Source organism: Nonomuraea sp. NPDC050328 (assembly GCF_044459405.1).
Classification (GTDB): Bacteria; Actinomycetota; Actinomycetes; order Streptosporangiales; family Streptosporangiaceae; genus Nonomuraea.
Genome location: NZ_JBITIW010000002.1, coordinates 55,230 through 110,238, shown reverse-complemented (window position 1 = coordinate 110,238; position 55,009 = coordinate 55,230). Strand labels below are relative to the sequence as shown.

53 protein-coding genes (2 of these 53 only partly in view) are annotated in these 55,009 nt (G+C 73.4%); 24 read left to right on the top strand and 29 right to left on the bottom strand.

The window, feature by feature from the left end:
• The 3 genes in view from ACIBG7_RS06625 to ACIBG7_RS06615 are tightly spaced (at most 7 nt apart) and all read right to left on the bottom strand, a layout consistent with a single transcriptional unit that may run on beyond the window.
• A protein-coding gene (locus tag ACIBG7_RS06625) for a sugar ABC transporter permease (RefSeq protein ID WP_357932827.1) crosses the window boundary here: on the bottom strand, window positions 1-95 show its 5' end (the start). 802 nt of this gene lie to the left of the window's left edge; the window shows 95 of its 897 coding nt (coding positions 1-95); the start codon lies at window positions 93-95; its stop codon lies off the left edge, out of view.
• On the bottom strand, window positions 92-1,459 hold the full coding sequence (gene ngcE / locus ACIBG7_RS06620) for an N-acetylglucosamine/diacetylchitobiose ABC transporter substrate-binding protein (protein ID WP_357932830.1): 1,368 nt from the start codon (window positions 1,457-1,459) through the stop codon (window positions 92-94). Before ngcE ends, ACIBG7_RS06625 begins: the two co-directional genes overlap by 4 nt.
• Window positions 1,460-1,466: 7 nt before the next feature.
• Complete coding sequence (locus ACIBG7_RS06615) at window positions 1,467-2,333, bottom strand: MurR/RpiR family transcriptional regulator (protein ID WP_357932833.1); 867 nt, start codon at window positions 2,331-2,333, stop codon at window positions 1,467-1,469.
• 80 nt (window positions 2,334-2,413) lie between these two features.
• Here ACIBG7_RS06615 and ACIBG7_RS06610 point away from each other — a divergent pair, with 80 nt between their 5' ends.
• The gene (locus tag ACIBG7_RS06610) at window positions 2,414-3,349 is read left to right on the top strand and encodes an N-acetylglucosamine kinase (RefSeq protein WP_397335429.1); all 936 of its coding nucleotides are present in this window, start codon (window positions 2,414-2,416) and stop codon (window positions 3,347-3,349) included.
• A gap of 93 nt (window positions 3,350-3,442) precedes the next feature.
• Here ACIBG7_RS06610 and ACIBG7_RS06605 read toward each other — a convergent pair whose 3' ends face one another.
• A complete protein-coding gene (locus ACIBG7_RS06605) occupies window positions 3,443-4,348 on the bottom strand; it encodes a hypothetical protein (RefSeq protein ID WP_397335428.1) in 906 nt (301 codons plus the stop codon).
• 102 nt (window positions 4,349-4,450) lie between these two features.
• Between ACIBG7_RS06605 and ACIBG7_RS06600 the strand changes: the two genes are divergently transcribed.
• A complete protein-coding gene (locus tag ACIBG7_RS06600; RefSeq protein ID WP_397335427.1) occupies window positions 4,451-6,274 on the top strand; it encodes a M48 family metallopeptidase in 1,824 nt (607 codons plus the stop codon).
• Between the two features lie 3 nt (window positions 6,275-6,277).
• Here ACIBG7_RS06600 and ACIBG7_RS06595 read toward each other — a convergent pair whose 3' ends face one another.
• The 5 genes from ACIBG7_RS06595 to ACIBG7_RS06575 form a co-directional block, all read right to left on the bottom strand.
• Window positions 6,278-7,096, bottom strand: a complete 819-nt coding sequence (locus ACIBG7_RS06595) for a carbohydrate ABC transporter permease (protein WP_357932844.1) — start codon at window positions 7,094-7,096, stop codon at window positions 6,278-6,280.
• Window positions 7,093-7,971 carry a sugar ABC transporter permease gene (locus ACIBG7_RS06590; protein WP_357932846.1) on the bottom strand — a complete coding sequence of 293 codons (879 nt, stop codon included), beginning with the start codon at window positions 7,969-7,971 and terminating at the stop codon, window positions 7,093-7,095. Before ACIBG7_RS06590 ends, ACIBG7_RS06595 begins: the two co-directional genes overlap by 4 nt.
• Window positions 7,968-9,221: an extracellular solute-binding protein gene (locus ACIBG7_RS06585; protein WP_397335426.1), complete on the bottom strand. Its 1,254-nt coding sequence runs from the start codon at window positions 9,219-9,221 to the stop codon at window positions 7,968-7,970. The genes ACIBG7_RS06590 and ACIBG7_RS06585 overlap by 4 nt, the downstream gene beginning before the upstream one ends.
• Before the next feature lie 75 nt (window positions 9,222-9,296).
• Window positions 9,297-10,064, bottom strand: a complete 768-nt coding sequence (locus ACIBG7_RS06580; RefSeq protein ID WP_397335425.1) for a sugar isomerase domain-containing protein — start codon at window positions 10,062-10,064, stop codon at window positions 9,297-9,299.
• A complete protein-coding gene (locus ACIBG7_RS06575) occupies window positions 10,021-10,914 on the bottom strand; it encodes a MurR/RpiR family transcriptional regulator (protein ID WP_397335423.1) in 894 nt (297 codons plus the stop codon). Before ACIBG7_RS06575 ends, ACIBG7_RS06580 begins: the two co-directional genes overlap by 44 nt.
• 73 nt (window positions 10,915-10,987) lie before the next feature.
• Here ACIBG7_RS06575 and ACIBG7_RS06570 point away from each other — a divergent pair, with 73 nt between their 5' ends.
• On the top strand, window positions 10,988-11,893 hold the full coding sequence (locus ACIBG7_RS06570) for a BadF/BadG/BcrA/BcrD ATPase family protein (RefSeq protein ID WP_357932858.1): 906 nt from the start codon (window positions 10,988-10,990) through the stop codon (window positions 11,891-11,893).
• A gap of 61 nt (window positions 11,894-11,954) precedes the next feature.
• On the opposite strand, the gene ACIBG7_RS06565 is transcribed toward ACIBG7_RS06570, so the two are convergent.
• The 3 genes from ACIBG7_RS06565 to ACIBG7_RS06555 are packed head-to-tail and all read right to left on the bottom strand — an operon-like array spanning window position 11,955 to window position 14,451.
• Window positions 11,955-12,797 carry a hypothetical protein gene (locus ACIBG7_RS06565; protein ID WP_397335421.1) on the bottom strand — a complete coding sequence of 281 codons (843 nt, stop codon included), beginning with the start codon at window positions 12,795-12,797 and terminating at the stop codon, window positions 11,955-11,957.
• Window positions 12,794-13,345, bottom strand: a complete 552-nt coding sequence (locus ACIBG7_RS06560) for a sigma-70 family RNA polymerase sigma factor (RefSeq protein ID WP_357932864.1) — start codon at window positions 13,343-13,345, stop codon at window positions 12,794-12,796. The genes ACIBG7_RS06565 and ACIBG7_RS06560 overlap by 4 nt, the downstream gene beginning before the upstream one ends.
• A 32-nt stretch (window positions 13,346-13,377) precedes the next feature.
• Window positions 13,378-14,451, bottom strand: coding sequence for an acetyl-CoA acetyltransferase (locus ACIBG7_RS06555; RefSeq protein WP_397335420.1), 1,074 nt, complete (start codon window positions 14,449-14,451; stop codon window positions 13,378-13,380).
• 68 nt (window positions 14,452-14,519) lie between these two features.
• Here ACIBG7_RS06555 and ACIBG7_RS06550 point away from each other — a divergent pair, with 68 nt between their 5' ends.
• Window positions 14,520-15,158, top strand: a complete 639-nt coding sequence (locus ACIBG7_RS06550; protein WP_397335419.1) for a MerR family transcriptional regulator — start codon at window positions 14,520-14,522, stop codon at window positions 15,156-15,158.
• Here the strand turns inward: ACIBG7_RS06550 and ACIBG7_RS06545 are convergent.
• Complete coding sequence (locus ACIBG7_RS06545) at window positions 15,143-15,817, bottom strand: ThuA domain-containing protein (protein ID WP_397335417.1); 675 nt, start codon at window positions 15,815-15,817, stop codon at window positions 15,143-15,145. The two genes, ACIBG7_RS06550 and ACIBG7_RS06545, sit on opposite strands and share 16 nt — an antisense overlap.
• Window positions 15,818-15,884: 67 nt before the next feature.
• On the opposite strand from ACIBG7_RS06545, the gene ACIBG7_RS06540 reads away from it, so the two are divergent.
• The 6 genes from ACIBG7_RS06540 to ACIBG7_RS06515 are packed head-to-tail and all read left to right on the top strand — an operon-like array spanning window position 15,885 to window position 23,316.
• Window positions 15,885-16,727, top strand: coding sequence for an RNA polymerase sigma-70 factor (locus ACIBG7_RS06540; RefSeq protein ID WP_357932875.1), 843 nt, complete (start codon window positions 15,885-15,887; stop codon window positions 16,725-16,727).
• An 8-nt stretch (window positions 16,728-16,735) separates the two neighbouring features.
• A complete protein-coding gene (locus ACIBG7_RS06535; protein WP_357932878.1) occupies window positions 16,736-17,497 on the top strand; it encodes an SDR family oxidoreductase in 762 nt (253 codons plus the stop codon).
• A 27-nt stretch (window positions 17,498-17,524) separates the two neighbouring features.
• Window positions 17,525-19,180 carry an FAD-dependent oxidoreductase gene (locus tag ACIBG7_RS06530; RefSeq protein ID WP_357932880.1) on the top strand — a complete coding sequence of 552 codons (1,656 nt, stop codon included), beginning with the start codon at window positions 17,525-17,527 and terminating at the stop codon, window positions 19,178-19,180.
• On the top strand, window positions 19,177-20,586 hold the full coding sequence (locus tag ACIBG7_RS06525; protein ID WP_357932883.1) for an ATP-binding protein: 1,410 nt from the start codon (window positions 19,177-19,179) through the stop codon (window positions 20,584-20,586). The genes ACIBG7_RS06530 and ACIBG7_RS06525 overlap by 4 nt, the downstream gene beginning before the upstream one ends.
• Window positions 20,587-20,643: 57 nt before the next feature.
• Window positions 20,644-22,554, top strand: coding sequence for a protein kinase (locus ACIBG7_RS06520; RefSeq protein ID WP_397335416.1), 1,911 nt, complete (start codon window positions 20,644-20,646; stop codon window positions 22,552-22,554).
• 9 nt (window positions 22,555-22,563) lie between these two features.
• Window positions 22,564-23,316: a GNAT family N-acetyltransferase gene (locus tag ACIBG7_RS06515; protein ID WP_397335414.1), complete on the top strand. Its 753-nt coding sequence runs from the start codon at window positions 22,564-22,566 to the stop codon at window positions 23,314-23,316.
• A gap of 63 nt (window positions 23,317-23,379) precedes the next feature.
• On the opposite strand, the gene ACIBG7_RS06510 is transcribed toward ACIBG7_RS06515, so the two are convergent.
• The 3 genes from ACIBG7_RS06510 to ACIBG7_RS06500 form a co-directional block, all read right to left on the bottom strand.
• Complete coding sequence (locus tag ACIBG7_RS06510) at window positions 23,380-23,760, bottom strand: hypothetical protein (protein ID WP_397335412.1); 381 nt, start codon at window positions 23,758-23,760, stop codon at window positions 23,380-23,382.
• A gap of 102 nt (window positions 23,761-23,862) precedes the next feature.
• Entirely contained in the window at window positions 23,863-25,104 is a 1,242-nt protein-coding gene (locus tag ACIBG7_RS06505) for an alpha/beta fold hydrolase (RefSeq protein WP_397335411.1), read from the bottom strand.
• Window positions 25,105-25,202: 98 nt separating this feature from the next.
• Window positions 25,203-26,123 carry a carbon-nitrogen hydrolase family protein gene (locus ACIBG7_RS06500; protein ID WP_397335410.1) on the bottom strand — a complete coding sequence of 307 codons (921 nt, stop codon included), beginning with the start codon at window positions 26,121-26,123 and terminating at the stop codon, window positions 25,203-25,205.
• Window positions 26,124-26,192: 69 nt separating this feature from the next.
• Between ACIBG7_RS06500 and ACIBG7_RS06495 the strand changes: the two genes are divergently transcribed.
• From ACIBG7_RS06495 to ACIBG7_RS06480, 4 genes are all read left to right on the top strand, one after another.
• Complete coding sequence (locus ACIBG7_RS06495) at window positions 26,193-27,236, top strand: LLM class flavin-dependent oxidoreductase (RefSeq protein ID WP_397335409.1); 1,044 nt, start codon at window positions 26,193-26,195, stop codon at window positions 27,234-27,236.
• Window positions 27,237-27,303: 67 nt separating this feature from the next.
• On the top strand, window positions 27,304-28,782 hold the full coding sequence (locus ACIBG7_RS06490) for an AMP-binding protein (protein WP_397335408.1): 1,479 nt from the start codon (window positions 27,304-27,306) through the stop codon (window positions 28,780-28,782).
• A gap of 25 nt (window positions 28,783-28,807) precedes the next feature.
• A complete protein-coding gene (locus ACIBG7_RS06485; protein WP_397335407.1) occupies window positions 28,808-30,043 on the top strand; it encodes a phosphotransferase in 1,236 nt (411 codons plus the stop codon).
• A 137-nt stretch (window positions 30,044-30,180) separates the two neighbouring features.
• Complete coding sequence (locus tag ACIBG7_RS06480) at window positions 30,181-31,260, top strand: DNA alkylation repair protein (RefSeq protein ID WP_397335406.1); 1,080 nt, start codon at window positions 30,181-30,183, stop codon at window positions 31,258-31,260.
• A 2-nt stretch (window positions 31,261-31,262) separates the two neighbouring features.
• On the opposite strand, the gene ACIBG7_RS06475 is transcribed toward ACIBG7_RS06480, so the two are convergent.
• Together ACIBG7_RS06475 and ACIBG7_RS06470 are read right to left on the bottom strand one after the other, a co-directional pair.
• Window positions 31,263-31,838: a TetR/AcrR family transcriptional regulator gene (locus tag ACIBG7_RS06475; protein ID WP_397335405.1), complete on the bottom strand. Its 576-nt coding sequence runs from the start codon at window positions 31,836-31,838 to the stop codon at window positions 31,263-31,265.
• A gap of 23 nt (window positions 31,839-31,861) precedes the next feature.
• On the bottom strand, window positions 31,862-32,911 hold the full coding sequence (locus ACIBG7_RS06470; RefSeq protein WP_397335404.1) for a cyclase family protein: 1,050 nt from the start codon (window positions 32,909-32,911) through the stop codon (window positions 31,862-31,864).
• Window positions 32,912-32,942: 31 nt separating this feature from the next.
• On the opposite strand from ACIBG7_RS06470, the gene ACIBG7_RS06465 reads away from it, so the two are divergent.
• Window positions 32,943-34,220, top strand: coding sequence for a serine hydrolase domain-containing protein (locus tag ACIBG7_RS06465; protein WP_397335403.1), 1,278 nt, complete (start codon window positions 32,943-32,945; stop codon window positions 34,218-34,220).
• Between the two features lie 53 nt (window positions 34,221-34,273).
• Here the strand turns inward: ACIBG7_RS06465 and ACIBG7_RS06460 are convergent, their stop codons facing one another.
• Complete coding sequence (locus ACIBG7_RS06460; protein ID WP_397335402.1) at window positions 34,274-35,020, bottom strand: SDR family NAD(P)-dependent oxidoreductase; 747 nt, start codon at window positions 35,018-35,020, stop codon at window positions 34,274-34,276.
• A complete protein-coding gene (locus ACIBG7_RS06455; RefSeq protein ID WP_397335401.1) occupies window positions 35,020-35,610 on the bottom strand; it encodes a cysteine hydrolase in 591 nt (196 codons plus the stop codon). Before ACIBG7_RS06455 ends, ACIBG7_RS06460 begins: the two co-directional genes overlap by 1 nt.
• 163 nt (window positions 35,611-35,773) lie before the next feature.
• On the opposite strand from ACIBG7_RS06455, the gene ACIBG7_RS06450 reads away from it, so the two are divergent.
• The 6 genes from ACIBG7_RS06450 to ACIBG7_RS06425 all read left to right on the top strand — a co-directional run bounded on the left by ACIBG7_RS06450 (window position 35,774) and on the right by ACIBG7_RS06425 (window position 42,546).
• Entirely contained in the window at window positions 35,774-37,504 is a 1,731-nt protein-coding gene (locus ACIBG7_RS06450; protein ID WP_357932924.1) for a protein kinase, read from the top strand.
• Between the two features lie 121 nt (window positions 37,505-37,625).
• Complete coding sequence (locus tag ACIBG7_RS06445) at window positions 37,626-37,967, top strand: Zn-ribbon domain-containing OB-fold protein (RefSeq protein ID WP_397335400.1); 342 nt, start codon at window positions 37,626-37,628, stop codon at window positions 37,965-37,967.
• Window positions 37,964-38,287 (top strand): VOC family protein, encoded by a 324-nt coding sequence (locus tag ACIBG7_RS06440; protein WP_357932929.1) that lies wholly within the window; start codon window positions 37,964-37,966, stop codon window positions 38,285-38,287. The genes ACIBG7_RS06445 and ACIBG7_RS06440 overlap by 4 nt, the downstream gene beginning before the upstream one ends.
• 17 nt (window positions 38,288-38,304) lie before the next feature.
• On the top strand, window positions 38,305-39,837 hold the full coding sequence (locus tag ACIBG7_RS06435) for a class I adenylate-forming enzyme family protein (protein ID WP_397335399.1): 1,533 nt from the start codon (window positions 38,305-38,307) through the stop codon (window positions 39,835-39,837).
• On the top strand, window positions 39,821-41,797 hold the full coding sequence (locus ACIBG7_RS06430; RefSeq protein WP_397335398.1) for an acetate--CoA ligase family protein: 1,977 nt from the start codon (window positions 39,821-39,823) through the stop codon (window positions 41,795-41,797). Before ACIBG7_RS06435 ends, ACIBG7_RS06430 begins: the two co-directional genes overlap by 17 nt.
• Window positions 41,797-42,546, top strand: a complete 750-nt coding sequence (locus tag ACIBG7_RS06425; RefSeq protein WP_397335397.1) for a glucose 1-dehydrogenase — start codon at window positions 41,797-41,799, stop codon at window positions 42,544-42,546. The genes ACIBG7_RS06430 and ACIBG7_RS06425 overlap by 1 nt, the downstream gene beginning before the upstream one ends.
• Before the next feature lie 7 nt (window positions 42,547-42,553).
• Here ACIBG7_RS06425 and ACIBG7_RS06420 read toward each other — a convergent pair whose 3' ends face one another.
• Complete coding sequence (locus ACIBG7_RS06420) at window positions 42,554-43,519, bottom strand: helix-turn-helix transcriptional regulator (protein ID WP_357932940.1); 966 nt, start codon at window positions 43,517-43,519, stop codon at window positions 42,554-42,556.
• 150 nt (window positions 43,520-43,669) lie between these two features.
• Here ACIBG7_RS06420 and ACIBG7_RS06415 point away from each other — a divergent pair, with 150 nt between their 5' ends.
• Window positions 43,670-43,918, top strand: a complete 249-nt coding sequence (locus ACIBG7_RS06415; RefSeq protein WP_357932942.1) for a heavy metal-associated domain-containing protein — start codon at window positions 43,670-43,672, stop codon at window positions 43,916-43,918.
• A gap of 16 nt (window positions 43,919-43,934) precedes the next feature.
• Here the strand turns inward: ACIBG7_RS06415 and ACIBG7_RS06410 are convergent, their stop codons facing one another.
• Both ACIBG7_RS06410 and ACIBG7_RS06405 read right to left on the bottom strand, forming a co-directional pair.
• Complete coding sequence (locus ACIBG7_RS06410; protein ID WP_397335396.1) at window positions 43,935-44,597, bottom strand: GntR family transcriptional regulator; 663 nt, start codon at window positions 44,595-44,597, stop codon at window positions 43,935-43,937.
• Window positions 44,598-44,617: 20 nt separating this feature from the next.
• Window positions 44,618-45,220, bottom strand: a complete 603-nt coding sequence (locus ACIBG7_RS06405; protein WP_397335395.1) for a PaaI family thioesterase — start codon at window positions 45,218-45,220, stop codon at window positions 44,618-44,620.
• A 252-nt stretch (window positions 45,221-45,472) separates the two neighbouring features.
• Here ACIBG7_RS06405 and ACIBG7_RS06400 point away from each other — a divergent pair, with 252 nt between their 5' ends.
• Entirely contained in the window at window positions 45,473-47,209 is a 1,737-nt protein-coding gene (locus ACIBG7_RS06400) for a CHAP domain-containing protein (protein ID WP_397335394.1), read from the top strand.
• Here the strand turns inward: ACIBG7_RS06400 and ACIBG7_RS06395 are convergent.
• Genes ACIBG7_RS06395 through ACIBG7_RS06370 form a run of 6 tightly spaced genes read right to left on the bottom strand, consistent with a single transcriptional unit; the run spans window position 47,193 to window position 54,684 of the window.
• On the bottom strand, window positions 47,193-48,038 hold the full coding sequence (locus tag ACIBG7_RS06395; RefSeq protein ID WP_357932954.1) for a TIGR03619 family F420-dependent LLM class oxidoreductase: 846 nt from the start codon (window positions 48,036-48,038) through the stop codon (window positions 47,193-47,195). The genes ACIBG7_RS06400 and ACIBG7_RS06395 overlap by 17 nt on opposite strands.
• A complete protein-coding gene (locus ACIBG7_RS06390; RefSeq protein WP_397335393.1) occupies window positions 48,035-48,964 on the bottom strand; it encodes an acyl-CoA dehydrogenase family protein in 930 nt (309 codons plus the stop codon). The genes ACIBG7_RS06395 and ACIBG7_RS06390 overlap by 4 nt, the downstream gene beginning before the upstream one ends.
• Complete coding sequence (locus tag ACIBG7_RS06385; protein ID WP_357932959.1) at window positions 48,961-50,067, bottom strand: acyl-CoA dehydrogenase family protein; 1,107 nt, start codon at window positions 50,065-50,067, stop codon at window positions 48,961-48,963. Before ACIBG7_RS06385 ends, ACIBG7_RS06390 begins: the two co-directional genes overlap by 4 nt.
• 32 nt (window positions 50,068-50,099) lie before the next feature.
• On the bottom strand, window positions 50,100-50,840 hold the full coding sequence (locus ACIBG7_RS06380) for an ABC transporter ATP-binding protein (RefSeq protein WP_357932961.1): 741 nt from the start codon (window positions 50,838-50,840) through the stop codon (window positions 50,100-50,102).
• Window positions 50,837-53,509 carry an ATP-binding cassette domain-containing protein gene (locus tag ACIBG7_RS06375; protein ID WP_397335392.1) on the bottom strand — a complete coding sequence of 891 codons (2,673 nt, stop codon included), beginning with the start codon at window positions 53,507-53,509 and terminating at the stop codon, window positions 50,837-50,839. Before ACIBG7_RS06375 ends, ACIBG7_RS06380 begins: the two co-directional genes overlap by 4 nt.
• Complete coding sequence (locus ACIBG7_RS06370; protein ID WP_397335391.1) at window positions 53,479-54,684, bottom strand: ABC transporter substrate-binding protein; 1,206 nt, start codon at window positions 54,682-54,684, stop codon at window positions 53,479-53,481. The genes ACIBG7_RS06375 and ACIBG7_RS06370 overlap by 31 nt, the downstream gene beginning before the upstream one ends.
• A gap of 116 nt (window positions 54,685-54,800) precedes the next feature.
• Here ACIBG7_RS06370 and ACIBG7_RS06365 point away from each other — a divergent pair, with 116 nt between their 5' ends.
• Window positions 54,801-55,009 carry the beginning of an alcohol dehydrogenase catalytic domain-containing protein gene (locus tag ACIBG7_RS06365; protein ID WP_397335390.1) on the top strand. It continues 856 nt past the right edge of the window, so only the first 209 of its 1,065 coding nucleotides appear in the window; its start codon is at window positions 54,801-54,803; its stop codon lies off the right edge, out of view.

The following is a 55,009-nucleotide window of genomic DNA, read 5'->3' as shown; positions in this document are numbered from 1 at the left end:
ATGTAGAACGCCTGGGCGTACGGCGCGATGACGTAGACCAGGTAGAGGGTCACCGGGGTGACCAGGAAGGAGAAGATGAACAGCCGACGCCTCATGTGCGGCGGAACTTCTTGATCGCCGAGTCCTTCTTGAGCTCGTCGGCCTTGGCCTGGATGCGCTCCAGGTACTTCTCCGGGGTGATGCCGCCGCTCATGAGCTGGCCGGTGGCGGCGACCGCCTCGTCCTTGAGCTGCAGGTACCACGACTGCCAGCGGTAGTAGACGGTGTTGGTCCCGGCGGCGGCGAAGGCGGCCGAGGCGCTCTTGACGCCGGGCGACAGGTCCAGGCCCTCGCCCGCGCCCTTGACCACCGAGACCGTGGCGACCATCTTGCTGAAGTCGCCGGCCGCCTTCTTGGAGAGCATCGCGCGCAGGTACTCCACGCCGCCCTGGGTGTTGGCCGCCTTGGCGGGGACGATGTAGTTCTCGCCGGGCTGGGTGTGGAGCGTGCCGTACGGCATCTTGTCGGAGCCGGTGACGTCGGGGACGGGGAACATGCCGTAGGCGAAGTCGGGCGGGGTGGTGGACTTCTGCTCGTTCTCCAGCCAGGAGCCGGAGGGCAGCATCGCGACCTGGTACTTGTTCTGGGCGGTCTGGGTCTGCACGTGGTCGAGGCCGGCGGTGCCCTCCATCAGGTACTTGGCGCCGACCTCGGCCCAGCGGGTGGCCGACTCCAGCATGGCCGGGGCCTTCCAGGCGCCGTCCTCCAGGTTGTCGATGTTCACCAGGACCTCGTTGCCGCCGATCTTGGCGGCCATGGTCAGCAAGGTCTCGTAGAGGTACTGGGCGTGCTTGCCGGCGTAGGTGAAGGGCGCCATCTTGCCGGACTTCTTGATCGTCTCGCAGAGCTGGAGGAACTCCTCCCAGGTCTTGGGCACCTGCCAGCCGTTGTCGGTGAAGGCCTTCTGCGAGTACCAGATGCCGAAGATGTAGTTGACGTAGCCGAGGACGGAGAACTTGCCGTCGTAGGTGCCGATGTCGATCACCGCCGGGTCGAGCGTGTCGCGCACCTTCACCGCCTGGTCGTCCCAGCTCGGCATCTCCAGCAGCGGGGTCAGGTCGAGGAGCTGGCCGTCCTGCGCCAGCGCGCCGAAGTCCATGGCGTTGGCTCCGGAGTTGTCGATGACGTCCGGTGGGTTGCCGCCAGCGAAGCGTGGCTGCAGGACCTTGGTGATCTCCTTGGTGAAGTTGTGCTTGACCTGCACGTCGGGGAACTTGCTCTTGAACAGCGGCTGGTGGATGTCGGTGGCGTACTGGTGGCCGAAGCCGCCGTCGAAGATCCACACTTCCAGCGACTTGGCCGCGCCCGGGGCGCTGGCCGCCGGGGTCTGCTGCGCCGCGGGGGTGGCGCAGGCGGCCAGGGCCCCCGCTGCGGGGATGAGGGCTGCGGCGCGGAGCAACTCACGTCGGGTGACGGGCATCTGGGGGCTACCTCTCGATTCGGTGACTCTCCACTGCTCGGATGGTGCGTTCGAAGGCGCGGTTGGTGCGCTCGAAGGTGCGCTGGGCCGCGGCGACGTAGACGGCGTCGAGGACGAAGAGCTGGGAGTGCACCGCCGCCAGCCCGCCCAGCCGGAAGGTCGTCTCGCGGGAGGCGGTGGTCAGCAGCAGGTCGGCGAGCTCGGCCAGCGGGGAGCGGGCGAAGGAGGTCACCGCGACCGTGGTGGCGCCCTGGCTGCCCGCCTCGGCCAGCGCCTCGATCACCTCGCGGGTGCGGCCCCGGTGGCTGATGCCGATCGCCACGTCGCCCTCGCCGAGCAGCGCGGCCTCCGACAGCGCCTGGTGGGCGTCGCCGGTGCTCCAGCAGGGCAGCCCGATGCGGCGCAGCCTGCCCTCCAGCATCCGGGCGACGTCGCTGCTGGTGGAGACGCCGACGAGGAGCACGGCGCGGGCGGCGATGACGGCCTCGGCGACCTTGGCGACGACGGCCGGGTCGAGCTGGGCGGCGGTGTCCTGGATCAGCCGCGCGTCGGCGGCGGCCATCACCTCGATGGCGTCGGCGAGCGGGTCGTCGGGCCCGATCTCGTGGCCCATGCCCGCGCCCCACCCGGCCTGCGCGGCCCGGCCGGTCTCGGTGGCGAGGGCGACCCGCAGGTCGGCGTAGCCGGTGAAGCCGAAGGCGCGGCAGAACCTGGTGACGGTCGCCGGGGAACTGCCCGCCCGCTCGGCGAGCGCGATGATCGTGGAGCGCGCGGCCTCGGCCGGATCCTCCAGGACCGCCTCGCCGACACGGCGCAGCGCCTCCGGAAGTCCGGGGAGTTCGGTCTCGATCCGGCCCAGCGCACCAGGGGTCACGGAAATTTCCTTCCGAACAACCAACCTTGCGGCGAAAATTATTCTTGCAAGTCGGTCACGTCAAGACCCAGAATCGGTCCGTGACAAAACCGTTCGTCGTCGGCGTGGACGCCGGTGCCACCTCCACCCGGGTCGCCGTGCACGCCCTGGACGGCACCAGGCTCGGGTACGGCACCGCCGGCCCCGGCAACCCCTCGGCGCACGGCGTGGACAAGGCGGCCGGCGCGGTCCGCGAGGCGCTCACGATCGCGCTCGGCGACCTCGACCCGGACGCGGTGCGCGGCTCGGTGGCCGGAGTGGCCGGCCAGTCCCCCGCCTTCGCCCAGGCGCTGGCCGACCTGTGGCACGCCACCGGGCTGCCGATCGCGCCCACGATGGTCAAGGACGTGCCCATCGCCTACGCGGCCGGCACCGGCAGCCCCGACGGCTCGCTGCTGCTGTCCGGCACCGGCGCGGTGGCCGCGCGTTTCGCCGGCCACGAGGTCGAGGCCATCGCCGACGGGCTCGGCTGGCTGCTCGGCGACGCCGGGTCCGGCTTCTGGATCGGCCGCGCCGGAGCCAAGGCCGCCGTCGAGGCGCTCGACCGCGACGAGCCCGAGGGCGAGCTGGTCGCCCTGGTCTGCGCGCACTTCCTCGGCGAGGAGTCCTGGCCCACCGCCCGGTTGCGGGCCGACCGGATCGTGCGGCTGGCGCAGGCCGACCACATGCGGCTGGCCGCGGTCTCCCGGCTGGTCGGCAAGGCCGCCGAGAACGGCGACCGGGCGGCCACGGCGATCGTCGAGGAGGCGGCGCGCGAGCTGGTCGCGACGGTCGGCCGGGTGCACCGGGGCGGGCCGATCGTGCTGGCCGGGAGCGTGCTGACCAACGAGGGTCCGGTACGGCGGGCCGTACTGGAGCGGCTCGGGGAGCTGGCCGAGCGGGTGGAGACCGCGCGGGACGGCGCGGGCGCGGCGGCCTGGACGGCGGCCCGGCTCCTGGACCCCACCGCCCCCCACGCCCCCTTCACCCGCGGCTGACCGCCCGAAAAGGGACCCACCCGGACACGAAGGCGGGGATACCGAGGGGGACACCAAGGCGGCGGGTCACCCTGGGCGGCGGCCTCCCGTGGTTCAGCCGAGCCGGTTGGCCCGCTTCCTGAACTGCTCGAACTTCCGCTCCGCGTCCCCCAGATACAGCCAAGGCCACTCGGTCACCCGATCACCGATCATCTCGAAGCGCGCCTTCGCCGCGGTCCACTCGTCGGCCAGCCCGAAAGCCATGGCGAAGGTGTTGTCCACGGTCCCCCACCCCGGATCACGCCTGGCCCCCGCCGCCCGCCCCTCGGCCGCCCGCAGCTCGGCCCGGACCTCCTCGCTCTCCAGCGCCCCGCCGTCGTCCCCGCCCAGCCAGGACTCGATGTGCGCGACCGCGACCAGATGCGCGAGCGAATCGGGACCGCTGCGCGCGAAGGCGAACATCTCCTCCTCACTCCCGAACCATTTGCCGCATTTGTACTGCAACATCTGCTCGTGCGCCTCACGGTGCTCGGGAAAGCGCGAGATCACCCCCTGGAAACGCCGCTGGGCTTCCGCCGCGCCGACCTGGCGCCCCCGCGCCGAGGTGACCAGCGCGGCCCAGGCCGTGGTGTCGTCCGGGTCGCGCTCGACCACCTCGTCCAGGCAGTCCTCGGCGATCTTCAGCCGGCGGTGGAACTCGCGGAACTGCTCCATGGCGGTGTGCTCGGCGGTGGCCGCGCCACGCGCCTCCCACGCGTGGCGCACCCCGTGCACGCCCTTGAGCAGCAAGGGCAGCGTGGAGCCCGGCTCCGCGGCGATCCAGCCGTCGATCCAGTCCTGGACGCCCGGCACCTCGGCGCAGATCCCGGCGTAGTAGGCGCGGTCGTCGGGGTGGTGCACGGAGGCGAACAGCTCGCGTACCGCCGCCACGTCCTGCTTGGACATCGCCTCGGCGAGCAGGACCGCGTTGGGGTCGCCGCCCAGCGGATCGATCTTTAATTTCTTCTTCCAGAATGCCATCGGAATACCCCCAGTCGGCAATTTCGGGTGCACAACCTATCAAGCGCGTTGTAGCTTCAAGCGCTGAAATTTCGCCATTTATGCGGACGAACGGACCCCCTCATGCGTGCCGCCGTTTCTCTCGCCCTTCTCGCCGGCTTCCTCCTCGTGGCCGTGGCCATGCTCGGCGGCGCCGTCGCCCTCGCCATGTGGCTGGCCTCGGCCACGACCGGGATCATCGCCGTCAAGCTCACCTGGCCGATCGGCCTCGCCGTGGTCGGCGGCGTGGGCGGCGCGCTGTGGCAGGCGCTGCGCACCAGGCCCAGCCGTCCCGAGGGCCTGCCGGTCGGCCCGGAGCAGGCGCCCGAGTTGTGGCAGACCGTCCGGGAGCTGGCCGCCGCGGTGGGCACCCGGCCGCCGGACCGGATCCACCTGATCCCCGACGCCAACGCCGCCGTCACCGAGGACACCCGGCTGTTCGGCCTGGTGGGCGGGGAGCGGCACCTGTACGTGGGGCTGCCGCTGCTGCACACCTTCACCGTCGCCCAGCTCCGCGCGGTCCTCGCGCACGAGCTCGGCCACTACTCCAACAGCCACACCCGCCTGGGCGCGGTCGCCTACCGCGGCCGCCTGGCCATCGGCGGCACGCTGGCGCGCATCGGCCCGTACAACGTGGCCGGCTGGGTCTTCAAGGGCTACGCCCGGCTCTACCTGCTCGCCGACAACGCCGTCTCCCGCCGCCAGGAGTTCCAGGCGGACGAGGCATCGGTACGGCTGGCCGGCCCGCAGGCGGCACGCAGCGCGCTGCTGGAGATCCCGGTGCTGGACGCCGCGTGGTCGTTCTTCCAGCACGCCTACCTCACCCTGGGTTGGCAGCACGGCTACGCCCCCGACGACCTGTTCGCCGGTTTCGCCGCCTTCGTCAAGGCCCGGGAGAGCGAGCTCGCCGAACTGCGCGCCGCGCCGCCGGAGGAGGAGGACGGCTCGCTCTGGGACACCCATCCCCCGATGCCGGTCCGGATCGCCGCCCTCGCCGCGCTGCCCGAGCCGCAGGTCGAGGTGGACGAGCGGCCCGCCACCCGGCTGCTGCCGGACCTGGCCGGGGCCGGGCGGGCCCTGCAGGCGCAGGTGCTGGACCTGGACGGCCGCACGGTCCTGCCCTGGCCGCAGTTCACCGCCGCCGCGCTCGCCGCCGACCTGCAGGACGACGCCGACACGATCTTCCGCAGCATCCGCCGGGTCACCGGGGCCGAGCGGCTCTCGCTGGCCGACGTGCTCGACCTGATCGAGGCGGGGCGGCTGGCCGAGATCGCGCAGCCGCTCTTCCCCACCGCCACCCGGCGCGAGGTCGGGGGCCGGTTCGCCGAGCCGCTGGAGACGTTGCTCCTGCTGGCCGCGGTCCGGTCTCGCGTCACCGGGTGGGCGCACTCGTGGTCCGGCCCCGCCGTACTGAAGCCGGACGTGAGCGAGATCCTGGCCAAGGTGGCCGAGGCGGCGGTCGGCGACGGGCTGGCCGACGCGCGGGCCTGGCTGGCCGAGAACGGCATCGACCCGGCGGCGGCGACGATGGTCGCCGGCCGGGCCGGGGCGCTCGGGTCGGCGATCGTGGCCGGGCTGGCCAACTTCAAGATCGACGGGGCGGAGTACGACGTCGTCGCACTCAGCTCCGGGCTCGTCCTCATCCCCGACCCCGGCAAGTCGGACAAGGGCGCGCGGCGGCTGCAGGCCCTGGTCGCCGCGTCCGAGGCCGAGGAACTGGCCGCCGCCCACCGCTTCCTGCCCTACGAGGAGATCGCGCAGGCCACGGTCGAGCGCGAGGTGCCGGTCAAGGCCACGCTGCGGCTGCACGACGGGCAGGTGCTGGCGGTGCAGGAGCGCATGGCCAGCGAGTTCCTGGCCAAGGACAGCCGCGACGTCTTCCTCGGCATCCTGCGCGGCATCGGCTGAGCCTCAGCCCTTGACCGCGCCCGCGGTCATGCCCACCCCCACCCGGCGCTGCAGGAAGAGGAAGAGCACCAGCGCCGGCAGGGCGAACAGGGTCGCCGCGGCCATGGTGGCGCCCCAGTCGGTGCCGAAGACGTCGCGGAAGGAGGACAGCCAGACCGGCAGCGTGCGGTTGGCCTCGTCCTTGATGATCAGCACGTTGACGAAGGCGAACTCGTTCCACGCGGTGATGAAGCCGAACAGCGAGGTCGCCATCAGCCCCGGCGCGAGCAGCGGGAAGACGATCCGGCGGAAGGCCTCCGCCCGGGTGCAGCCGTCGACCAGCGCGGCCTCCTCCAGCTCGGCGGGGATGGCGGCGAGGAAGCCGCGCAGGGTCACCACGGTGAACGGCAACGTGATCATGAAGTAGACGCCGGTGAGCATCAGCAGCGAGTCCAGCAGCCCGGTGTCGCGGGCGATGATGAACATCGGCACCAGCAACGCCTCCCAGGGCGCCATCTGCGCGGCGAACACCGCGACGATGAACGGCCCCCGGCCGCGCCAGCGCATCCGCGAGACCGCGAAGGCGGCCAGCAACGCCACGACCAGCGCGAGCAGGACGGCTCCCGCGGTGACCAGCAGGCTGTTGGCCCAGAAGCGCCAGAAGCCGTCGGCGGCCATGGCGGTCTCGAAGTGCTGGAGCGTCGGGCGCAGCGGCAGCAGCGACGGCGTCTCGGCCTGGATCTCCTTGGTCGGCTTGAAGGCGGTGCTGACCATCCAGTAGACCGGGAAGATCATCACCACGAAGGTGGCCGCCGCGGCGGTGTTGAGCAGGACCCTTCTCACTGGGCCGCCTCCTGCCTGAGCATCCGCCGCAGGTTGGCGACCAGCGCGGCGGCGAGGACGAGGACGGTGAGCATGGCCACCGCCGAGCCGAGGTCGTAGCGGTGCAGCACCCGCGCCACCTTGAAGGCGTAGACGGGCAGAGTGGTGGTGGCGCCGTCCGGGCCGCCCTGGCTGAGCACCCAGATCTGCGGGAAGCACTTGGCCACCCAGATCACCTCCAGCGAGGTGATCAGCGCGAACAGCGGCCGCAGGACGGGGAAAGTGATCTTCCAGAAGATCTGCCGGCTGGTGCCGCCGTCGATCCTGGCCGACTCGTACAGCTCGGCCGGGATCGTGGTGAGCCCGGCGTAGAGCGTCAGCGCGACGAACGGGATCGACTGCCACACGACCAGCACCACCAGCACCGCGAAGGTGGCCACCGGGTCGGCGAACCAGGCGAAGCCGCGGGTGCCGAGCAGCCAGTTGACGATGCCGAGCTCCGACTGGAACAGCCACTGGAAGATCGTCGTCGCGGCGATCACCGGGGTGGCCCAGGCCAGGGCGAGCGCGGACATCAGCAGCAGCCGCGCGCGTCGTCCCAGCCTGGCCAGCATCAGCCCCACGCCCGTGCCCAGGGCCACGATCAGCCCCACGTTGATCACGGTCCACACCGCCGTGCGCAGCAGCACCTCCCAGAACTCCGTCTTGGCCAGCAGCTCGCGGTAGTTCGCGAGTCCGACGAACTCGGCGCCGCCGCGGATCAGCTCGCCCATCCGGAAGTGCTGGACGGACAGGACGGCGGCCTTGAGCAGCGGATAGAGCAGGAGGAAGACGCCCGCGGCGACGGCCGGCGCGATGAGCAGGTAGGGCCAGAGGTTCGCCCGCCTGGTGCTCACGAGCCGCTGTTGAGGGTCTCGGTGATGGTCTTGGAGACCTTCGCCGCCTCGGCGGCCGGGTCGCCGCCGGTGAGGACCGCGGTCATGTACTGCTTGATCACCGCGGTGGCTTCGACGGCGGCCCAGGCCGGGGTGTTGGGGGTGGCCCGGCCGTTGGCCGCGCCGGCCGCCATCGCGGCGGTGCCCTCGTCACCGGCCAGCACGCCGGCCAGGGAGGTGCGGTTGGGCACGAAGCTCATCGCCTTGGCCAGGGCGGTCTGGAACTTCTCCCCGGCCAGCGCCTTGACCACCTCGTAGGCGGCCTCGGGGTGCCGGGAGGCCTCGGGGATGATCAGGTCGGAGCCGCCGGTGAACACCGCGCCCGGCTTGTCGGCCGTCTTCCCCGGGATGGTGAAATATCCGATCTTGTCCTTCATCCCGGGCTCGACCTCCAGCACCCGGGCGGCGATGCCCGGCACCGCGATGATCTGCGCCACCTTGCCCTGGGCGAAGACCTCGTGCTGGGGCGGGTTGGCCTCGTCGGCGTCCTTGGGGCCCTTCCCGAGCGCCTGGAGCTCGCGGTAGAAGGCCATCCCGGCCAGCGCCTCGGGGGTGTCGAGCGCGCCGGCCCAGCTCTCGCCCCGCTTGACGGCCAGGTCGCCGCCCTCGTCCCAGATGAAGCCGGCCAGCGCGTACCAGGTCTGGCCGGTCAGGTAGATGCCCTGGTTGCCGCCCTTGTTGAGCTTGGCGGTGGCGGCCAGCCACTCCGCGCGGGTCTTCGGCACCGGGGTGTCGCCCCAGAGCTCCTTGTTGTAGACGACCACCCGGTTGGCGGCGTACCAGGGGATGCCGTACTGCTTGCCGTCGATGTTGCCCGGCTGGGCGAGGCCAGGCAGCCAGTCGGCGCCCCCGAGGTCGGCGACCTTGCTCGTGAGGTCGCGGACGCCGCCGCTGGCGGAGTACTGGGCGACCTGGGTGTTGCCGACCTCGATCACGTCGGGGGCGTCGGTGCTGGCCAGGGCGGCGGTGACCCGCTCGCCGATGCCGTCCCACGCCTGGATCTGCAGGTCGAGGTCGATGCCGGGGTGCGCGGTCTCGTAGTCCTTCTCGAAGGAGGCGAGCAGGTCCTTGGTGACGCTGCCGTCCATGATCCACACGACCAGCTTGGCCGGCGCGGCGGACGGGGCGGAGGAGGCGGCGGGTTGCTGGGCGGTGCCGCAGGCGGCCAGAAGAGGCAGAGCCAGCGCGATCTTCAACAGGTTTCTGGGCATGGCGAAGCTCCGTGGGGGGCGGTGAGCTGGGTGATGGCCCGGCTGCCTGGCGTACGGCGGGCAGCCGGGCGTGGGTCAGGCGCCTCGGCGCAACCGGCCGGCGTAACGCGCTTCGAGCCGGAGGTTGTGCTCGTCGCCTTCCGGCACGTTGGCCGACAGGTAGATCGGCGGCACCTGCCCGGCGTCGACCTGGTCGCTGATCACCTGAGTGACGACGAGCTGGGCGAGCAGGGCGGAGGTGACGGTCGAGACGGCGCCGGTGGCGCCGCCCCCGGGCAGGGGCAGCAGGGCGTCGCCGTAGGGGGCGAGGTTGTCCAGGACGACGTCGGCCAGGTCGCAGAGCTTGAGGCCCGACGGGTGGCGCGAGACCGAGGCGCCGGCGTGCTGGAGCGAGGTGATCGCGATCAGGTCGTGGCCGCGTTCCTTCACCTGGGTGGCCAGCTCGACGACGACGCCGTTGACGCCGGAGTTGGAGATGACCACGAACAGGTCGGCCGGGTCGATGGGGGCCGCGGCCAGGATCTGGTGGGCGACGGCCGGGTCGCGTTCGAGGTCGTAGCGGTCGAGCTCGGTGCGGGCCGCCTTGCCGTACAGGTGGATGTCACGCAGGGCGAGGCGGTTGGTGGGCACCAGGCCGCCGGCGCGGCCGGCGATCTCCATGGCGATCGCCTCGGAGTGGCCGGAGCCGAAGGCCTGGATGACGCCGCCCCGGTCGAGCGCCCGGCCGACGAGGGTGGCGGCCTGGCGCACCGGCTGCTCGGGCAGCCGGTCGATCAGGACCTTGAGCTGCGCGAAGTAGTCATCCGGACTGGGGCTGGGCTGGGGGCTGCTGGCTGGGTTCATAACGATGACCTGTGACGGCTCTGACCGTCAGGTCGAACGCCTCCTTCGTCCGTTCGTGGGTGCGTTGCGCGACCGCGACGTAGACCACGTCGAGCACGAGCAACTGGGAGTGGATCGCGGCGAAGCCGTCGGCGCGGAAGGTGGTCTCCCGCGCGGCGGTGGACAGGACCAGCTCGGCGACCTCGGCCAGCGGCGAGCGCGGGTGCGAGGTGACCGCGACCGTGATCGCGCCGTGGCTGCCCGCCTCGGCCAGGACCTCGATGACCTCGCGGGTGCGCCCGCTGTGCGAGATGCCGATCGCCACGTCGCCCTGGCCGAGCAGCGCCGCGTCGGTGAGCGCGCTGTGCGCGTCCGACCTGCTCCAGGTCGGGACCCGGATGCGCTGGAGGCGGTACTCCATCTCGCCGGCGACCGCCGCGCTGCTGGCCACGCCGAACAACAGCACCCGCCCGGCGCTCTCGATGGCGCTCGCCACCTTCTCCACCGTGGCCAGGTCGAGTTGCGCCGCGGTCTCCTGGATCAGCCGGATGTCGCTGTTGGAGACCACGCCGAGCACCTTGTCGAGGCCGTCGCCGGGCAGGATCTCCTGGCCGATGTCGGTCTCCCAGTGCTGCCGCGCGGCGCGGCCGGTCTCCGTGGCCACCGCCACCCGCAGCTCGGCGTAGCCGCCGAAGCCCAGCGCCCGGCAGAACCGGGTGATGGTCGCGGTCGAGGTGCCGCTGCGCTCGGCCAGGTCGACGATGGTCATCCTGGCCGACTCGGCCGGGTCGTCCAGGATCACATCGGCGACCCGGCGCAACGCCTCGGGCAGGTCCTGCTGTTCGGACCTGATCCGGGAGAGTAGTTCCACTTGGTCCTCCTTGATGGTGAAAATTATGCTCAGCACCTAGCACCGTCAAGGGGTTTGCTCAATAATAATTGTCATGACCCTGGTTCTCGGCGTGGACGCCGGCGGCACCTCCTCCCGCGCCCTGGTGGCCGATCTGTCCGGCGCCGTGCTGGGCGAGGGGCGGGCCGGGTGCGGCAACCCGGCCGCCGCCGGCCCGCGCGCCGCGCTGGCCGAGCTCTCCGCGGCGGTACGGCAGGCGCTCGCCACGGTGGACCCGGTCCAGGTGAAGGCGGCGACCGTGGGCATGGCCGGGCTCGCCGGGGCGGGCGCGGACCTCGCGCTGGCCTTCCCGGTCGCGCCCGACTGCGTCGGTGACGTGGTCGTGGCCTTCGCCGCGGGCACCCCGGCGGCCTCCGGCACGGTGCTGATCTCGGGCACCGGGGCCATCGCGTCGAGGATCACCGGCCGCGTCCAGGGGCCGACCGCCGACGGGTACGGCTGGCAGCTCGGTGACGAGGGCTCGGCCTTCTGGCTGGGCCGTGAGGCCGCCCGCAGCGTGGTGCGCGGCGTGCCCGGGCGGCTGAGGGAGCTGGTGCTGCGCCATCTCGACGCGCCGGCGCTCGACCCCTACCCGCTGGCCGAGTACGTCGCCGTCGCCGTGCAGTCGGCGCCGCCGCTGGCCCTGGCCGAGCTCGCGCCCCTGGTCAGCCGGGCCGCCGCCGAGGGGGATCCGGTGGCGGCCGAGATCGTCGCCGATGCCGCGCGGCGGCTGGCCCGCACGCTGCGCGAGGTGCACGAGCCGGGCTCCCCCGTGGTTTTGGCCGGCAGCGTGCTCACCACCGAGGGGCCGGTACGGCAGGCCGTCCTCGGCCTGCTGGCCGCCGAAGAGGTGCACACCGCCGGACGCGGCGAGGCGGCGGCCGCCTGGCTCGCCGCCCGCACCCTGCTGTCCGAGACGGAGGCCACCCGCGTCCACCACCGCTTCCTCCCACCCGCGTAGAGCGGAAGCGGCCCGCGGTCACCGCCGCCCTCGCGGAACGGAAGCGAAGGCGGCCCTGCGGTCACCGTCGCTTCTTGCCGCCTTCGTAGAGCGGGTTGCCGGGGAGGCGGTCGCGGGTGACGAGCAGGGTCACCGAGTCGGCCGACCGCACCTGCGCGTCCCACACCCACCACCCGTCCCCCACCTGGGCCGGGTCGAGCGCCCGCAGGGTGTGCCCGTCCCCTTGCGGCACCACCAACTGGAAGCCGGCGGTGACACCACGCCGGGCCAGCTCGGGCCGCAGGTCGCCGACGGTGACCTCGTCCACCTTGACCCCCTCCAGCACCTCACCCTCCGCGTCGGCGGAGGCGGCGTTCTGGTACTGCTCCCCCGCCCGCGCCCGACGTCCGATCATCACCCACCCGTCGCCGGGAAAGCCGACCGGGAACCGCAGCTCCAGCCCACCGTCGGCCAGCGACTCGGAGAAGAACCCGTCGTCGGTCCCCGGCGGCGGCGCCATGCTGATCCGGAACACCTCGCCGACCCCGCTGGGCGAGACGGGCACCAGGTTGAGCGTCATCCGCACGCCCAGCGCGCGGAAGGCCTCGTTGAAGCGGGCGACGTCGGCGTACGGGTCCTTGACCACCCCGACCCACCAGTCGCCGCGCCGCTCCAGCGAGATGGCGGAGTTGGCGTAGGAGGTGGCGCGGGCCGGCTCGCCCGGCAGCACGACGGGGGTGAGCACGGCCGCCGTGGCCAGCGCGACGGCGACCGCCAGCCCGCCCACGAACCTGCGCCGCACGAGGCCGGCGCTCCGGCGCGGCGTCTCCCGCGTGACCGCCTCCAGCAATGCCCGGGCTCCGGGGCCCGTGGCCCGGCCGCGCAGGTCCTCGTCCCGCACCCGGGCCAGCTTCTCGATGCTCACAACGACTCCAATGCCAGGTGATGGACGGGCAGCCCGTCGCGGGCCAGCAGGCGGGCGAAGCGGCGCCGGGCCCGGTGCAGGCGGACGCGCACCGCGTTGCGCGAGATGCCGAGGACGGTGGCCAGCTCGGCGTGGTCGAGTCCCTCCCAGGCCAGTAACGACAGCAGTTCCCGGTCGGCCTCGGGCAGCTCGCGGAACAGCCGGGTGATCGCCGCCAGCTCGACGGAGGACTCCGGCGTGCCGAACGGCGAGTGGCCGCCGAACAGCTCGGCCAGCTCGGCGTCGAGCTCCGCCACGCGCTCGCGGCGGTTGTGGCGCTTGCGGCGCTGGCCGGCCAGGACCTTGCGGGCCACGCCGTACAGCCAGAGGCGGGCCTCGCCGTCGCGGGGCAGCCGGTCGATGCGGCGCCAGGCGATCAGGTAGGTCTCGGCGACCGCGTCGGCGGCGTCCTCCGGCCGGTCGCAGCGGCGGGCGGCGTAGCCGAGGAGTTGTTCGTAGGTGGCGTGGTAGACCGCCTCGAACCGCTCCCGGTCGGTTTCGATGCTCACACCCCTCCCATGCCGCGTTCCGCCCTAGCGTTTCACCCGCTTTCGAGGAGGGCGGCGCTGCCGTAGGAGCCGCCGAAGCCGGTGACGAGGGCCAGCGAGCGGCCTGCGCGCAGCTCGCGCACGGCCTGGGCGACGTTGTTGAGCCCGTGGACGTAGCCCTCGCTGAGCAGGCCGCCGTGCGGGTTGACCCAGGCGTGCCGCCGCTCCAGCAGGTAGGGGCCGGGCTCGCGGGTCAGGCCGAAGTCGGTGAGCTGGCGCGGCACCAGCCAGGAGTAGGCGTCGTAGAGCAGCGCGGCGTCCACGTCGGCCGGCCGGGCGCCGGAGGCGGACCAGAGCATGGGCGCGACGTAGGCGGAGAAGATCGTGGTGACGTCCGGGGCGCGGTCCATCGCCGAGCATCCCGGGCCGCCCGCGCGTACGACGGCGCGGATGCGGGGGCCGTCCAGCACGCCGCTGACCAGCAGGGCGCAGCCGCCGTCGCTCTCCTGGCAGCAGTCGGCGGCCCGCAGCGGCGAGCAGACGTACGGCAGGCGCAGGTAGTCGCCGAGCGGGAGCGGGTCGCGGCGTTGCGCGCGGGGGTTGGCGGCGGCGTTGGCCCTGGACTGGGCGACGACGGCGTGCAAATGCTCCTCGGTGAGGCCGGTGTCGTGCAGGTAGCGGGTGGCCGCCAGGGCGAACATCGGCAGCGGCCCGGCCAGGCCGTAGGGGCGGGTGTAGGCGTCCTGCCGGCCGGTGGGCAGCGTGGTGAGCCGCCGGCCGGAGCGCCCGTTCATCGCCCGATAAATCAGCACATGTCGCGCCAGCCCGCTGGAGATGAGCAGCGCGGCGTCGCCCAGGATCGAGGCGGTCTGGGTGCCGCCGCCCCAGATGTCGTTGTGCCAGCCCAGCCGCTCGATGCCCAGGGCGGCGGCGACGGCGACGGCCGGGGCGGAGTCGCCCAGGTGGTAGCTGAGCAGGGCGTCCACCTCGCGCGGCTCGATCCCGGCGTCCGCGCAGGCCAGGCGGCAGGCCCGCACGGCCAGCGCCTGCTCGCCCACGCCCGAGCGCCGGGAGAGCTCGGTCAGGCCGATCCCGGCGATCGCCGCCCGTCCCGCGAAGTCCTGCATGCCGCACGGTAACACGCAAGCGCTTGCTCGGTTAATCGTCCACTGCTGGATAGCCGTATTATCCAACGATGCGGATGTCCGAGCTCAGCACCCGGTCCGGGGTGGCCATCGCCACGATCAAGTACTACCTGCGCGAGGGCCTGCTCCCCCAGGGCGTCCAGCTCGCCGCCACCCGAGCCGCCTACGACGACAGCCATTTGCGCCGGCTGCGGCTGATCCGCGCCCTGCTGGAGGTCGGCCGGCTGCCGATCGCCTCGATCAAGAAGATCCTGGACGCGGTCGACGACGACAGCCTCCCCCTGCACGAGCTGCTCGGCACCGCCCACTACGCGCTCAGCCCGGCCGTGGAATCCGAGCCGGGCGAGGACTGGACGCTCGCCCGCCAGGCCGCCGACCGCCTGGTCGACGAGCTCGGCTGGGCGGTCGCGCCCGGCGCCCCGGCCCGCGACGAGCTGGCCCAGGCCCTGCTCCGGCTGCGCCAGCTCGGCCTCACCACCGACCTGCGGCCCTACGCCGAGCTCGCCGACCGGCTGGTCACCGAGGTCGAACTGCCCACCATCCCGCTCGACGGGCCGCGCGAGGCCGCCGTCGAGGCGCTCGTCCTGAACTCGGTGCTGTACGGCAAGGCCTTCGAGGCCCTGCGCCGCCTGGCCCAGGAGTCGGCCTCGGCGGCCCGCACCGCGAACGCGCCTCAGTCGCGGAGCTGAACCGGCCGTTTGAGCAACCAGAGCGCGGCCCGCTGCAGCAGCGTGCGGTGCACCTCGTTGTCGTAGGAGCGGGTGTCGTGCCCCAGGGCGTCGTAGACGACGCGGCCCCGCCGTACCGGACGGGCCCAGAGCACCGGATGGCCACCGCAGGTGGCCAGCGGCTTGACGTCGGGCAGCACATCGAGGTCGCTGTAGACCTCGTCCACCAGGTCGAAGTCGCGTAACCCGGCGACCAACGGGTGGTCGCCGCCGACCCGGACGCCGGCCCAGCCGAGCGGCGGGTGGTGCGAGCGGCCCCACTGCCAGCGCCCGCCGAGCACACGCGGCCAGCCCTGCCAGTCGTCGAAGCAGATCGCGGCGCTGTGCATGGCCAGCAGCCCGCCGCCGCGCTCCAGGTGGTCGAGCAGCGTGGTGCGGGCCTGCGGCGGCAGCCGGAAGGCCCACTGCGCGCGCTGGTCGGCGAAGCGGTCGCCGGTCATCTGCCAGCGCAGCGCGTTGACCGTGATGAGCTGGTACTCGGAAGGCTCGGCCAGGGCGCCGGGGATGTCCTCGGTGATCTCGGACTCCACGCCGACCTCGGCCAGCACCGCCGCCAGCGCCTCGGAGGTGGCCTGGAAGTCGTGGTAGAGGCCTCCAGACAGGATGAGATTTCTCGCCACGTCGCCAGCTCATCACGGACCGCCACCCAAATCCATGGCCGGAAGCGGCCGACCTATGATCTGGACCGTGGAGTTTGAGGAGCTTCGTCCGCTTCTGCTGGGCATCGCCTACCGGTTGCTCGGCAGCATGTGGGACGCCGAGGACGTCGTCCAGGACGCCTGGCTGCGCTGGCAGAGCGTGGACCGCGAGGAGGTCAGGGAGCCGCGCGCCTTCCTCACCACCGTCGTCTCGCGCCTGGCGCTCGACCAGTTGCGCTCGGCGCGGGTCCGGCGCGAGTCCTACACCGGCCCCTGGCTGCCCGAACCGGTGGCCACCGGCCAGATCGGCCCGCTGGACACCGCCGAGCTGCGCGACACCGTCTCCTTCGCCACGCTGCACCTGATGGAGCAGCTCACCCCGCCCGAGCGGGCGGTCTTCGTGCTGCGCGAGGCCTTCGAGTTCCCCTACGACCAGATCGCCGGGATCGTGGAGACCTCGGTGGCCAACTGCCGCCAGCTCCACCGCCGGGCCGCGACGCGGCTGGAGGAGGAGCGCGGCGGCCGGTTCAGCCCGTCGGAGGAGGAGCACGCCAAGCTGCTGGCGGAGTTCCTGCGGGCGGCCGGCGAGGGCGACCTCGACGCGCTCACCGGCTTCCTGCACGAGGAGATCACCTCGTGGAACGACGGCGGCGGCAAGGTGCGCTCCGCGCTGCGCCCGGTCACCGGCCGGGCCAACGTCGCCGCCTTCCTCGCCGGGCTCGTGCGCCGCTACGAGCTGGGCGAGGTCCGTCCGGTCCAGGTCAACGGCGAGACCGGCTTCCTGGTCGACATGGGAGAGCGGCAGCAGGTGGTCACCGTGTCGATGCGCGACGGGCTGATCCACGATCTCTACGTGGTGGCCAATCCCGACAAGCTCACCAGGGTTCTATAGTCCCCTCTATGGACCTCGGCATCGCGGGCAAGGTAGCCCTGATCACCGGCGGCAGCGCGGGCATCGGCCTGGCCGCCGCCAGGAGTCTGGCCCGGGAGGGCTGTCACGTCTGCGTCACCGCGCGCCACCCCGAGCGGCTCGCCGACGCGGTCGTGGAGTTGCAGGAGTACGGCACGACCGTGCACGGCATCCTGGCCGACGTGGAGGACCCGGCCTCGGCCGAGCGCGTCGCCGCCGAGACCCGCGAGGTGATCGGGCCGGTGGACATCCTGGTCGCCAACGCCGGCGGGCCGCCCGCCGGCCGCTTCACCGAGATGGACCTCGAGGCGTGGGACGTGGCGGTCCAGCGCAACCTGCTGGGCATCGTCCGGCTGATCCGCGCGGTGCTGCCCGAGATGGCCGGCCGCAACTGGGGCCGGGTCATCACGGTCACCAGCAGCTCGGTGCGCGAGGCTCTGGACGGCCTGGCCCTGTCCAACGCCACCCGCGCCGCGGTCGCCGGCGTCGTGCGCACGCTGGCCCGCGAGGTCGGCGGGCAGGGCGTGCTGGTCAACAACGTGCTGCCCGGCTCGATCGACACCGACCGGCTGCGCCAGCTGTCCGGCGGCGAGGAGGGGCTCAAGGCCCGCGCCGCCGACGTTCCGGTCGGCCGGATCGGCCGGCCGGAGGAGCTCGGCGACGTCATCGCCTTCCTCGCCAGCGAGCGCGCCTCCTACGTCAACGGGGTGTCCTTGCTCGTCGACGGGGGTGCCAGCCGCGTCATCGCCTGATCGGGACGACATGGCATCCTTGCAAGGGTGAGCGTGGACAAACCGATCATTGTGACCGTGGACGACGACCCCGGCGTTTCCCGCGCCGTGGCCCGGGACCTGCGCCGGAGGTACGGCCAGCAGTACCGGATCGTCCGCGCGGATGAGGCCGTGCAGGGCATCGAGGCGCTGCGCGAGATGCGCCTGCGCGGCGACGACGTCGCCGCGATCCTGGCCGACTACCGGATGCCCCAGCTCAACGGCGTGCAGTTCCTGGAGCAGGCCATGGACCTGTACCCCTTCGCCCGCCGGGTCCTGCTGACCGCCTACGCCGACACCGACGCCGCGATCCAGGCGATCAACGTGGTCGACCTCGACCACTACCTGCTCAAGCCGTGGGACCCGCCGGAGGAGAAGTTCTACCCGGTCATCGACGGCCAGCTCGACGCCTGGCAGCGGGCCGACCGGGTGCCGCCCGCGGAGCTGCGCGTGGTCGGCGATCGCTGGTCGGCCCCCTCCTACCGGGTGCGCGACTTCCTGGCCCGCAACCACGTGCCCTACCGCTGGATGCTGGCGGAGGAGCCGGAGGCGGCCCAGCTCGTGGCGGCCGTCGGCGAGGAGTGCCGGCTGCCGCTGGTGGTGACCGCGGAAGGCGAGACCCTGCAGGCGCCCGACCAGGCCACGCTGGCCGGCGCGGTGGGCCTGTCGACCACCCCGGCGACCGACTTCTACGACCTCATCGTGATCGGCGGCGGCCCGGCCGGGCTCGGCTCGGCGGTGTACGGCGCCTCCGAGGGGCTCAACACCGTGCTGGTCGAGGCGCACGCCTCCGGCGGCCAGGCCGGGCAGAGCTCCAGGATCGAGAACTACCTCGGCTTCCCCGACGGCGTCTCCGGCGGCCAGCTCGCCGACCGGGCCCGGCGCCAGGCGCTCAAGTTCGGGGCGGAACTGCTCACCGCGCGCAAGGTCACCGGCCTGGAGGCGCGCGGCCCGGCCAAGGTGGTCAGCTTCGCCGACGGCGAGGAGATCGCCGCGCACGCGGTCATCCTGGCCACCGGCGTCTCCTACCGGCGGCTGGAGGCGCCCGGGCTGGAGGACTTCGTCGGCCGCGGCGTCTTCTACGGCGCGGCGCTCACCGAGGCGCCGAGCTGCCAGGACAACGAGGTCTACGTCGTGGGCGCGGCCAACTCGGCCGGCCAGGCGGCCGTCTACCTGGCGGGATTCGCCAGCACCGTGCACTTGTTGGTGAGAGGTGACGGGTTGGAGAAGTCCATGTCCCATTACCTCATCGAGCAGATCGCCGGCATCCCGAACATCCAGGTGCACTACCGCGCCGAGGTGAGCGGGGCGGCCGGCGACGGGCACCTCGAACGGCTGACCCTGACCGAGCAGGGCGCCCGGCGCGAGGTGGACGCGCAGTGGTTGTTCGTGTTCATCGGGGCCGAGCCGTTCACCTCCTGGCTGGGCGAGACGGTCGAGCGCGACGGCAAGGGCTTCGTGCTGACCGGGCCCGACCTGGTGGCCGGCGGCCGTCGGCCCCGGCAGTGGCCGCTGCGGCGCGAGCCGTACTTCCTGGAGACCAACATCCCCGGGGTGTTCGCGGCGGGCGACGTGCGCGCCGACTCGATCAAGAGGGTCGCCTCCGCCGTCGGCGAGGGCGCGATGGCCGTGGCGCTGGTGCACCGGTACCTGGAGAAGCAATGATCACCGCTGACGAGCTCCGCAAGCTCTTCCTCTTCGAGAAGCTGTCGGACGAGCAGCTCGACCTGCTGCTGGGCAAGGGCGAGGAGCGCTTCTACGCCCAGGACGAGCTGATCGTCCGGCAGGGCGACGAGGCGACCTGCTTCTTCGTCCTGGTCGAGGGCGAGGTGCAGATGAGCACCGACACCACGACCGGGCCGGTGAACTCGCCGCGCACCGCCCACCCGGGCGTCTACGCCGGGGCGGTCTCGGCGTGGCTGGGCGAGCAGGCGCCGAAGTACTACCCGCACTCGTTGCGCGCCACCGCGCCGTCGCGGCTGTTCCTGCTGCCGGCCAAGAAGTTCGCGCACATCGTGTCGGAGTGGTTCCCGATGGCCACGCACCTGCTCCAGGGCATGTTCCTGGGCGGCAGGGCGCAGCGCGAGATCATCGACCGGCGGCAGCGGCTGGCCGCGCTCGGCCAGATCACCGCCGGCCTGACCCACGAGCTGAACAACCCGGCGGCCGCGGCCGTGCGCGCGGTGGGCGAGCTGCGCACGCTGATCCGCAACTCGCGGCTGCACCTGGCCGGGATGGCCGAGGAGGGCATCCCGCCGGAGCGGCTGCGCGCGCTGATCGACACCGTGGAGGCGTGCGCGATGGCGGTCGGCAAGCTGCCCAAGCGCAGCCCGCTGCAGATCGCCGACGCCGAGGACGAGCTGGGCGACGCCCTGGAGGAACTCGGCGTGGCCGAGGCGTGGGAGCTCGCGCCCGCGCTGGTCAACGCCGGGTTCACCCCGGAGACGATGGAGAAGGTCCGGCACAAGGTGGGCGAGGAGCACGCGGGCACCGCGCTGCGCTGGCTGGCCGAGGCGGTCGAGATCTCGCAGATGCTCAACGAGGTGACCGAGGCGACCGAGCGGATCAGCTCGCTGCTGGCCTCGGCCAAGCAGTACTCGCAGATGGACCGCGCCGCCTTCCAGCACGTGGACGTGCACGACCTGCTGGACAGCACGATCACCATGCTGCGCGGGAAGATCCCGCCGGACGTCAGCGTGGTCACCGACTACGATCGCACGCTGCCGGAGATCCCCGCCTACGCCGGCGAGCTCAACCAGGTGTGGACCAACCTGATCGTCAACGCGCTCGACGCGATGGGCGGCGAGGGCACGCTGACCGTCCGCACCGCGCACGACGAGGACGAGGCGATCATCGAGATCGGCGACACCGGTCCCGGGGTGCCGGAGGAGATCAAGGAGCGTATCTTCGAGCCGTTCTTCACCACCAAGACGGTGGGCAAGGGGACGGGGCTGGGGCTGGACATCTCCTACCGGATCGTCGCGGGCCGGCACGGCGGTGAGCTCAAGGTGCGTTCGGCTCCGGGCGACACGTGGTTCGAGGTACGGCTGCCGCTGCGCGAGACGGTGTGATTTGTTTTCTTTTGAAAGCTTTTCCGGGTGATGATCTTTACGCTATAACATCGCGTTATGCCGGATTTATCACCCCTGGGGCCGGGTGACCCGCAGGCCGTCGGCCGCTACCGCCTGCTCGGCGTGCTGGGGCGGGGCGGGCAAGGCACCGTCTACCTGGGCGAGGCGCCTGGCGGGCAGCGGGTGGCGGTCAAGATCCCGCACATGCCGGACACGCTGGACCAGGAGTGGCGGCCCCGGCTGGCCCGCGAGCTCGACCTCGCCCGGCGCACCGCCCCGGCCTTCACCGCGCGCATCGTCGAGGCGGACCTGGAGGCGGCTCCGCCGTACATCGTGAGCGAGTACATCGACGGGCCCAGCCTGCGGCGGGTGGTCGACTCGCGCGGACCCCTGGACCCGGACGCGGTGCACCGGCTGGCGGCGGGTCTGGCCACGGCCCTGGCGGCGATCCACCGCGAGGGCGTGGTGCACCGCGACGTCAAACCGGACAACGTGCTGATGGGGCCGGACGGGCCGCGGCTGATCGACTTCGGGATCGCCCGGGTGCCCGGCGGCACGATGACGGCGACCGGGGCGGTACTGGGCACGCCGCGCTACATGGCGCCCGAGCTGTTCGAGGGCGAACGGGTGGGCGCGCCGGCCGACGTGTGGGCGTGGGGCGCGACGGTCTGCTTCGCGGCGACCGGGCGTGAGGCGTTCGGCACCGGCGAGCTCGCCGCGATCATGCGGCGGGTGCTGACCGCCGAACCGGACCTCGCCGGGGTCGCCGAGCCGCTGCGCCCGGTGGTGGCGGCGGCCCTGGCCAAGCGGGCGGCCGACCGGCCCACCTCGGTGGAGCTGCTGTTGCGGCTGCTCGGCTCGAACGAGGAGACCACGGTGCGGCCGGCCGCGCGCCGGCGGCGGTGGCCGCTGGCCGCGGTCGCGGGAGCGCTCGCGGTGAGCGTCGCGGCCGGTGGCGGCTGGCTGGTGCTGCGCGGCACGGGCACCCCCGCCGCCGGACCGCAGACCGATGCGGGTGTCGCGGGCCGGCCGGTCACCGGCGAGCCGGTCACCGGGGAGCCAGTCACCGGGGAGCCGGTCACCGGGGAGCCCGCCGCGGGACAGCCGGGAAGCGGGGAACCCGCCGCGGCGCGGCGCGGGAGCGGGAACGAGCCCGGCGGGCAGGCCAAGGACCCGGTCACCGAGAGCGACGCCCGGGACGACCCCACGCCGGCCGAGATCACGTCCGGGCCGGTCCGGGCCTACTTCCATGTCTCCGCCGCAGAGCACGGCCGCCGCGGCGAGCGGTTGCGCGCGGCCGGGTTCCGCCCCGTGTCGATCTCCGTCACCGGCCGCGGCTACACCGCCCTGTGGCGCAAGGGTGGCGGCCCCAAGCTGGTCATGGCCCAGAACCTGACCGGCAAGCAGTACCAGGCCTTCTGGGATCGATGGACCGCCCGGGGCTACGCCGAGACGATCACCGCCGCCTACGGTCCGCCGCTGGCCGCCCGGTTCGCCACGGTCATGGAGGAGGTCGGGTCCAAGCATCAGTCGTACTTCGGCCTCACCCTGTCCGGTCTGCGCCGCCGCCACCAGGAGGCCGTCGAAGCGGGCTACGCCCTGCGGTCACTCACCGCGTACGGCACGCCGGCCGCGGTCCGCTACTCGGCGACCTGGCTGCCCGACGAGACCGGCGAGGAGACCACCCTGCTCACCGGGATGACGCGGGAGCAGCACCAGAGCCAGTTCGACCGGCGCGCCGGCTCCTCCGAACCCGCCCTGGTGATCGTCGGCCCGGACGACCGCTACGCGGCGCTCTACCGCCCCAGGCGGGCCGACTACCGCTCCCGCACGAGGATCGACGCCGCGCAACTGGCGGAGACGCTCGCCGCCTTCGCCAAGGAGGGATTCGCCCTGCAGCGGCTGCACGCGCTGGAGGTGCGGGGGAAGGTCACCTACACGGTGCTCGGCCGCAAGGCGGCCGGTTAAGCTGCCGCGATGGTGACAGCTCATGAGCAGATCGTCGGGTTCTTGCGGGAGTTCGCGCGGCGCCGGGCGCCTGAGGCGCGTCCGGTACCCGGTGGCTTCGCCGTGCTGGACGACGGGTATCCGGGGTCGTACGACGACAACAAGCTCGTGGTCTGGGCGGGCGACGACCCGCGGGCCGTGCTGGCGGCGGCCGAGCAGGCGCTGGGCGGGCGGGGGCACCGGTATGTGAGTGTGCTGGACGACGCGGTGGGTGAGGCGTTCCGGCCCGCGTTCGAGGCGGCGGGTTACGAGCACGGGGTGGACCTGCTGATGTGCCATCGGGGGCCGGTGCCGGATGCCCCCGATGCCGAGGCGGTCGAGGTGGACGCGTTGGCGGAGATGACGTGGCGGGGCTGGCGGGAGAGCCTGCCGGACGCGCCGGACGAGGTGGTCGACGGGCTGGTCGCCCGGGTGGAGCGGCGGGTGCGCGGGGCCGACCGGGTGGGCTTCCGGGCGGTGCGCGACGGGTCGGGGGAGATCGCGGCGCGGGCCGACCTGTACGTGCAGGACGGCGTGGCGGAGATCGCCGACGTGGTGACCGAGCCCCGCTTCCGGAAGAAGGGGCATGCTCGGGCCCTCGTGACGGCGCTGCTCGCCGAGGCGGGGCGGGCTGGGGCCGGGCTGGTCTTCCTGGTGGCCGACGACGCGGACTGGCCCAAGGAGTTCTACGGCCGCCTCGGCTTCGAGCCGGTCGGCCGCACGCACGGCTTCATACGGAGCTGACCCCCGGCTCAGACATGTGCGGCGCCGGGCCTGGGGTCAGGCGGGTGCGGTGCCGGCCTGAGGTCAGGCGGGGCCGAAGGCCGGACGCCAGGCGGCCCAGTCGATGTGCACCCGGGCCGCGTTGGCCGGGTCCACCCGCACCGGGACGACCGCGCCGGGCACGATCAGGCCCATCGGGATGCGCGGCAACGTCTGCCGGTGGGTCACCCGGTACGGCGCGGCGTCCCCCGGCCGGACCAGGAGGCCGAAGCTGACCAGCGGCTGGCCGTTGACCGTGACGCCGGTGTCGCCCATCGACTCCACCTCGGCCTCGCGGGGCAGGCCGGTGGTGAGAAGCTGGCGGCCCCGGATCGAGGCCAGCAGGAAGGGCAGGCCGACGGCCAGGAGAATGATCGTGGTGCCGGCGGTGATCGCGACGGCCATGACGATGCCGGTGGTGACCATCGAGCGGTCCCTTCGAGAAGTGCGTGAGTGTGCCTCCATAGAGATAGGGGCTCCGGGTTGCAGCACGCTTGCCCGGCGATTTCACGCCCGGTGCAAGCGGGGTCAGCAGTGGCCGGAGACCAGGCCCATCAGCCGCTCGGTGATCGCCGGGCCGTCCGCGCGCAGGCCGTTGTGCTCGTACTCGTTGGTGACCCAGACCTTGGTGTTGCCCACGCGGGCGGCGGTGTCGAGGGAGAGCTGGGCGTCGACGTACATGTCGTCGAAGTAGACCGCCGCCGCGACGGGCACCTCGTTGGCGGCCAGCCGTACCGGGTCGTAGAGCGGCGGCCAGTCGCTCTTGGCGGCGAGCAGCTCGGCCGCGCCCCGGAAGGGGCGCAGCGCCCGGATGTCGTCGAACATCCAGGAGTAGATCATCTCGCCGGTGAACATGTCGGGCTCGGTGAGCTCCGCGGGCAGCAGCCGGTCGGCTGCCCAGCCGGTCGCCTCGCCCTGCGCGTAGATCGACTCGTGCAGGACGGAGTAGAGCGGGTTGTCGTGGAAGCCGGTGGTGATCATCGTGTCGTACAGGAAGCCGGCCGACAGCCGCGAGCCCGACCAGGCCTCGTCGAGCAGCCAGTGGATCTTCTCCCAGCCGTCGCTCATGCCCAGGGCCATGCCGAGCGTGCGGAAGCGCGCCGGGGTGAGGCGGTCGCCGTCGGGCAGCAGCACCTCGGTCGCGGCGAGATGCTCGGCGATGCGCCGCACCCGCTCGCGGTCGGCCGGGTAGCGGCGGTAGTACTGCTCGATCTTGGATCGCACGCGGGGGTAGGTGCGGGCGTAGACCTCCTCGGCGCTCGCCTCCAGGCCGGCCAGCCCGCCGGTGACGTAGCAGGCGCGCAGGCCCTCCGGCGCCTGGGACAGGTAGGTCAGCGTGATGAAGCCGCCGTAGCTCTGGCCCCAGGTCTCCCACTTGTCCACGCCCAGCGCGCGGCGGATGTGCTCGGCGTCGGCGACGATGGCGTCGGCGCGGTAGTGGCTCAGCCGCCGGGCCAGCTCCTTGTCGTCGAGGCCCTCGACGGTGGCGGCGTTGAGCGGGGAGCTCCGGCCGGTGCCGCGCTGGTCGAGCAGGAGCAGCCGGTGGGTCTTCAGCACGTGCGCGAACTGCGCCGGGCCGCCCAGGCGGGGGGACTTGCCGCCCGGGCCGCCCTGGAGGAAGACCGCCCACGGCAGGTCGTCGCCGGCCTTGGCCGGGTCGACCACCTCGCGGGCGAACACGGTGAGCGCCGGGCCGTCCGGCTCGGCGTGGTCCAGGGGCACGGCGAACTCGTGGTCGATCGCGGTCAGACCAGGCATCGTCACTCTCACGCCCGCCACCCTAGGCCAACGCCCCGCCCTCTCCCCTCCGGCTCCCCTCCCTTCCCCCGTCACCCTGGGCCGACGCTCAGGCGGCCCTTGGCGGCGGCTCAGTCGGTGAAGTGGGCAGTGGCCTGGCGCCGCCGGTCGACCTGCAGTTGGAGGACGTCGGGCCGGCTGTAGTGCCCGGCCGGGTCGAAGTTCTGCCGCTCCCCCCGCACCGCCGCGAGGTCGAGGTCGGCGATCACCAGCCGCTCCTCCCCCGCCACCGGCTCGACCACCCACTCACCGTCCGGCCCGGCGATGGCCGAGCCGCCGTCGGCGCGCGGGCCGAGCTCCTTGAGCCGGTCGTAGAGCGGGAAATCAGCCGGCACGTCGGCATAGGAGAACAACGCCCCCGCCGCCAGCGACCACACCCGCCCCTCCCGGGCGATGAAGCGGGTGATGTCCCTGGTCAGCGCGGTCGACCCGGGCCACACCGAGATGTGCAGGTCGACGCCCTGGGCGTAGAGCGCCTGCCGGGCCAGCGGCATCCAGTTCTCCCAGCAGTTCAGGCCGCCCACCCGCACGCCCCGGAAGCTGTGCGCGCGCAGCCCGTGCCCGTCGCCGCTCCCCCAGACCAGGCGTTCCTCGAAGGTCGGCACGAGCTTACGGTGCGCGGAGACGACGCCCTCCTCCGGCGAGATCGCGACCAGCGTGCAGTAGACCGTGCCGCCGGACCGTTCGCTGATCCCCAGGTAGGTGAACACGCCCAGGTCGCGCACGGCCTCGGTGATCTGTGCCAGCTCCGGACCGCCGAGCTCCACCGCGGCGTCCAGGTAGGCGGCGTAGGCCCGTTTCTGGTCCGGGTCGTCGAACCGGGCGCCGTCGGTCCGCTCCACCCAGAAGGGGTAGCCGCTGAGGAACGTCTCGGGGAAGGCGACCAGCTCCACGCCCTGGCCGGCGGCGTCGTTCAGGAAGTCGAGCACCTTCGCGGTCCCGGCGGCCGGATCGAGCCACGGGCACCGCGCCTGGGCGGCGGCGATACGCATGGCGTGATCCTATAGCGCCTGATACGCTTCCCAAGCGAGCGCTTGGTTTACTGACGAGGGGCCGGACGCATGAGGTTCTCGACCTTCCACCTGTTCCACCGGTTCGACGGGCAGAGCTTCAAGGACGTCTACGACTACCACCTCGCCCTGATCGAGCTGGCCGAGGAGCTGGGCTTCGACGGGGTACGGCTGGCCGAGCACCACTTCCGCGACTACGGCGTCGTCCCCGACCTGTTCACGCTGCTCAGCCACGCCGCCGCGCGCACCTCCCGGCTCCGGCTGGGCACCGGCATCGTCGTCCTGCCCCTGCACAATCCGGTGCACGTCGCCGAGGCCGCGGCCATGGTCGACGTGCTCTCCGGCGGGCGGCTCGACCTCGGCATCGGCCGCGGGTACCAGAGCTTCGAGTTCGAGGGCTTCGGCGTCGACCTGGCCGAGGCGCGCGACCGGTTCAACGAGTCGCTGGAGGTCGTGCTGGGGTTGTTCACCCGGGAGTCCTTCCAGCACGAGGGCAAGTTCCACCGCACCGGCGAGATCTCGCTCACCCCCCGGCCGCTCCAGAGCCCGCACCCGCCGATCCACGTCGCCGCGGTCTCCCCCGAGACGGTCACCATGTACGCCGAGCGCGGCCTGCCCATCCTGGCCGACCCCGCGGCGACCTTCCGCAAGGTGGTCAAGGCCGCCGAGACCTGGCGCTCCATCGCCGGGACCGACCCGTACGGCGGGCTGATCGTCGCCCGCAGCGTCTACGTCGCCCCCACGCTGGAGCAGGCCCGCGAGGACCAGGCCCGGTTCGAGGCCTCCTTCGACCGCTCGCGCATCTTCAACGAGCGCAGCGCCCCCATCGACCCGCGCACCGGCCAGGCCGCCCAGGGGTTCGAGTACTACCAGGACCGCTACCTCAAGGGCGGCTCGGTCAGCAACGACTTCCGCTGGGAGCAACTGGAGGTCATCGGCGACCCCGGCCGGGTGATCGAGCAGATCTCGGTGCTGCGGGCGGCGGGGTTCGCCGAGGTGCTGTGCGACTTCGGCAGCACGCGGCCCATGCCGTTCGAGGAGATGGCCCGGGTCATGCGGTTCTTCGCCGCCGAGGTCATCCCCGCTTTCACCTGATACTTCATGATGTACGGCTTGCGCCGGCCGTACTGGCGCGAGCCCGGCCCGTCCAGGAGGCGCGATCATGCACTCACTGACCCTCTCCGACGTCCTCGCCGAGCACGCGCGCAGCCGCCCCGGCACGGTCGCGGTCGTCGACGGCGAGACGCGGCTGAGCTACCCCGAGCTCGACCGGCGCGTCGCCCTCCTGGCCTCCGCCCTGGCCGCGCGCGGCGTGCGGGCCGGGGAGCGGGTGCTGTGGCTCGGGCAGAACTCGCATGCCGTACTGGAACTGCTCCTGGCCTGCTCCCGGCTGGGCGCGATCTTCTGCCCGGCCAACTGGCGGCAGAGCACCGACGAGCTGCGTTTCGTCCTGGAGGACCTGGAGCCGCGCGTCGTGGTCTGGGAGCCCGCCGAGGCCGCCGAGCCCCTGTCCGGCGCGGAGTGGGTGCGCGCGGGGACCGACTATCAGACCTTCCTTCGAGCGGGCGGCCCGGCCGGCGAGCTGCCGGAGGTGCCGGACACCGAGCCCGTCCTGGCCCTCTACACCGCGGCCTTCGGCGGCCGACCCAACGCCGCCCTGCTGAGCAGCGCCGCGCTCCTGGCCCACAGCACGACCCTGATGACGGTCCGCCAGATGGAGCCGGGCTTCACCTTCCTCAGCAGCGGCCCGCTCTTCCACGTCGGGACGATGATGTTCTGCCTGGCCACCTTCCACCTCGGCGGCACGAACGTCTTCATGCCCGCCTTCGACCCCGACGAGCTCTGCCGGCTGGTGGACGCCGAGCGGGTCACCCAGGCGTTCCTGTTCGGCCAGATGATCGACGCGGTGACCGCCGCCAACGCCGGGGGCAAGTACGACCTGTCCTCGCTGCGGTTCGTCTCCCACTCCGCCGAGTGGGACGCGATGACGACCGTGGACGACTCCCCCTGGTGCCGGTCGAAGATGGGCGGCTACGGGCAGACCGAGGTCGGCGGCATGCTGACCTTCCTCGGGCTCGCGCCCGGCGGGGCCGGCTTCGCGGGGCGGCCGTCGCCGCTGGTCCAGGTCCGGTTGCTGGATCCGGACGGCGTGGAGGTGCCCGCCGGGGAGGTCGGCGAGATCTGCGCCCGCGGCAAGACCCTGTTCTCCGGATATTTCGCCCGGCCCGAGCTGAACACCGCTAAATCCGCTCATGGCTGGCACCACACCGGCGACCTGGGCCGCCGCGAACCCGACGGCACCCTCACCTTCATCGGCCCCCGCCTGCGCATGATCAAATCCGGCAACGAGAACATCTACCCCGCCGAGGTGGAGCGGGTCCTGAAGACCCACCCCGCCGTCGCCGACGCCGCCGTCATCGGCGTCCCCGACGAGCGCTGGCACCAGGCGGTCAAGGCCCTCGTCGTCCTCCGCTCGGAGGCGACCGAAGCAGACCTCGTCGAGCACGTCCGCGCGCACCTGGCCTCGTACAAGAAGCCCCGCGAGGTGGTCTTCGTCGACGCCCTCCCCAAGCAGGGCTTCACCCCCGACTACGACGCCCTCGACGCCGCCCACGGCGGAGGCGACTATCCCGGGACGTGATCACGCTGGTCTAGGGTGAGCCCTCGTGCCCACCCCCGAATGGCGGACCGTGATCCGCTGGCTGATCATCCGCGACGGCGGCGCCGACGTGCTCACCCTCGCCGGCGCCCTCCCGGAGACCGAGCTGCCCGGCCAGCTCGAGGAGGACGAGCCCGAGGTCCCGCTCGCCGCCCTCCGTGCCGCCACCGGCCTGCAAGCCGTCGTCCTGGCCCTCCACGCCCCTCTCCGGGACGAAGAGGGCGAGGTGCCGACCCGGCGCCTCACCTGGCTGGCCACCCTGCTCCCCGGCTCACCGCTCCCTCCGGAAGCCGCCTGGACCCGGCCCGACGCGCCCGCCGGACCGCCGGACTCCGGACCGCCCTGGACCTCGCCCGCCTGGCACGCCGAAGTCACGACCTGGCTCGCCGACGCCCTGGCCGCGCGAGGCGGCTCCCTGCTCGGGCCGCTCGTCCAGGTGCGGGTGTGGGAGCTGTCCAGCGTGCTGCGCGCCGCGACCTCGGGCGGCACGGTGTACGTGAAGTCCTCGATCGCCACTCCCCTGTTCGCCGAGGAGGGCACCGTCCTGGCCACCCTCGCCGAGCTCTTCCCCGGCCAGGTGCCGACGCTCCTGGCCGTCGACGCCGGTCGCCGCCTGGTCGCGCTCGACGAGTTCGGCCCCGAGGTCGGCAACACCGTCGAGGCCGAGACCCACGCCCGCGTCCTGGCCCAGTACGCCGACCTCCAGGTCGGCTCGGCGGCCCACCTCGACCGTCTCCTGGCCGCGGGCTGCCGGGACCGGACCCTCCCGTGGCTGGCCGGACAGGCGGCCACCTGGCCGCTTGCCCTGGACCCCGACCGGCCGCGGTACGGCTGCGCCGCCGAGGACTGGCTTACCCCGCAGGAGGTCGAGGCGGTGCACGCCCTGGCGCCGGAGCTGGCCGAGGCCGCCGAGCGGCTGGCGGGGTACGGCTTGCCGGACAGCCTGGTCCACGGCGACCTGCACCTGGGGAACGTGGCCACGGCGGGCGAGCGGTACCTGTTCTTCGACTGGACCGACGCCGCGGTGGGACACCCGTTCCTCGACCTGATCTCGCTCTACTGGCAGCACAGCGAGGACGTGCGCGACGCCTACCTTTCCCGCTGGACCGCCTACGGCCCCTCGACCGCCTGGTCGAGGCCTGGCGGCTGGCCAAACCGCTGGCGGCCTTCAACCAGGCGCTCAGCTTCGACGCCATCGCCGAGGTCCTGCCCGCCGGGAGCAACCCACAACTGCCGGCGATGACCGCGAGGTGGTTGCGCCGTATGCTGGCCGGCCGCCGGGAGGAGTGAGCCCGCCCGCGGAAACCGTCGGCCCCGTCTGGCACTCTTGCTGCCATGGCCCAGCGGAAACTGTCGGCCCCGTCTGGCACTCTTCCTGCCATGGCCCAACCGCTCAAGGACCTGATCAACGAACGCTCCGTCGGCCTCCTGGCCGACGGGGTGGCCGCCGCGTGGTCCCCCTTCCCGCGCGACCGCTTCGTCACCGACTCCCTGAGCGGCCTGCCCGGTCTCGAGCTGAAGGACCGGGTCCGCCACGTCGCCGGCTGCCTCCACGCCGGTCTGGCGTTGCCCTTCCCGCAGGCCGCCGCCGTGCTGGCCGACGCCGCCCGTGCGGTGCCGCTCGACCTGTGGAGCGGCTGGCCCGCGACCGACTACCTCGCGCTCCACGGCCTCGACCATCTCGACGCCGCCATGTCCGCCATCGCCGTGCTCACGCCCCACTCCACCGGCGAGTTCGCCGTCCGCCCCTACCTCACCGCCCACCGTGAGGCCGCGCTGCGGATCATGTACGGCTGGGCCGAATCCCCCGACGAGCACCTGCGCCGGCTGGCCTCCGAGGGCACCCGGCCCCGCCTGCCCTGGGGCGCCCAGGTCCGCTGGCTCATGGAGCCCGGCCCGACCCTGCCCCTGCTCGGGCTGCTGCGCGACGACCCGAGCGAGTACGTCCGCCGGTCCGTCGCCAACCACGTCAACGACTTCGCCAAGACCCACCCCGAGCGCACCCTGGAGCTCCTGGGCGGCTGGCGGGACGCCGGCGGCTCGCACGTCGAGCGGGTGTTGCGGCACGCCCTGCGCGGCCTGCTCCGCTCCGGCCACCCCGGCGCCCTCGACCTCGTCGGCGCCGTCCCCGGCAACGGCGTCATCGACTCCTTGTCGCTGGCCGGAGACACGGTCGCCGTCGGCGACTCCCTCCCCTTCACCGTCGTCCTGCGCGCCGACGGGCCGGGGCCGCTCATCCTGAAGTACACCGTCACCCGAGACGGCTCCCGCCGCACCTTCCACCTCGCCGAACGCCTCGCCACGACCCGCGGCGAGACCTTCACCGTGCGCAAGCGCCACTCCTTCCGCCCCGTCACCACCCGCCAGGAACCCCCCGGCCCCCGCACGCTGGACATCATGGTCAACGGCCGCCTCCGCGCCACCGCCCACTTCACCCTCACCCCGGCCTCAGACGCCTGACCTCACTTCGTGAACCGCTCGTCCAGGACTTCCAGGTCGGCCAGGGCGCGGTCCACTTCGGCGGCGCCGTCCAGGGTCGGGTCGTCGGCCCAGTCGAACCACACGGCCGAGATCACTCCCATGATCGCTCCGGTGACCGCTCGCAGGTCGACGGGGTCTCGGGACAGGCGTTCGGCTAGCAGGGTTCGCAACGAGGTGCTTGCTGAGGTGATGTTCCGCAGGCTGGCGGACCAGAGCTCGGGCACGGTGATCATGAGGAGCTCGCGTTCCACGCTCTCGGCGAGGTGGTCGGGGTCCTGTTCGGCGGTCACGCTCCGGATCGCCTGCCGTACCGCGGCCACGGGGCCCAGCTCGGGCGGCGCGGCGCGGAGGGCGGCGGTGAAGGCGGGCAACTGGTCGACCAGGACGAGGTCTTCCTTGGACGGGAAGTAGCGGAAGAGCGTGCTGGGCGAGACCTCGGCCGCCTCGGCGATCTGCTCGACGGTGGTCGCGGCGTAGCCGTGTTCGCGGAAGAGCCGGAGCGCGGCACGCTGGATGAGCGCCCTGGTCTGGGCCTTCTTGCGCTCCCGGAGAGTCATGGAGTGAATTGTCCTCCCCTTGCTCAGAGGATGGCGAGGGGGTTGATCGGGCTGGCGGTGCCGCCGACCAGGCGGAGGGGGGCGAGTACGAACACGAACTCCGTCCTGCCGGTGGCGGCGAGGTCTTCCAGCCAGAGGAGTTCGGCCAGGTGGATGCCGTGGCGGTGCAGGAGGATGAGGTGGAGGTCGTCCTCCAGGGGCTCGTCGGCCAGGCCCTGGGGGTTCAGGCCGCCGATGGCGGCGTTGTCGCAGGCCACCACCGCCACGTCACGTTCGGTCAGCCAGCGGGCGGCGTCCGCGGCCAGACCGGGCTGGCCGTCTCGGGAGTAGGCGTCGGGTGAGCGGTCCCAGACCTGCGGCCAGCCGGTACGGATCACCACCGCGTCCCCAGGACCCACTGCGACCGCGGCACCCCTCGTGTTCGGTGAACCCGCCTCTACCCCACCACTCACCGCACCCTCAGGGCCCGCCGCCTCCCCGGCACCACCCGCCGCGGCGCGGCTCTCCGTGCCTCCGAGGCCTCCAGCGAGCTCGGCGCCACCCGCCCCCGCCCCTGGGTGCTCGGCCATCTCGGTGAGGAGGGTGGCGGGGATGCGGAAGTCGGCGGGAAGGTGGTCGAGGCCCAGGTAGGCGGGGACGTCGAAGAAGACGCCGCGGGTGACGACGCCGCCGACGTGCTCGATGCCGCAGCGGCGGGCCCCGTAGGAGTGGACCTGGGCGGCGGGGTGGCCGTTGTACAGCTCGTCGCCGGACCACATGTGGCAGAGGGCGTCGAGGTGGGTGGTGGTGCCGTGCGGGGAGACGATCAGGGTGTCGTCGGCCATGCGGAGCCCGGCGCCGACGGGGCGGGTCCCGGCGGCGAAGTCGGCGCCGTCGATGGACATGTAGTGCTGCGGCTCGGGGCGGCCGGGCAGGCGGGGGCGGCCGCGACGGATGGGCATGCCGAGGCTGAGCACCTCGCCGGTGACGGCGTGGGACAGGGCGGCGAGGACGTGGGGGCCGGTGAGCAGGTTGAGGGTGCCCCGCTGATCCTCTGGGCCGAAGCGGCCCCAGTTGTTAGGCTCGTGAACCAAGTAAGCGCTCGCTTCCACGTGGAGGAGATGGGTGAACGGCTACTGCGACCCCCGGTTCGCGAAGGTGCGCGAGGTTTTCGAGCAGGGCTTCACCGATGGGTCCGAGCTGGGGGCCGCGGTCGCGGTGTACCTGCGAGGGGAGCCGGTCGTGGATCTCTGGTACGGCACGGCGGACCGGCACACGGGCCGGGAGTGGGCGGAGGACACCCCGGCCTACGTGTACTCCTGCACCAAGGCGGTGACGGCGACCGTGCTGCTGATGCTGGTCGAGCGGGGGCTGGTCGAGGTCGGGGCGCCGGTGGCGACGTACTGGCCGGAGTTCGGGAAGCCGGAGATCACGGTCGAGCACGTGCTGAGCCATCAGGCGGGGCTGCCGGTGCTCGAAGGGGTGGTGCCGGTCGAGGAGTTCGAGAACCAGGCGGTCATCGCGGCGCGGCTTGCCGTACAAACGCCGTTGTGGGAGCCGGGGACTGCGCACGGGTATCACGCGCTGACCTACGGGTTCCTGGTGGGTGAGGTGGTGCGGCGGGTCACCGGGAAGTCGGTGGGCGAGCTGGTGGCGGCCGAGATCGCCGGGCCGTACGGGCTGGAGATGTGGCTGGGGGCGCCGGACGAGGTGATCGGGCGGGCGGCCCGGCTCACCGCCTCCGTCCGAGGCACCACCCCCGGTGGTCCCGCACCCACGACCCGGTCGGCCGTCTCCGGCCCCGGGGACGCAGCCGTGACCCGCCCCGCAGCGGCCACCGATGGGCCGGCTGGCGCGGTATCGGTGGGCGGCGGGTCGGCGGGGGCTGCGGTTGGGGGTGCTGGGGAAGGGCTGGTGGAGCGGATGGCGAGGGCGTTCGCTGATCCGCAGAGCCTGGTCAATCGGGCGCTGGGGAACCCCGACATGCAGAAGTTGCCCGGCGGGGCCAACCATCCGGTGATCATGCGGTCGGGGTGGCCGGCGGCGGGGATGGTGGCGACGGCGCGGGGGCTGGCGGGGTTCTACCGGGCGTTGCTCGCCGGGGAGATCCTCGCGCCCGAGACGCTCGCCGAGGCGATGCGGCGGCGGGTGCAGGGGCCCGATGAGGTGCTGCTGGTGGACAGTTCGTTCGGGCTGGGGTTCATGCGGCCGTCGATGGGGTTCCTGGTGCCGAGGGGCGGTGCGGAGGGGGCGTTCGGGCACACCGGGATGGGCGGGTTTCTGGGGCTGGGCGATGTGCGGCATGGCCTGGCTGTGGGGTACACGCCGAATCGGATGGCGAACGCAGCCTCGGGTGGGCTGCGGGCCTACCGGCTGCTGGAGGCGGTCTACGCGGCACTGTGATCCCGGCGGGTTCACTGCGTCGGCGCGCCTCCGATGGCGGAGTTCTCCTGGGGTCATTGCATCGTCACGCCGCCGCTCACGGAGAGGGTTTGGCCGGTGATGTAGGCGGCTCGGGGGGTGCACAGGTAGGCGACCAGGCCGGCGACGTCCTCCGGGGTGCCCAGGCGGCGCAGCGGGATGGTGCGGGTGAGCTTGTCGACCAGGCCGGGGTGCTGGTCGGAGACTCGGCGCAGCATGGGGGTGTCGGTGGGGCCGGGGCAGACGACGTTCGCGGTGATGCCGTCGCGGGCCACCTCTCTGGCCAGGGATTTGGCCAGGCCGAACAGTCCGGCCTTGGTGGCCGCGTAGGCGCCCTCACCGCCCGAGCCCGCGCGGGCGCCGTCGGAGGAGATGAACACCAGGCGGCCCCAGCCTCGGCGGGTCATCGACGGGAGCAGGAGCTTGGTGAGGAGCATGGGGCCGCGCAGGTTCACCTGCCACATGAGGTCCCAGGCGGCGGGGTCGGAGGTGGCGAAGGGTTCGACGACGGAGACGCCGGCGTTGTGGATCAGGATGTCGACGCCTTCGCCGGTCTGGGCGCAGAAGTGCTCGATGGAGTCGGGGTCCCGCAGGTCGAGGGGCAGAAAGCGGGGCATCAGGTCGGGGGCGGTGGGGGTGAGGTCGGCGACGATCACTTGGGCGCCGAGGGCGGTGAGGTCGCGGGTGATGGCGGTGCCGATGGCTCCGGCGCCGCCGGTGACGACGGCGGTGTGGCCGTCGAGGCGCAGGCCGTCCATCAAGCCGAGGCGCAGGCCGTCCATCAGCGGGTCACCTCGGCGGCGGACCAGTCGGCCAGGAGGGCGGCGGTGGTCGTACGGGTGGCCAGCAGCGAGACGGTGTGCTTGAGGACCGCGAGCGCGTACTCCCGGGGCACCCCAGACACCGCGTCCTCGACCACGGTGACCCGGTAGCCGAGGTTGACCGCTTCGAGGGCCAGCCCGGGGATGCCGAGGTTGAGCGAGACGCCGAGCGCGACGACGTGCCGGACGCCGAGGGCGCGCAGGCGGGCGTCGAGGGTGGTGCCGGTGAAGGGCGAGAAGCCGTGGTAACGCCGACTCTCCAGGTCGCCGGGCCCGAGCAGTTCGGGCAGGACGTCCACGGCCGGGGTGCCTTCGAGCATGTGCGCGGGGTCCCGGAGGAGGCGCACGATGAAGGGGCAGTTGTCGGTGTGGGTCCCGGCCCGGTCGACGCGGAAGGCGGCGGTGCAGTGCACGACCGGGATCCCGCGGGCACGGGCGGCGGTCAGCAGGGCGGCGGAGTTGGGGATCAGGCCAGGCCAGCACAGGTCCGGGAAGCTCCCGAGGACGCCGCGCTGCATCTCCATCACGAGGACCGCCACCGCGCCGCTCATCACAGTCTCCCTAGCGCTTGCTTGGCAACATCGCTCAGCCTAGCTCACGACTACATACCGTGAAATATGGACACTCGTGACAACCAACAGTGGGAGTGAGACCGTCGAATCCACGACGGGTGAACTCGCTTGGGGGTTGATCTTGGTCCCGGGGTACCGAGAAGTGCGGCAGCTGGGCGCCGGCCACACCGGCAGGGTGTTCCTCGCGACCTACCAGGAAACCGGCGCCTACGTGGCGATCAAGTACCTCAACGCCGCCCTGCGCCGCGACCCCGACTTCATGGCGCGGTACGCCGCCGACACCCCCCACCTGGTCGAACTCGACGACGAGAACGTGGTCCGCTTCTACGAGTACGTGGAGACCCCCACCCGCGCCGCCGTGGTGATGGAGCTGGTGGACGGCGTCTCCCTGCGCACCCTGCTGACCGAGCACGGCAGGACCGGCCCCGAAGCGGCCCTGGTGGTGCTGAAGGGCACGCTCCTGGCCCTGGCCGCCGCGCACGCGAAGGGCGTGGCGCACCGCGACGTCAAGCCGGAGAACGTGCTGGTCCAGGCGGACGGCACCAGCAAGCTGGGCGACTTCGGCGTGGTCGGCTACGTCGAGGAGCCGGACGTGCCTCAGGGCACCCCGGCCTACCTGGCCCCCGAGGCGTGGCGGCAGGGCGGCGGCAGCATGCGGGCCGACCTCTACGCGGCGGCGTGCCTGCTGTTCGAGTGCGTGATGGGCCGCGTGCCGTACCGAGGGAGCACCACGGAGGTGCGCGACAAGCACCTGGACGCGCCGGTGCCGCTCGAACTGGTCCCGGACACGCTGCGCGACCTGCTGCGCCGGGGGCTGGCGAAGGACCCGGCCGGCCGGTACGGCTCGGCCATCGAGTTCGCCGCCGAGCTGGAGGAGGACGCGCTCGCCGGCTACGGCCCGGACTGGGAGAAGCGCGGCAGGAGACACCTCGGGGAGCTGGCCACGATGCTGGCGCTGCGCTTCCCGCTGGCCGATCCGAGCGTGCGCGCCGATGCGGGGGCGGCGGAGACGGCGGTGCTCCGGCGGCGGCAGCGCACGTGGGTGAGCATGGTGCCGCGGATGCCGCCGCACCTGTGGATCGCGGGCGGGGCGGTGACCGCGATGCTGGTCGGGCTGCTGATCACCCGCGGGGACCTGCCGGAGGGGCCGTTCCTGATGCCGCCGCCGGAGTCACCGCACCAGATCGGCACGCATGTGCCGTCCGCGTCGCGGAGCGCGGCCTTACCGCCGGGGCAGAGCTCCGGGCCGACCAGGCGTACCCGTGTCCCCACGACGTCGACGCCGCCCGCGCGCCCTTCCGGGACCCGTCAGCCGACGTCGGATTCGGGCGGCGTGCCCACCCCGACCCAGGCGCGGCCCACGCCCACCCCTACGGCGAGCCGTACGCCGCCGGCCGGGCGTCCGGCGGTGCGCTCGGCGAGCATCACCCGGTGGAGCGGGACCACCGGGTCGGTGCGGGTGTCGGCCACCAACGGCGGGCCGGTGCGGCTCAAGGTGTCCTTCACCCGGCGGGAGGGCGAGCTGGCGGCGCAGATCGTGGCCACGCAGACGCACACGCTCACCGGTGAGACCGCCTACACCCGGACCATCTCCCACAACCTGGGCGAGGTGCCGTGCGGGCGGCGGGCGTGGTTCGGGATGACGGTGGCCACCGAGCCGGTCTCGGCCAACGGGCCGCAGGTGAGCGAGATCGCCGTCGACGGGCCGGCCTGCGCCACCCCGCACCTCAGCCCGCCGCCCCCGACCGCCGGGGCCAAGCCGACCTCCACCCAGCAGGAGGCCGCGGGCAGCCCCGACCTCGAGGCCGTCCGTCCCACGCCCTCCACGGACGCGGACGCCGCCCCCGACGTGAGCATCCCCCCGGAAGACTGACCCCCGGAAGCCCCAGAAGCCGGGAAGCCCGGGAAGCCCCGAAGGCCCCTCCAGCAGAACACCGCTCCCCCGCCCACCCGGCCCTTGTTCGCCAACCAAGCGTGCGCTAGCTTGGCAAGCGATGGACGCCTACTGGGCCGCCTGCGCGCGCGGCGAACTGCTGGTCCAGCGCTGCCTGTCCTGCGACCGCCGGGTCCACCTCCCCGCCGACGACTGCCCCTCCTGCGCCGGCGAGCTGCGTTTCGAGCCGGTCTCGGGCGAGGGCACGATCTGCACCTACACCGTCGTGCACCGCACCTTCGCCGAGGGGTTCGCCGTGCCGTACGTCCTGGCCTGGGTGGACCTGCCGGAAGGGGTCAGAGCCTTCGGCCAGGTCGTGGAGTGCCCGCCGGAACGGCTCAGGGTCGGCCTGCCGGTCCGCGTCACCTTCCTGGACGACCTGCCGCACTGGAGGCCCACATGAAGCTGGGGAACGTGCTCATCCCCGTCGCCGACCTGGACGAGGCGATCGCCTTCTACGGTCTGCCGGTCAAGTTCAGGGACGGCGACCGCTTCGCCGCGCTCGACGGCGGCGGCGTCACCGTCGCGCTGGCCGGGCCGGGCGAGCACCTGCTGCCGGCCGCCGCCCCCGCCTACAAGGTCACCGGCCTGGAGCAGGCCGTGGCCGGTTTCGTGGCGCGCGGCGCGACGGTCGAGCGCGAGCCGGAGAGCGGCCCGCACGAGCTGCGGGCGGCGCTGCGCGACCCCGACGGCAACCTCTTCGTGCTGTACGAGACTTTCTGAAGAAGGCGGAGGCGTCCATGCGCAACCCCTACGGGAACTACGGTCACACGATCCTCACCGCGGGCGCGCTCCGCACGCCGGACCGCGTCGCGCTCACCTACTGCGGCGAGCAGTCCTTCACCTACGCGGAGCTGAACGCCGCGGTCAACCGCCGCGCCCACGCGCTGAGCGCGGCCGGGATCCGGCCCGGCCGGCGGGTGGCCGCTCTGCTCAACGAGACGCTCCAGGTCGCCCAGCTCTACCTCGCGCAGGCCAAGCTGGGCGTGGTCACCGCCGCGCTGAACCCGTACTGGCCGGTGGAGGTGCTGCGGGCCGTGGTGGCCGCCTCGGGCTGCACGGCCTTCGTGTACGACTCGACCGTGGCGGGCGTCGTCGAGCAGATCAGGCCGGGCCTGCCCGGCGTGACCACCTGGCTGGACGCCGCGGACCTCGACTCGGGCGACGAGTCGGAGCCGGAGCTGTCCGGCTTCCACGACGACCCGGTGGCGCTCTACTACACCTCCGGCACGAGCACCGGCCTGCCGAAGCCGGTGGTGCACACGCACGCCTCCTCGATCGCCACCGCGCAGATCTGGCTCGACGTGCCGCGGGCTGAGGACTCGGTCTTCGGCACCGGCGCGATCATCTGGGGCATCGGCTTCCCGGCGATCGTCGGGCCAGCGCTCTACGCGGGCATGCGGCTGGTGCTGGAGCAGGACTGGGGGCCGGCCAACTTCCTGCGCGTGGTGCCGCGCGAGCGGGTCACGCACGTCTCGCAGATCCCCAGCTTCTACGCCGCCCTGCTCGGCACGTCCGAGCACGAGGCGGCCGACCTGTCCTCGCTGCGCGTGATCATGCTCGGCGGCGAGCCGCTGACCGCGCCCATGCTCGCCCGCATCAAGGACCGCCTGCCGGACGCGGGCGTCTACTCCTACTACGGCCAGACCGAGGCGCCCTACACCTGCATGGGCCGGGTGGACGACGGCTCGACCCCGCTCGGCTCCTCCGGCCGGGCACGGACGGGCAACGCGGTGAAGATCACCGGTCCGGCGGGTGAGCGGCTGGTCGGGCAGACCGGCGAGATCAACCTGGCCGGGCCGCACCGCATGGCCGGCTACGACGGGCTGCCGGACAGGACCGCCGAGGTGCTGCGCGACGGCTGGTTCGTCGGCGGCGACCTCGGCGTCCTGACTGAGGACGGCGTGCTGACCGTGCTGGGCCGGCGCGAGGACGCCATCCTGAAGGGCGGCCGGTGGAGCCAGCCCGCCGCCGTGGAGGAGGCCGCCGCCGCGCTCGACGCGGTCGCCGAGGCCGGCGCCGTGGGCGTGCCCGCGCACGCCGAGGGCGGCGAGGCGGACGAGCAGAAGATCCTGGTGGCCGTGGTGCCGCGCGCCGGGCACTCGCTCGACCCCGCCAAGCTGGCCGTCGCCCTGGCCGAGACCCTCCCCGCGCACCAGCAGCCCGACCACATCGTCGTCGCCGAGTCGCTGCCGCACTTCGAGGACGCCTCGGGCGGCCCGGGCAAGCTGCTGCGCCGGGAGATCCGGGACCTGTATGGCCACCTGGTCTGAGCCGGAGGTCAAGGCGCTGCTGCGGGCGGCGGGGATCGCCGTCCCGCGCGGCGTGCGCACGCTGGAGGAGGTGGCCGGGCTCACCGAGCCGCTGGTCCTGAAGGCGGTCGGGCCGCTGCACAAGTCCGACGTCGGCGGCGTCCGGCTCGGCCTGAGCGCCGCCGAGGTGCCCGAGGCGCTGGCCGGGATGCGGGCGCGCGGCGTGCCCATGGACGGCTTCCTCGTCGAGGAGCAGGCCGCGCCGGGCGTCGAGCTCCTCGTCGGCCTGGTCCGCGACCCCGGTTTCGGTCCCGTCCTGGTCGCCGGGCTGGGCGGTGTCTGGGCGGAGCTGCTGCGTGACACCTCGCTCCGGCTCTGTCCCGTCTCGTACGGCGACGCCGAGGCGATGCTCGCCGAGCTGCGCGGCGCTCCGCTGCTGTCGGGCTATCGCGGCGGCGCGGCGGTCGACGTGGAGGCGGTGATCCGGCTCCTGCTGGCCGTGGGCGGGCCGGGCGGGTTGTGGGAGCGGCTGGACCTGGGCGAGTTCGAGCTGAACCCGGTCATCGCGAGCGCGTCGGGCGTGGTCGCCGTGGACGCCCGCTACCTGCCCGCTCCCGCGCCGGCTCGTGCGGAGCCGCCGGTCAGCGACTTCACCGCGCTCTTCGAGCCGCGCCGGGTCGCCGTGGTGGGCGCCTCCACGACCAGGCCAGGCTTCGGGAACATGTTCCTCGGCTTCTACCGGGACGCCGGGCTGCCGGTGGTGGCGGTGCATCCGACCGCGACCGAGGTGGACGGGGTGCCTGCCGTACCGACCCTGGAAGGGGTGGACTACGCGCTGGTCGCGGTGCCCGCCGAGCGCTGCCCCGACCTCGTACGGCAGGCGAGCGGCGTGCCGTACGTGCAGGTGATGAGCGGCGGCTTCGCCGAGGCCGGCCGGCCCGACCTGGAGGCCGAGCTGGCGTCGGCGGCCCGCGAGGCGGGCACCCGCCTGCTGGGCCCGAACTGCCTGGGCGTCTACTCCCCGCGCGGCCGGCAGACCTTCCTCGGCGGCGGGTTCGGCGAGCCCGGCGGCATCGCGCTGATCTCGCAGAGCGGCGGCCTGGCCGGCGAGGTGATCCGGGTCGGCGAGCAACGCGGCCTGCGCTTCGGCCGGGTGGCGACGGTGGGCAACTCGGCCGACGTGACCCCAGCCGAGCTGCTCGCCTGGCTGGCGCACGAGCCTGAGACCACGGCGATCGGCCTCTACCTGGAGGACCCGCGCGACGGCCGGGCCCTGGCCGAGGCGCTGGCGGGCTGCCGGGTGCCGGTGGCGCTGCTGGTCGGCGGGCGCACCGGGCAGGGCCGGCGGGCCGCGGCCTCGCACACCGGCGGGCTCGTCGGCGAGGGCCGGGTGTGGGAGGCGGTGGCCGCCCAGACCGGGACGGCGCTGGTGGGCAGCCAGGACGAGCTGATCGGCGCGCTGCTGTACTTCCAGGCCCACGCGCACGCCACGGGCGGCGACGGCGTGCTGGTGGTGGGGCCGAGCGGCGGGGCGAGCGTGCTGGCCGCCGACGCCTTCGACCGCGCCGGGCTCGCCCTCGGCCCCCTGCCCGAGGCGGTCCTGCCCGCCCTGCGCGCGCTGGGCCTGGGCGCCGGCAGTTCCCTCGCCAACCCGCTGGAGATCCCGGTCGGCCCCCGGGCCAGGCCGGACCTGGTACGGGAGACCATCGAAACGATCCTGCGCCATCACGCCTACCGCGACGTGGTGGCGCACGTGAACGTGCAGAGCTTCTTCACCTACGGCGACGCCGCCGAACCCCTCTACGCCTACGCCGGCCACCTGGCCAAGGTCACCGGCGCCCGGCTCACCCTGGTCACCCGCAACGCCGAGGTCGCGCCGGCCGGCGTCGAGCAGCGCGTGCGGGAGCTCGTCGCGGGCGTGCCCGTCTACCGGTCGATGGAGGCGGCGGCCGCGGCCGTCGCCGCGGGAAGGAGCATCTGATGGGACTGCTGGACGGCAAGGTGGCGCTGGTCACCGGCGGAGCCAGGGGCATGGGCGAGGCGCACGTGCGGCTCTTCCTGCGGGAGGGCGCCCAGGTGGTCTTCGGCGACGTCCTGGAGGCGGAGGGCAAGGCGCTGGCCGCCGAGACCGGGGCGCTGTTCGTCCGGCACGACGTGACCCGGCCCGAGGAGTGGGAGCGCGCGGTCGGCGCGGTGGTCGAGGCGCACGGCCGGCTCGACGTGCTGGTGAACAACGCGGGGATCCTGAAGTTCGCCACCATCGAGGAGATGGCGGTCGAGGACTTCGACCGGGTGCTGAACGTCAACCTGCGCGGCGCGTGGCTGGGGATCAAGGCGGCGATCGGGCCCATGCGCGCGGCCGGGCGCGGCTCGATCGTGAACATCTCCTCCATCGAGGGCTTCATCGGGGCGGCCGGGCTGTCGGCGTACTCGGCCTCCAAGTTCGCGCTGCGCGGACTGACCAAGGCCGCCGCGCGGGAGCTGGCGCAGGACAAGATCCGGGTGAACAGCGTGCACCCCGGGGCGGTCAACACCGCGATGGCCGCCGATCCGGCGGTGGCGGCGGCGATCGACCTGGAGGCCTTCGCCCGGTCGATGGTGATCAAGCGCTTCGCCCGGCCGGAGGAGGTCTCGCACCTGGTCGCGTTCCTGGCCTCCGACCGGTCGAGCTACTGCACCGGCAGCGAGTTCACCGTGGACGGCGGTCTCACCACCGGCGCGGGCTACTAGCCGGCGCTCAGGTCAGGCCGAGCTTGGCCGCGCGCACCCCGGCCTGGAAGCGGCTCCCGGCCCCGAGCAGGGCGGTCAGCTCGCCGACCACGCGGGTGACCGTACGCGGGGAGACGCCGAGCGCGCGGGCGATGGCGTCGTCCTTGGAACCGGAGGCGAGCAGGCGCAGGACCGCGCGCTGCTGCTCGGTCAGGTCGTCGCCGACAGCGGCGCGCGGCACGTCCTTGGGCTCGGCGGCGGTCATCCAGCAGTAGTCGAAGAGCGCGGCCAGGGAGGCGACCAGCAGGCGGCCCTCGATCAGCAGCGCCCCGGCCGCGATGTCGCCGGGCACGGCCTCGACGACGGCGAGGACGCGGTCGATCACGATCATCCGGACCGGCACGACGGCCGAGGTGCGCACCTCCACGCCCACGTCGAGCATGCCCTGGATGTGCTCGCGCGCCAGCGGCACGTGCAACTGGCCCTGGGTGTGCAGGTTGCGGACCCGCACCCCGCGCCCGACCGCCTCGGCGTCCTCCGCGCGCGAGCGGGCCAGCCGCTTCGGCGACCAGCGGTGCCACGGGTACGGCGGGTGCATGCTCATGATCTCTTCGGTGCTGCGCGCGGTCGCCGCGCGCAGCCTGGTGCGCATGGCCTCGGTCTCGGTCCTGGTCCCGGGGTAGAAGTCCACCCGGACGTGCTCGTTGTCGCCGCCGGTCAGGCTCACGTAGTCGGTGAGCGCCCGCGAGGCGGCCCGCTGCTCGGCCAGCCGCCCGAGCAGGTCCTCACCGCCCGCCAGCATGCGGCGCAGCGCCGCCATGGCGTCGACGGCGACCTCCGCGCCCGGGTCGAGCAGGCCGAGTTCCGCCAGCCGCGCCCGGACCTGAGCGGTCTCGGCGGGGCGCAGCCCCAGCTCGCTCGCGGCCTCGGCGAAGGACAGGCTCCGCTCCCACATCCGCGCGTAGACCTGCCGGACCGTGCGTTCCTCGACCACATCGCTCCCTGTCCGCTTTCCGCCGTGGCGGGAAGCGGAAGCCCGTAGAAGTAGTGCCTTTCGCCGGCCGTACGGCAGGCTCTCAGCAGGGTAGGACGCGGCGTTCGCGGCCTTATACCCAACCCCTGTACGGCACCCACGGAGGAGCTTATGATCACACTTGAGCACAGCCTGGTCACCTACCGTGTCACCGGCCTGCGGGCCGGCGCCTGCGCGCACTGCGTGGAGACGGTGAGGCGGGAACTGGCGGCGATCCCCGGGGTCGTCGGGGTGGACGTCAACGCGGCCCTGGGCCGGGTGAGCGTCCTGACCGACGGGCCGGTCGAGGAGAGCTTCGTGCTGGCGGCGATCGAGGACGCCGGCTGCGAGGCCGGCCGCGTGCCGGTCTGGCACAGCTAGACGGGCGGCGCCGGGTTCAGCGGCGGCGGCGCTTGGCCACCTCGTCCGGGTCGATGGCGGTCCAGCCGGCGGCGAGCTCCAGGGAGGGCGTCCGGCCGCTGACCACGTGCCTCAGCGCCACGGCCGCCGCCCGCTCGGCCGCCCCGGCGGCGATCGCGTCGAACAGCTCGTGGTGCTCGGCGCACTGGCGGGCCTGGTCGCGCTCGAAGGTCAGCCGGAACAGCCAGCGCAGCCGCGCCTCCAGCGGGCCCATGAGCTCCACCAGCAGCGCGTTGCCCGAGGCCGCCACCACGGCGGAGTGGAACACGGCGTTGGCCCGCGCGATGGCCCCGGCCTCGCCGCGGGCGGTCGCCGCGTCGGCCTCGGCCAGGGCGGCACGCAGGCGGGCCAGCGCCTCTTGGTCGGCCCGGCCCGCGGCCAGCCGGGCGGCCAGCACCTCCAGGCTCTCGCGCACGTCGAAGAAGTCGGCCACGTCGGCCGGGGTGAACGGGCTGACCAGCACGCCCTTGCGCGGCACGACCACGACCAGCCGCTCGGCCTCCAGGCGGCGCAGCGCCTCGCGCACCGGGATCCGCGAGACGCCGTGCTCGGTGGCCAGGTCGCGCTCGACCAGCCGCTCGCCGGGCTGGAGCACACCCTCGACGATGTGCTCCTTCAGCGTCTCGTAGACCGTTGACATGGGATAACGGTATACCGCGATCAGCGCCAGGAGGTCGGCGTGATGAACAGGCCGCTCGCCTCGACCAGCGGGGTGCCGTCGGGCAGCGCGAGGCGGCCCTCGGCCCACGTCTTGCGGCCCTCGGAGCGGGTGTGCTCCGCCGTCGCCAGGAGCGGCCTGCCGTACGGCACGAGCCGCAGGTAGCGCAGCGTGAGGGTGCCGGTCATCCCGGCGAAGCCGGCGTGCGCGACCGCCTGGCCGAGCAGGTGGTCGAGGATCATGGCGCTGATGCCGCCGTGCACGCCGTCCGGCGGGCCCTCGTGCAGCGGGCGGAAGACCACCTCCGCACGGGCGCCCCGGTCGCCGAGCTCGACGACGAGCGGGAGGGCGTGCGGGTTCGCGCCGCCGGTGACCGCGTTGCCGAGGTGGCGGAGCGAGCCGTCGGGCGCGATCTCGAACGGCTGCGGGCTCGTGCGGGCGCGGGCGCCCAGGCGGGCGGTGAGCTCGGCGAGCGCGGCGGTGACCGCGGCCAGTTCGCCCTCCTCGACGTCGGTGAGCGCGACGGCGTCCATCAGGTCGCGGGTCTGCTGGGCGAGCACGCAGTGGGCGGCCAGGCGGGACTCGGGGGTGAGCTCCATGGTCATGGCCTCATTCTAGAACGCGTTCTACCGAATCGGGTTCGGAACATGGGTCGCAGGGGTCACAGGTAGATCTTTTGTGATTTTCCAGCTAATTTCCGGCATATCTGGCAAGCTCTTGACCTGCGGTTATCCCCCATGCTCGGCCATGGGACTTTCTTGGTTCTTGCTTGACCTGGTGTTTCGTCCAGGTAGCCTCCCGAATCACGGAAGTCACAGGCTGCCCGGAAGGTCCCCCACACCTCGATGACCCCAGAGATGCAAAAGTACATCGAGCTCCTGGAAAGCGAGCTCGGGTACGCCGAGAAGGCCGGCGCGTACACCAAGTTCGGCGACTGGTACGGGAAGAACGTCGAGTTCGACGCCGACTACACCTCCGCCCCCTGGTGCGACATGTACCTCTCCTGGGCCGCGCACAAGCTCGGCTACGAGGAGTGGATCGGGCAGTTCGCCTGGACCGTCGCGCACGCCGAATGGTTCAAGGAGCAGGGCGCCTGGGGCACCAAGCCCAAGCCCGGCGCGTTCGTCTTCTACGACTGGAGCGGCTCCGACGAGATCGACAACATCGACCACGTCGGCATCGTCACCCGGGTCGAGGGCGGGCGCATCCACACCATCGAGGGCAACATCGACGGCGGCGTCGCCAAGCGCAAGGAACGCGCCACCGACAAGGTCGTGGGGTACGGCTACCCGGAGAAGATCAAGGCCAGGCTCGACGCCGAGGCCGCTCCGCAGCAGCAGGAAGGCACCCTGCCGCCGGACACCGTCCTCGACCAGCAGGGCCTCACGAACGACCTGACCGCGCGCATCCCGCGGGTCAACCAGGCCCCGGAGAGCGCCGAGCCGGCCGCCGACCCGGCCCCGGTGACCGCCGCCGCCCCCAAGGCCGCCCCCTCCGCCGGCCCTTCCGCCGCCGCGCCCGCCTCGGGCACCGCGACGGGCGCCTCCGGGGCCCCGGCCTCGGGGGGCGCCAAGAAGGGCAAGCACGCCAAGCCCGGCAGCGCCGAGACCGTCGCCCCCGCGCAGGAGGCGATCACCCAGCCGCTGCCCGCCGTGGTGGACGCCGCCGCGCACACCCCGGTCATGCCCACGCTGGACAGCCCGGCCCTGGTGGGCACGGCCGTTGTCGCCGCCCTGGCGGTGCTCGCGGTGGCCAAGACCCGGCAGATGCGGCTGCGGCTGGCCGCCGCCGGTCCGCTCGCGCCCGAGACGCCCGTCCGCGGCCGCCGTCGCCGCAAGCCCGCCACGGCCCGCCGGGCCGTCCCCGAGCTGGCCACCACCATTCCGGCCGAGCTGGCCACCACCGACCCGGCCACCCTGTCGGCCGGCGACCTGGCCGCCCTCACCGCGACCGACCTCACCCCCGCCGACCTCACCCCCGCCGACCTGGCCGGTGCCGGGGCGGTGGCCTCGGGCGGGCCCGCGGTCGAGCTGTCGGCGGCCGATCGGGCCCTGCTGGACACGGCCGGGACGCCGGACATCTCCACCCTGGAGACGCCCGTGCTGGCCGACCTCGCCCCGCTGGACCTGTCCCGCCTGCGGGCCCCGGTGTTCTCCGCCCCCGTCCCAGAGGACGTGGCCGACGACGGGGCCGACGACGGGGCCGCGCCGGCCGAGACCACCGCGACGTTCGACGCCTTCGGGGCGGCCAGCGGACGCGGCACCTCGTTCCGGAGGCTCGACGCCGACGACCTGGCCCCGGTCCTGCCCAGGAGCGAGGAGGCGGCCTCCGCCTACCGGGGCCGCCGCCGCAAGCGCGCCGACCACCCGGCCGAGGAGCGCGCCCCGTTCCAGGCCAGCGTGCCGCCCCGGGGCCGCCGCCACCGCCTCCTGGACCACGCACCGGACACCACCACCCCGCGCGACTCCCGCCACCCGCAGCACCCGCACGACTCCCGCCGGGCCGAGCGGGCCGAGCGGGCGGGCGCGGACGGGTTCCGGCAGGACGCCCCGTTGCGGGGCCGCCGCCACCGAGCCCTCAGCCCGTCGAGCTGACCGGCCCCTCCGGGGTCCGGGCGACGCCGTACTCGGCCGCGAAGGCGGCCAGCCGGGCCACCGCGTCCCGGCTGCGCCGCCATGGCCGCACGATGAGCCGCTCGACCCCGAGCGCCGCCCATCGCCCGACCTCCTCGGGCGAGGCCAGTTCGTAGGCGTGCGCGGTGACCGGCACCGCCCCGAGCCGGGCCAGTTGCGGCCGGATCGACTCCAGGGTGTGCGGCATGCTGAGCCACCCGTCGCAGGCGGCCGAGCCCGCCCGCCGGAGCGCCGCGGCCGACTCCCCTCCGGCCAGCACCGGCAGCCGCGCCTGCACCGGTTTGGGCTCGAAGGCGACCTCGTCGAACCCGTAGAACCGCCCCCGGTGCGCGATCAGCGGCTCGGTCCACAACCGCCGGGCCACCTCCAGCGCCTCGTCCAGCCGGGCTCCGCGCTCGGCGAAGGGCACCCCGGCGGCGTCCCACTCGCCGCGGTACCACCCGGCGCCCACCCCGCACACGGCCCGCCCGCCGGACACCACGTCCAGCGTGGCGAACGCCCTGGCGGACACCAGCGGGTGCCGCAGGGCGAACAGGTGCACCGCGGTCCCGAGCCGCACGTGCCGGGTCAGCCCGGCCAGCCAGCAGAGGTAGGCGGGCGCGTCGAACAGCGGCGTGCCGGGCCGGATCCCCGGATCGGACGAGCCCGGATAGACCGAGGCGCCCAGATCGGTGCCGAACACCAGGTGTTCCGGCAGCCAGACCGACTCGAAGCCCAGCTCGTCGGCCGCCACCGCGACGTCCCGCCAGGCCGCCGGATGGACCAGCCCGAGCGGCACCCCGTACTTCACGGCCACCGCCCCTCGCCGTTCGCGGAGCCCGGCAGCAGCTCCCGGATCCGCGCCCGGTGCTCGGCCGAGCTGCCGTGCGCCGCCGACAGGGCCCAGACGCGGGTCAGCCAGTGCCGCAGGGGCAGCTCGTGGGTGTAGCCGATCGCCCCGTGCACCTGCAGCGCGCTCCCGGCGGCCAGTTCGGCGGCCTCGCCCGCCGCCGCCTTGGCCGCGCTGACGTCCCGCTCCCCCAGGGACAGCGCCGCCCGCCACACCAGGGGCGCGGCGAACTCCACCGCGAGGGCCACGTCCGCCAGGCGGTGCTTGACCGCCTGGAACGAGCCGATCGGGCGGCCGAACTGCACCCGCTGCCGCGCGTACTCGACCGAGGTGGCCAGCAGGTGCCGTGCCAGGCCGAGGAGCTGGGCCGCCGTCGCCACGGTGAGCGCCCGCCACATGTCCGGTACGGCGACGCCGCCCGTCCCGGTCGCCTCGACCTCGAACAGAGGGCGCCCGGGGTCGGCCGACGGGTGCGGCGCCAGCCGTACCGACTGGGGGGAGAGCACCGCCGCCGAGCCCGCGGGCCCGGCGAGGACGAGCAGGTCGGCCAGGTCCGCGTCGGCGACGCGGGCCGCCCCGGCGGCCACCCGCAGCTCTCCCGCCGCGACCCGCGCCAGCTCACCCCCGCCCAGCACGTACGGCGAAGCCACCAGCGTGTCGATCACCGGCCCGGCCACGCACGCCCGCCCGGCCTCCTCCACCGCGGGCAACGCGTCGGCCAGCCGCAATCCCAGCCCGCCGTGCGCCTCGGGCACGAGCAGCCCGAAGAACCCCGCGCCGGCCAGCCGCGCCCACGCCTTGTCCCCCCGCACCCCGTGCTCGGCGGCGAGCACCTCCCGCACGAGCGCGGCGAAGGCGAGCTGGTCGTCGGTGAAGGCGAAGTTCATCGCGGCAGCCCCAGCACCCGCTCGGCGATGATGCCGCGCTGGATCTCGTTCGTCCCGGCGTAGATCGGCCCGGCGAGCGCGAACAGGAAGCCGTCGAACCAGGGCGTCCCGGCGGCCCGCTCGCCGAGCAGGTCGCGGGCCAGCGCGTGCATGCGCAGGTCGAGCTCCGACCAGAAGACCTTGCCGAGGCTGGCCGCCGGCCCGATCTCCGCACCCGCCATCAGCCGCCGCGCGGTGGCGAAGGTGTGCAGGCGGTAGGCCTCGGCGTCGATCCAGCAGCGGGCGGCCCGGTCGGCCAGCACGGGGTCGGCTCCGGCGGCCAGCTCGACCAGGCGGTCGGCGGTCGCCAGGAAGCGGCCGGGGCTGCGCAGGCTGAGGCCGCGTTCGGAGGAGGTGGTGGCCATGGCGATGCGCCAGCCCTCGCCGGGCTCGCCGACGACCATCGAGTCCGGGACGAACAGGCCGTCGAAGCGGAGTTCGGCGAAGCCGTGCTCGCCGTCGAGCTGGGCGATGGGCCGGACCTCGACCTCCGGCTCGTCCAGCGGGAACAGGAAGTAGGTCAGGCCGCGGTGGCGTTCGCCGGAGGTGCGGAAGAGGCCGAAGCCGTGGCTGGCGTAAGCGGCTCGCGAGCTCCACGTCTTGTGCCCGGTGAGCCGCCAGCCGCCCGGGACGCGCTCGGCGCGGGCGGTCAGGGCGGCCAGGTCGCTGCCGGCCTCGGGCTCCGACCAGGCCTGGGCCCAAATCTCGTCGGCTCGGGCCATGCCGGGCAGCCAGCGGGCGCGCTGGCCGGGGGTGCCGAAGGCGAAGAGCGTGGGGGCCAGCAGGACGATGCCGTTCTGGCTGACCCGGCCGGGTGCGGCGGCGGCCCAGTACTCCTCCTCGAAGACGAGCCACTCGATCAGGCTCGCGCCGCGCCCGCCGTACTCGACCGGCCAGGAGACCGCCGACAGGCGGGCGGCGGCGAGCTCGGCCTCCCAGGCGCGGTGGGCCCGGAATCCGGCGGCGGTGTCCATGGAGGGCAGGACGCCGGGGTGGTGGGCGGCCAGCCAGTCGCGCACCTCGGCGCGGAAGTCCTGCTCGGCCGGGGTGAAGTCGAGATCCACTCAACCAACCTAGCGCACGCTTGGTTTACTGGCTAGCCGAGATAGGCGGCCCTGACGACCGGGTCCTCCCGGATCTGCGCGGGCGGGCCCGAGGCGATGACCTTGCCCAGGTCGAGCACGACGAGCCGGTCGCAGACGTCCATCACAAACCCCATGTCGTGCTCCACGAGCACCACCGTGCAGTCCAGCGCGGCGATGACCGCGCGCAACCTGGCCACCTGGTCGCCGTCGAGGCCCGAGGTCGGCTCGTCGAGCAGCAGCACCTCCGGCTCGCCCGCCAGCGCGCGGGCCAGCTCCACCAGCCGGCGGCGGCCGACCGGCAACGAGGCCGCATACGCGTCCCGCACCCCGGCCAGCCCGCAGAGCTCCAGCACCTCGGCCACCCGCCGCCCGCGCTCGCGCGCCAGCCGGGCCCGCGCCGGCCAGGCCACGAGGTCGGCGAGGAAGGACTGCCCCTGCCACTCCGTCGCGGCCAGCACGTTCTCGGCGACGGTCAGCCGCCCGAAGACCTGCGTGCGCTGGAAGGTGCGCCGGACGCCCTGCCGGGCCCGGCGCACCGCCGGCAGCCCGGTCACGTCCCGGCCGCCGACCAGCACCCGCCCGGCCGCCGGGCGGCGCAGGCCCGAGACGACGTCGAACAGCGTGGTCTTGCCGGCGCCGTTCGGCCCGATGACCCCGCACACCTGTCCGGCGGGCACCTCGACGCTGACCCCGCTCAGCGCCCGCACCCCGCCGAAGTCGACCGAGATGCCCTCCATCGCCAGCGCGTTCACGTCGCCCCCAGGTAGGTCGCGGCCATCCGGGCCGGATCGACCTCGGCCCGCGGCCCCGACCAGACGATCCGGCCCAGCCGCATGAACGCCACCCGGTCGGCCAGGTCCAGCACCTCGCTCGCCTTCTCCTCCACCAGCAGCAGGGCCACGCCCCGGGCCCTGAGCTCGGCGAAGAGCTGGAAGACCTGCTCGATCACCAGGGGAGCCAGGCCCAGCGACGGCTCGTCGGCGATCAGCACGCGGGGCGGGCGCACCAGGGCGGGGGCCAGGGTGAGCAGTTGCTGCTCGCCGCCGGACAGCGCGCCCGCGAGCACGGTACGGCGGGCGGCCAGGGCCGGGAGGCGGTCGTAGACCTCGTCGGTGGCGCGCAGCCGGACGCGCAGGTTCTCCTCCACGGTCAGGCCGGGGAAGACGCCCCGGCCCTCGGGGGCCAGCAGGATGCCGGCGCGGGCGCGGCGGTGCGCCGGCCAGGCGGTCACGTCCACGCCGTCGAGCAGGACGCGCCCGGCGGTGGCGGGCAGGTCACCGGCGGCGACCGCGCACGTGGTCGACTTGCCGGCGCCGTTGGCCCCCAGCAGCGCCACCACCTCGCCCGCCCGCACGTCCAGAGTCACCCCGTGCAGCACCGCCGTGTCCCCATACCCGGCGGCGACGCCCGCGAGCCGGAACAACACCGGGCCGTCCCCCACACCAGCCACCCTGTCCGCCCGCACCAGCACGGGGCTGTCCCCTTGACCGGCCGCCTCGCCCGCGGGCGCGCTCACCGGCCCGGGGGCGGCGCGGTGGTGGCGGCGGCGGTAGCGGGCCTCGGCGAGCTGGGCCAGCACCCCGTCCGGATGCCGCGCCAGCACGATGCCGCCCGCGCCGAACAGGATCGCCCCGACCTGCGCCGAGACCCCCCAAGCCGCCAGCACCTCGGGGAACCCGGCCGCGATCAGCCCTCCGGCCACCGCACCCCCCACCCGCCGAACGCCCTGCAGCACCACCACGGCCAGCCAGACGAACCCGGCGAAGGCCGGCAGGTCGGTGGCCGTGATCGACCCCTTGGACACCGCGTACAGCACCCCGCCCAGCCCGGCGATCGCCGAAGCGAGCGCGAAGAGCAGCACCTTCGCCCGCGGCCCCGACAGCCCGGAGGTGGCCGCCGCGGCCGGCGCCGAGCGCACCGCGAGGATCGCCCGCCCCGACGCCGACCGCTCCAGGTTCCGGATGAGCAGCCCGACCAGCCCGATCAGCCCCAGCAGCAGGAGCACCCGAAGCTGCGGCGAGACGATCGGCGGCAGCGCCCAGCCGATCGTCCCGTTGCTGAAGGCGTCCACCTGGAAGAGCACCTGATCGGCCAGCAGAGCCAGCGCCAGCGTGGCCAGCGTCAGCACCCGTCCGCCGAGCCGCAGCGCGGGCAACGCCACCAGCATCCCCACCGCCGTCGCCGCCAGCACCCCGAGCACCGCCGCGACCACGAACGGCAGCCCGGACGAGAACGCCCAGCCGCAGGTCAGCGCGGCCATCGCCGCGAACGACGCCTGAGCCAGGTTGACCATCCCGCCGATCCCGGTGACCACCACGAACGAGCAGAAGATCAACGCCAGCACCAGCCCCTGCGCCACCACCCCCGCGTAGTAGTCGGAGGTGGCGAAGGTGAAGACCAGCAGCACGGCCAGCCCGGCGAGCCACGGCGCCCGCCGCCGCCAGGGCGGCAGGTCCGCCAGGTGGTCCGGCGGCGGCGCGTCCTCGGCCACGCTGCCCGCCACCCGCTCCCGCGACCGGTTGAGCAGCACGAGCCCGGCGAACAGCAGGATCACCGGTACGGCGGTGCGCAGCCCGGTGACCTCCTGCAGCACGTCCGCGTACCCGGCCACCAGGTTCTGCACGACGCCCAGCCCGAGCCCGGCCGCGAACGTCCACGGGATCGACCGCAGCCGTCCGAAGACCGCCGCGGTCGCCGAGGTGAACAGCAGCACGGTGTAGGCGTGCGCGTCGAGCCCGAGGATCGGTACGGCCAGCACACCGGCCAGGCCGGCGAGCGCCGAGCTGAGCATCCAGGCGAGCGCCGAGGTGGCGTCCGGGTCGACGCCGCGCAACCCGGCCAGGCGCCGGCGGTCGACGCAGGCCCGGGTACGCAAGCCGTACGACGTGTGCCTGAGGAAGATCCACAACGCCAGGGCGGCGGCGGCCGCGAAGCCGAAGGTGAGGAGCTGGTCGCTGCCCAGCGAGACCACACCCAGGTCCACGCTCGCCGGCGGCGCGGGGCCGAGGGCGCGCGGCTGGGCGGTCACGTCCACCGGCAGCAGGCCGATCACCTCGACCGCGAACAGGCCCAGCGCCGGCAGCGCGATGGTCAGACCGATGGTGCCGACGATCTGGGCGGTCTCGCCGGCGTTCGCCAGCCCGGCGAACATCGCGCGGTGCAGCAGGTAGCCCAGGCCCGGCGCGAACAGCCCGACCGCGACGAGCGCCGCCGCCCAGGTGGGCAGGCCCGCGCCGGCGTACAGCTCGTAGTACACCAGCGCGGCCAGGAAGCCAACGGCGCCGTGGGCGAAGTTGAACACCCCGGTCGCCGCGTAGGACAGGGTCAGCCCCGACCCCAGCACCGCGAAGACGGCGCCGGTGACCAGGCCGCTCAGGACCAGGCCGAGGATCACGGCTTGAGCGGCACGTTGGCGAAGCACTTCAGGTTCTTGGCCACCTCGAAGGCGCCACCGACGATCTTGACCAGCGCGCCGCAGCCGTTGGGCTCGCTGTGGTCCTTCGGGTAGGCGATGCGGCCGAACCCGGCGTTCTCGTAGGCGAAGCTGCCGTTGGCGGCGGCCAGGAAGCGCTCCCTGGTCAGGTCCTTGCCGGTCTGTTCGAGGATCTTCAGGAAGATGTCCGCCGACCAGTAGCCGATGGCCAGGTGCTGGGTGAGCCGGGTGCCGGGGGCGACCGCCTCGACGTCCTCGCGCAGTTGCGCGATCTCCGGCGCGGTGGACTCGAAGGGCTCGAACATCGGCGCGGCGATCACCCCGTCGAAGGCCTGGGCCTGCGCGGGGTCCTTGAGGATGTTGGCGTCGTAGCTGGTCGCGTCGGTCAGCACGCCGGCGTAACCGGCCTTCTTCAGCCCCGCGTACAGCCCGGCGTTGAACTTCGTGCCGGCGATCACGCTGACCACGACGTCCGGCTTCACCGCCATGATCTTGCTCACGTGCGGCAGCCAGTCCGGCGGCGGCGCGGCGCCCGGCAGGCTGGAGTCGACGCCCGCGATGGTGAACCCGGCCGCCTCGAACGACTGCGCGATGGTCCTGCCGCCGTACTTGCTGCCGCTGGAGTCGGAGGTCTGCACCCACACCTTCTTGCCCTGCGCGCCGCCCAGCAGGTCGGCCATCTGCCGTCCCCACCAGGTCTGCGAGCCCGCGCCGGTCTTCGGGGCCAGGCAGCCGTTGTAGCCGAAACCGGTCTTCGTGCCGCACCACTGCGGCCCGGTCGCCCAGCCGAACCACGGCACGCCCTGCTGTTCCAGGAAGGCCGCGCCGCCGAAGTTGGGCGCGTGCACCGGGACCAGCGCGAAGACGCCGTCCTTCTGGACCAGCTTCTTCGCCGCCGCGTCGCCCTTCGCCGGGTCCTGGGTGTCGTCCTCGGCGCCCACGAACTCGATCTTGCGCCCGTGCACCCCGCCCGCCGCGTTGGCCCGCTCGAACCTGGCCCTCGCCCCGATCTCGGCGTCCTTGGTGGAGTAGCCGCTGGCGGAGGTCTTGGTGAGGACCCCGCCGACCTTGACGCTGCTCTCGCCGACCCCGCCCTGCTGGGCCCCACAGCCGCCCGCGGCCAGCACCGCGGCGACCAGCACGGCCACCACACGAACTTTCATCGCACCCCGCCGGTTTTGGCCTAGCGCTCGCTTGGTTTCCGTCAGCGTAGACCGGGGTTCCGGTTGTGCCAAGCAATTGCTTGCTAGCTCCCCTGGGTACGGCTAGCGTCACGGGCATGCTGACCCGCGCCGCCGTCCTGACCGCCTTCGACGCGCCCATGGCGATCCACGAGGTCGAGCTCGACGACCCCGGCCCGGGCGAGGTGCTGGTGCGCGTCAAGGCCTCGGGCGTCTGCGGCTCCGACCTCAAGGCGCTCCTGGGCAAGAGCCCGGTCGTCTCGCGCCTGCCGTACGTGCTGGGGCACGAGAGCGCCGGCATCGTCGA

What these genes read in the sequence shown, in the direction of transcription:
- ACIBG7_RS06370 (WP_397335391.1), bottom strand. Translation starts at nt 54,684, where the DNA reads ATGAAAGTTCGTGTGGTGGCCGTGCTGGTCGCCGCGGTGCTGGCCGCG.
- ngcE (WP_357932830.1), bottom strand. Translation starts at nt 1,459, where the DNA reads ATGCCCGTCACCCGACGTGAGTTGCTCCGCGCCGCAGCCCTCATCCCC.
- ACIBG7_RS06390 (WP_397335393.1), bottom strand. Translation starts at nt 48,964, where the DNA reads ATGAACTTCGCCTTCACCGACGACCAGCTCGCCTTCGCCGCGCTCGTG.
- ACIBG7_RS06580 (WP_397335425.1), bottom strand. Translation starts at nt 10,064, where the DNA reads ATGAACCCAGCCAGCAGCCCCCAGCCCAGCCCCAGTCCGGATGACTAC.
- ACIBG7_RS06520 (WP_397335416.1), top strand. Translation starts at nt 20,644, where the DNA reads ATGCCGGATTTATCACCCCTGGGGCCGGGTGACCCGCAGGCCGTCGGC.
- ACIBG7_RS06415 (WP_357932942.1), top strand. Translation starts at nt 43,670, where the DNA reads ATGATCACACTTGAGCACAGCCTGGTCACCTACCGTGTCACCGGCCTG.
- ACIBG7_RS06500 (WP_397335410.1), bottom strand. Translation starts at nt 26,123, where the DNA reads ATGCGTATCGCCGCCGCCCAGGCGCGGTGCCCGTGGCTCGATCCGGCC.
- ACIBG7_RS06460 (WP_397335402.1), bottom strand. Translation starts at nt 35,020, where the DNA reads ATGGACGGCCTGCGCCTCGGCTTGATGGACGGCCTGCGCCTCGACGGC.
- ACIBG7_RS06555 (WP_397335420.1), bottom strand. Translation starts at nt 14,451, where the DNA reads ATGCAGGACTTCGCGGGACGGGCGGCGATCGCCGGGATCGGCCTGACC.
- ACIBG7_RS06445 (WP_397335400.1), top strand. Translation starts at nt 37,626, where the DNA reads ATGGACGCCTACTGGGCCGCCTGCGCGCGCGGCGAACTGCTGGTCCAG.
- ACIBG7_RS06525 (WP_357932883.1), top strand. Translation starts at nt 19,177, where the DNA reads ATGATCACCGCTGACGAGCTCCGCAAGCTCTTCCTCTTCGAGAAGCTG.
- ACIBG7_RS06435 (WP_397335399.1), top strand. Translation starts at nt 38,305, where the DNA reads ATGCGCAACCCCTACGGGAACTACGGTCACACGATCCTCACCGCGGGC.
- ACIBG7_RS06585 (WP_397335426.1), bottom strand. Translation starts at nt 9,221, where the DNA reads ATGCCCAGAAACCTGTTGAAGATCGCGCTGGCTCTGCCTCTTCTGGCC.
- ACIBG7_RS06430 (WP_397335398.1), top strand. Translation starts at nt 39,821, where the DNA reads ATGGCCACCTGGTCTGAGCCGGAGGTCAAGGCGCTGCTGCGGGCGGCG.
- ACIBG7_RS06475 (WP_397335405.1), bottom strand. Translation starts at nt 31,838, where the DNA reads ATGACTCTCCGGGAGCGCAAGAAGGCCCAGACCAGGGCGCTCATCCAG.
- ACIBG7_RS06570 (WP_357932858.1), top strand. Translation starts at nt 10,988, where the DNA reads ATGACCCTGGTTCTCGGCGTGGACGCCGGCGGCACCTCCTCCCGCGCC.
- ACIBG7_RS06455 (WP_397335401.1), bottom strand. Translation starts at nt 35,610, where the DNA reads ATGAGCGGCGCGGTGGCGGTCCTCGTGATGGAGATGCAGCGCGGCGTC.
- ACIBG7_RS06405 (WP_397335395.1), bottom strand. Translation starts at nt 45,220, where the DNA reads ATGACCATGGAGCTCACCCCCGAGTCCCGCCTGGCCGCCCACTGCGTG.
- ACIBG7_RS06495 (WP_397335409.1), top strand. Translation starts at nt 26,193, where the DNA reads ATGAGGTTCTCGACCTTCCACCTGTTCCACCGGTTCGACGGGCAGAGC.
- ACIBG7_RS06550 (WP_397335419.1), top strand. Translation starts at nt 14,520, where the DNA reads ATGCGGATGTCCGAGCTCAGCACCCGGTCCGGGGTGGCCATCGCCACG.
- ACIBG7_RS06600 (WP_397335427.1), top strand. Translation starts at nt 4,451, where the DNA reads ATGCGTGCCGCCGTTTCTCTCGCCCTTCTCGCCGGCTTCCTCCTCGTG.
- ACIBG7_RS06425 (WP_397335397.1), top strand. Translation starts at nt 41,797, where the DNA reads ATGGGACTGCTGGACGGCAAGGTGGCGCTGGTCACCGGCGGAGCCAGG.
- ACIBG7_RS06535 (WP_357932878.1), top strand. Translation starts at nt 16,736, where the DNA reads ATGGACCTCGGCATCGCGGGCAAGGTAGCCCTGATCACCGGCGGCAGC.
- ACIBG7_RS06480 (WP_397335406.1), top strand. Translation starts at nt 30,181, where the DNA reads ATGGCCCAACCGCTCAAGGACCTGATCAACGAACGCTCCGTCGGCCTC.
- ACIBG7_RS06400 (WP_397335394.1), top strand. Translation starts at nt 45,473, where the DNA reads ATGCAAAAGTACATCGAGCTCCTGGAAAGCGAGCTCGGGTACGCCGAG.
- ACIBG7_RS06490 (WP_397335408.1), top strand. Translation starts at nt 27,304, where the DNA reads ATGCACTCACTGACCCTCTCCGACGTCCTCGCCGAGCACGCGCGCAGC.
- ACIBG7_RS06515 (WP_397335414.1), top strand. Translation starts at nt 22,564, where the DNA reads ATGGTGACAGCTCATGAGCAGATCGTCGGGTTCTTGCGGGAGTTCGCG.
- ACIBG7_RS06605 (WP_397335428.1), bottom strand. Translation starts at nt 4,348, where the DNA reads ATGGCATTCTGGAAGAAGAAATTAAAGATCGATCCGCTGGGCGGCGAC.
- ACIBG7_RS06510 (WP_397335412.1), bottom strand. Translation starts at nt 23,760, where the DNA reads ATGGTCACCACCGGCATCGTCATGGCCGTCGCGATCACCGCCGGCACC.
- ACIBG7_RS06440 (WP_357932929.1), top strand. Translation starts at nt 37,964, where the DNA reads ATGAAGCTGGGGAACGTGCTCATCCCCGTCGCCGACCTGGACGAGGCG.
- ACIBG7_RS06410 (WP_397335396.1), bottom strand. Translation starts at nt 44,597, where the DNA reads ATGTCAACGGTCTACGAGACGCTGAAGGAGCACATCGTCGAGGGTGTG.